The 56057-nt window shown below is 64.0% G+C and carries 53 protein-coding genes, 2 tRNA genes and 1 pseudogene (1 of these 56 running past the window's edge); 27 read left to right on the forward strand and 29 right to left on the reverse strand.

Annotation, left to right across the window (positions count from 1 at the left end; translation table 11 throughout):
• Positions 1 to 168 precede the first annotated feature (168 nt).
• On the reverse strand, positions 169 to 1224 hold the full coding sequence (aroG, locus tag CGX12_RS02420; RefSeq protein WP_094038308.1) for a 3-deoxy-7-phosphoheptulonate synthase AroG: 1056 nt from the start codon (positions 1222 to 1224) through the stop codon (positions 169 to 171).
• A gap of 217 nt (positions 1225 to 1441) precedes the next feature.
• Between aroG and CGX12_RS02425 the strand changes: the two are divergent.
• The 7 genes and pseudogenes from CGX12_RS02425 to CGX12_RS02455 all read left to right on the forward strand — a co-directional run.
• A pseudogene (locus tag CGX12_RS02425) lies at positions 1442 to 1603 on the forward strand (DUF2061 domain-containing protein); the annotation flags it as partial.
• 81 nt (positions 1604 to 1684) lie between these two features.
• Positions 1685 to 2086, forward strand: a complete 402-nt coding sequence (locus CGX12_RS02430; protein WP_094038310.1) for a DUF2750 domain-containing protein — start codon at positions 1685 to 1687, stop codon at positions 2084 to 2086.
• Entirely contained in the window at positions 2086 to 2526 is a 441-nt protein-coding gene (locus CGX12_RS02435) for a YaiI/YqxD family protein (protein ID WP_094038311.1), read from the forward strand. The genes CGX12_RS02430 and CGX12_RS02435 overlap by 1 nt, the downstream gene beginning before the upstream one ends.
• Before the next feature lie 83 nt (positions 2527 to 2609).
• A complete protein-coding gene (locus CGX12_RS02440; RefSeq protein ID WP_094038312.1) occupies positions 2610 to 3152 on the forward strand; it encodes a YceB family lipoprotein in 543 nt (180 codons plus the stop codon).
• A 122-nt stretch (positions 3153 to 3274) separates the two neighbouring features.
• Positions 3275 to 3877 carry a LysE family translocator gene (locus CGX12_RS02445; protein ID WP_094038313.1) on the forward strand — a complete coding sequence of 201 codons (603 nt, stop codon included), beginning with the start codon at positions 3275 to 3277 and terminating at the stop codon, positions 3875 to 3877.
• 339 nt (positions 3878 to 4216) lie between these two features.
• On the forward strand, positions 4217 to 6268 hold the full coding sequence (locus tag CGX12_RS02450; RefSeq protein ID WP_254918184.1) for a protein-disulfide reductase DsbD family protein: 2052 nt from the start codon (positions 4217 to 4219) through the stop codon (positions 6266 to 6268).
• Positions 6265 to 6771: a protein disulfide oxidoreductase gene (locus CGX12_RS02455; protein ID WP_094038314.1), complete on the forward strand. Its 507-nt coding sequence runs from the start codon at positions 6265 to 6267 to the stop codon at positions 6769 to 6771. The genes CGX12_RS02450 and CGX12_RS02455 overlap by 4 nt, the downstream gene beginning before the upstream one ends.
• A gap of 418 nt (positions 6772 to 7189) precedes the next feature.
• On the opposite strand, the gene CGX12_RS02460 is transcribed toward CGX12_RS02455, so the two are convergent.
• From CGX12_RS02460 to gpt, 6 genes are all read right to left on the reverse strand, one after another.
• Entirely contained in the window at positions 7190 to 7618 is a 429-nt protein-coding gene (locus tag CGX12_RS02460) for a hypothetical protein (RefSeq protein ID WP_094038315.1), read from the reverse strand.
• A gap of 44 nt (positions 7619 to 7662) precedes the next feature.
• Positions 7663 to 8919 (reverse strand): glutamate-5-semialdehyde dehydrogenase, encoded by a 1257-nt coding sequence (locus CGX12_RS02465; RefSeq protein WP_254918186.1) that lies wholly within the window; start codon positions 8917 to 8919, stop codon positions 7663 to 7665.
• Between the two features lie 10 nt (positions 8920 to 8929).
• Positions 8930 to 10033: a glutamate 5-kinase gene (gene proB / locus CGX12_RS02470; protein WP_094038317.1), complete on the reverse strand. Its 1104-nt coding sequence runs from the start codon at positions 10031 to 10033 to the stop codon at positions 8930 to 8932.
• Between the two features lie 115 nt (positions 10034 to 10148).
• Positions 10149 to 10547 (reverse strand): sigma factor-binding protein Crl, encoded by a 399-nt coding sequence (crl, locus tag CGX12_RS02475; RefSeq protein WP_094038318.1) that lies wholly within the window; start codon positions 10545 to 10547, stop codon positions 10149 to 10151.
• Positions 10548 to 10650: 103 nt separating this feature from the next.
• Positions 10651 to 11904, reverse strand: coding sequence for an esterase FrsA (gene frsA, locus CGX12_RS02480; RefSeq protein WP_094038319.1), 1254 nt, complete (start codon positions 11902 to 11904; stop codon positions 10651 to 10653).
• Positions 11905 to 11968: 64 nt separating this feature from the next.
• Positions 11969 to 12439: a xanthine phosphoribosyltransferase gene (gpt, locus tag CGX12_RS02485; protein WP_094038320.1), complete on the reverse strand. Its 471-nt coding sequence runs from the start codon at positions 12437 to 12439 to the stop codon at positions 11969 to 11971.
• 337 nt (positions 12440 to 12776) lie between these two features.
• On the opposite strand from gpt, the gene CGX12_RS02490 reads away from it, so the two are divergent.
• From CGX12_RS02490 to CGX12_RS02500, 3 genes are all read left to right on the forward strand, one after another.
• The gene (locus CGX12_RS02490) at positions 12777 to 14411 is read left to right on the forward strand and encodes a methyl-accepting chemotaxis protein (RefSeq protein WP_094038321.1); all 1635 of its coding nucleotides are present in this window, start codon (positions 12777 to 12779) and stop codon (positions 14409 to 14411) included.
• 145 nt (positions 14412 to 14556) lie between these two features.
• Complete coding sequence (locus CGX12_RS02495; protein WP_094038322.1) at positions 14557 to 16023, forward strand: aminoacyl-histidine dipeptidase; 1467 nt, start codon at positions 14557 to 14559, stop codon at positions 16021 to 16023.
• Positions 16024 to 16118: 95 nt separating this feature from the next.
• Positions 16119 to 16439, forward strand: a complete 321-nt coding sequence (locus CGX12_RS02500) for a hypothetical protein (RefSeq protein ID WP_094038323.1) — start codon at positions 16119 to 16121, stop codon at positions 16437 to 16439.
• A 71-nt stretch (positions 16440 to 16510) separates the two neighbouring features.
• Here CGX12_RS02500 and dinB read toward each other — a convergent pair whose 3' ends face one another.
• The 11 genes from dinB to CGX12_RS02555 all read right to left on the reverse strand — a co-directional run bounded on the left by dinB (position 16511) and on the right by CGX12_RS02555 (position 26194).
• The gene (gene dinB / locus CGX12_RS02505; protein ID WP_094038324.1) at positions 16511 to 17551 is read right to left on the reverse strand and encodes a DNA polymerase IV; all 1041 of its coding nucleotides are present in this window, start codon (positions 17549 to 17551) and stop codon (positions 16511 to 16513) included.
• 154 nt (positions 17552 to 17705) lie between these two features.
• Positions 17706 to 17930 carry a (Na+)-NQR maturation NqrM gene (nqrM, locus tag CGX12_RS02510; protein WP_094038325.1) on the reverse strand — a complete coding sequence of 75 codons (225 nt, stop codon included), beginning with the start codon at positions 17928 to 17930 and terminating at the stop codon, positions 17706 to 17708.
• Position 17931: 1 nt separating this feature from the next.
• On the reverse strand, positions 17932 to 18966 hold the full coding sequence (locus tag CGX12_RS02515) for an FAD:protein FMN transferase (protein ID WP_094038326.1): 1035 nt from the start codon (positions 18964 to 18966) through the stop codon (positions 17932 to 17934).
• 20 nt (positions 18967 to 18986) lie between these two features.
• Positions 18987 to 20210 (reverse strand): NADH:ubiquinone reductase (Na(+)-transporting) subunit F, encoded by a 1224-nt coding sequence (nqrF, locus tag CGX12_RS02520; protein WP_094038327.1) that lies wholly within the window; start codon positions 20208 to 20210, stop codon positions 18987 to 18989.
• A gap of 26 nt (positions 20211 to 20236) precedes the next feature.
• Positions 20237 to 20833: an NADH:ubiquinone reductase (Na(+)-transporting) subunit E gene (nqrE, locus tag CGX12_RS02525; RefSeq protein WP_094038328.1), complete on the reverse strand. Its 597-nt coding sequence runs from the start codon at positions 20831 to 20833 to the stop codon at positions 20237 to 20239.
• Between the two features lies 1 nt (position 20834).
• Positions 20835 to 21467: an NADH:ubiquinone reductase (Na(+)-transporting) subunit D gene (locus CGX12_RS02530; RefSeq protein ID WP_094038329.1), complete on the reverse strand. Its 633-nt coding sequence runs from the start codon at positions 21465 to 21467 to the stop codon at positions 20835 to 20837.
• Positions 21460 to 22221, reverse strand: a complete 762-nt coding sequence (locus tag CGX12_RS02535; RefSeq protein WP_176441983.1) for a Na(+)-translocating NADH-quinone reductase subunit C — start codon at positions 22219 to 22221, stop codon at positions 21460 to 21462. The genes CGX12_RS02530 and CGX12_RS02535 overlap by 8 nt, the downstream gene beginning before the upstream one ends.
• Before the next feature lie 10 nt (positions 22222 to 22231).
• Positions 22232 to 23470 carry an NADH:ubiquinone reductase (Na(+)-transporting) subunit B gene (locus CGX12_RS02540; RefSeq protein WP_094038331.1) on the reverse strand — a complete coding sequence of 413 codons (1239 nt, stop codon included), beginning with the start codon at positions 23468 to 23470 and terminating at the stop codon, positions 22232 to 22234.
• Between the two features lie 5 nt (positions 23471 to 23475).
• Positions 23476 to 24819, reverse strand: coding sequence for a Na(+)-translocating NADH-quinone reductase subunit A (locus tag CGX12_RS02545; protein WP_094038332.1), 1344 nt, complete (start codon positions 24817 to 24819; stop codon positions 23476 to 23478).
• 375 nt (positions 24820 to 25194) lie between these two features.
• Positions 25195 to 25512: a BolA family protein gene (locus tag CGX12_RS02550; RefSeq protein ID WP_094038333.1), complete on the reverse strand. Its 318-nt coding sequence runs from the start codon at positions 25510 to 25512 to the stop codon at positions 25195 to 25197.
• 79 nt (positions 25513 to 25591) lie between these two features.
• Positions 25592 to 26194 carry an alpha-ketoglutarate-dependent dioxygenase AlkB family protein gene (locus CGX12_RS02555; RefSeq protein ID WP_094038334.1) on the reverse strand — a complete coding sequence of 201 codons (603 nt, stop codon included), beginning with the start codon at positions 26192 to 26194 and terminating at the stop codon, positions 25592 to 25594.
• A 62-nt stretch (positions 26195 to 26256) separates the two neighbouring features.
• Here CGX12_RS02555 and CGX12_RS02560 point away from each other — a divergent pair, with 62 nt between their 5' ends.
• From CGX12_RS02560 to CGX12_RS02580, 5 genes are all read left to right on the forward strand, one after another.
• Positions 26257 to 27393, forward strand: a complete 1137-nt coding sequence (locus CGX12_RS02560; RefSeq protein WP_094038335.1) for a methyltransferase — start codon at positions 26257 to 26259, stop codon at positions 27391 to 27393.
• A gap of 12 nt (positions 27394 to 27405) precedes the next feature.
• Positions 27406 to 27984 carry a YajG family lipoprotein gene (locus tag CGX12_RS02565; protein WP_094038336.1) on the forward strand — a complete coding sequence of 193 codons (579 nt, stop codon included), beginning with the start codon at positions 27406 to 27408 and terminating at the stop codon, positions 27982 to 27984.
• 69 nt (positions 27985 to 28053) lie between these two features.
• Complete coding sequence (locus CGX12_RS02570) at positions 28054 to 28632, forward strand: peptidylprolyl isomerase (RefSeq protein ID WP_094038337.1); 579 nt, start codon at positions 28054 to 28056, stop codon at positions 28630 to 28632.
• Between the two features lie 2 nt (positions 28633 to 28634).
• Positions 28635 to 29984 carry an AmpG family muropeptide MFS transporter gene (locus tag CGX12_RS02575; RefSeq protein WP_094038338.1) on the forward strand — a complete coding sequence of 450 codons (1350 nt, stop codon included), beginning with the start codon at positions 28635 to 28637 and terminating at the stop codon, positions 29982 to 29984.
• A gap of 155 nt (positions 29985 to 30139) precedes the next feature.
• Positions 30140 to 31015: a nucleoside-specific channel-forming Tsx family protein gene (locus CGX12_RS02580; RefSeq protein WP_094038339.1), complete on the forward strand. Its 876-nt coding sequence runs from the start codon at positions 30140 to 30142 to the stop codon at positions 31013 to 31015.
• A 32-nt stretch (positions 31016 to 31047) separates the two neighbouring features.
• On the opposite strand, the gene CGX12_RS02585 is transcribed toward CGX12_RS02580, so the two are convergent.
• On the reverse strand, positions 31048 to 31530 hold the full coding sequence (locus CGX12_RS02585; protein ID WP_094038340.1) for a YajQ family cyclic di-GMP-binding protein: 483 nt from the start codon (positions 31528 to 31530) through the stop codon (positions 31048 to 31050).
• A gap of 127 nt (positions 31531 to 31657) precedes the next feature.
• Between CGX12_RS02585 and CGX12_RS02590 the strand changes: the two genes are divergently transcribed.
• Entirely contained in the window at positions 31658 to 32548 is an 891-nt protein-coding gene (locus tag CGX12_RS02590; protein WP_094038341.1) for a ketopantoate reductase family protein, read from the forward strand.
• Positions 32549 to 32766: 218 nt separating this feature from the next.
• Here the strand turns inward: CGX12_RS02590 and thiI are convergent, their stop codons facing one another.
• The 3 genes from thiI to pomA form a co-directional block, all read right to left on the reverse strand.
• Positions 32767 to 34215 (reverse strand): tRNA uracil 4-sulfurtransferase ThiI, encoded by a 1449-nt coding sequence (gene thiI, locus CGX12_RS02595; protein ID WP_094038342.1) that lies wholly within the window; start codon positions 34213 to 34215, stop codon positions 32767 to 32769.
• Positions 34216 to 34305: 90 nt separating this feature from the next.
• Positions 34306 to 35151 (reverse strand): flagellar motor protein MotB, encoded by an 846-nt coding sequence (locus tag CGX12_RS02600; RefSeq protein ID WP_094038343.1) that lies wholly within the window; start codon positions 35149 to 35151, stop codon positions 34306 to 34308.
• A 50-nt stretch (positions 35152 to 35201) separates the two neighbouring features.
• A complete protein-coding gene (gene pomA, locus CGX12_RS02605) occupies positions 35202 to 35957 on the reverse strand; it encodes a flagellar motor protein PomA (protein ID WP_094038344.1) in 756 nt (251 codons plus the stop codon).
• Between the two features lie 220 nt (positions 35958 to 36177).
• Here pomA and xseB point away from each other — a divergent pair, with 220 nt between their 5' ends.
• The 4 genes from xseB (at position 36178) to CGX12_RS02625 (ending at position 40434) form a co-directional block, all read left to right on the forward strand.
• Entirely contained in the window at positions 36178 to 36426 is a 249-nt protein-coding gene (xseB, locus tag CGX12_RS02610; protein ID WP_176441984.1) for an exodeoxyribonuclease VII small subunit, read from the forward strand.
• A 1-nt stretch (position 36427) separates the two neighbouring features.
• Positions 36428 to 37321 carry a (2E,6E)-farnesyl diphosphate synthase gene (gene ispA, locus CGX12_RS02615; RefSeq protein WP_176441985.1) on the forward strand — a complete coding sequence of 298 codons (894 nt, stop codon included), beginning with the start codon at positions 36428 to 36430 and terminating at the stop codon, positions 37319 to 37321.
• Positions 37322 to 37342: 21 nt separating this feature from the next.
• Positions 37343 to 39208 carry a 1-deoxy-D-xylulose-5-phosphate synthase gene (gene dxs / locus CGX12_RS02620; RefSeq protein WP_094038345.1) on the forward strand — a complete coding sequence of 622 codons (1866 nt, stop codon included), beginning with the start codon at positions 37343 to 37345 and terminating at the stop codon, positions 39206 to 39208.
• A gap of 143 nt (positions 39209 to 39351) precedes the next feature.
• A complete protein-coding gene (locus tag CGX12_RS02625; protein ID WP_094038346.1) occupies positions 39352 to 40434 on the forward strand; it encodes a ketoacyl-ACP synthase III in 1083 nt (360 codons plus the stop codon).
• Between the two features lie 150 nt (positions 40435 to 40584).
• Here the strand turns inward: CGX12_RS02625 and CGX12_RS02630 are convergent, their stop codons facing one another.
• The gene (locus CGX12_RS02630; protein ID WP_094038347.1) at positions 40585 to 41061 is read right to left on the reverse strand and encodes a VC2046/SO_2500 family protein; all 477 of its coding nucleotides are present in this window, start codon (positions 41059 to 41061) and stop codon (positions 40585 to 40587) included.
• Positions 41062 to 41184: 123 nt separating this feature from the next.
• Here CGX12_RS02630 and CGX12_RS02635 point away from each other — a divergent pair.
• Positions 41185 to 41269 (forward strand) — tRNA-Tyr (locus CGX12_RS02635).
• A gap of 51 nt (positions 41270 to 41320) precedes the next feature.
• Positions 41321 to 41405: transfer RNA gene (locus CGX12_RS02640), tRNA-Tyr, on the forward strand.
• Between the two features lie 176 nt (positions 41406 to 41581).
• Here CGX12_RS02640 and CGX12_RS02645 read toward each other — a convergent pair.
• Together CGX12_RS02645 and CGX12_RS02650 are read right to left on the reverse strand one after the other, a co-directional pair.
• On the reverse strand, positions 41582 to 44674 hold the full coding sequence (locus CGX12_RS02645) for an efflux RND transporter permease subunit (RefSeq protein WP_094038348.1): 3093 nt from the start codon (positions 44672 to 44674) through the stop codon (positions 41582 to 41584).
• Positions 44661 to 45683, reverse strand: a complete 1023-nt coding sequence (locus CGX12_RS02650) for an efflux RND transporter periplasmic adaptor subunit (protein ID WP_094038349.1) — start codon at positions 45681 to 45683, stop codon at positions 44661 to 44663. Before CGX12_RS02650 ends, CGX12_RS02645 begins: the two co-directional genes overlap by 14 nt.
• A gap of 188 nt (positions 45684 to 45871) precedes the next feature.
• Between CGX12_RS02650 and CGX12_RS02655 the strand changes: the two genes are divergently transcribed.
• Together CGX12_RS02655 and xthA are read left to right on the forward strand one after the other, a co-directional pair.
• Complete coding sequence (locus CGX12_RS02655; RefSeq protein ID WP_094038350.1) at positions 45872 to 46633, forward strand: SDR family oxidoreductase; 762 nt, start codon at positions 45872 to 45874, stop codon at positions 46631 to 46633.
• A 47-nt stretch (positions 46634 to 46680) separates the two neighbouring features.
• On the forward strand, positions 46681 to 47490 hold the full coding sequence (gene xthA / locus CGX12_RS02660; protein WP_094038351.1) for an exodeoxyribonuclease III: 810 nt from the start codon (positions 46681 to 46683) through the stop codon (positions 47488 to 47490).
• Between the two features lie 468 nt (positions 47491 to 47958).
• Here the strand turns inward: xthA and CGX12_RS02665 are convergent, their stop codons facing one another.
• Genes CGX12_RS02665 through CGX12_RS02680 form a run of 4 tightly spaced genes read right to left on the reverse strand, consistent with a single transcriptional unit; the run spans position 47959 to position 51030 of the window.
• Positions 47959 to 48651 carry an ABC transporter permease gene (locus tag CGX12_RS02665; RefSeq protein WP_094038352.1) on the reverse strand — a complete coding sequence of 231 codons (693 nt, stop codon included), beginning with the start codon at positions 48649 to 48651 and terminating at the stop codon, positions 47959 to 47961.
• Positions 48652 to 48654: 3 nt separating this feature from the next.
• The gene (locus CGX12_RS02670) at positions 48655 to 49395 is read right to left on the reverse strand and encodes an ABC transporter permease (RefSeq protein ID WP_094038353.1); all 741 of its coding nucleotides are present in this window, start codon (positions 49393 to 49395) and stop codon (positions 48655 to 48657) included.
• A 48-nt stretch (positions 49396 to 49443) separates the two neighbouring features.
• On the reverse strand, positions 49444 to 50220 hold the full coding sequence (locus CGX12_RS02675; RefSeq protein ID WP_094038354.1) for an ABC transporter substrate-binding protein: 777 nt from the start codon (positions 50218 to 50220) through the stop codon (positions 49444 to 49446).
• A 42-nt stretch (positions 50221 to 50262) separates the two neighbouring features.
• On the reverse strand, positions 50263 to 51030 hold the full coding sequence (locus CGX12_RS02680; RefSeq protein WP_094038355.1) for an ABC transporter ATP-binding protein: 768 nt from the start codon (positions 51028 to 51030) through the stop codon (positions 50263 to 50265).
• 574 nt (positions 51031 to 51604) lie between these two features.
• Between CGX12_RS02680 and CGX12_RS02685 the strand changes: the two genes are divergently transcribed.
• The 3 genes from CGX12_RS02685 to CGX12_RS02695 form a co-directional block, all read left to right on the forward strand.
• On the forward strand, positions 51605 to 52513 hold the full coding sequence (locus CGX12_RS02685; protein WP_094038356.1) for a LysO family transporter: 909 nt from the start codon (positions 51605 to 51607) through the stop codon (positions 52511 to 52513).
• A gap of 431 nt (positions 52514 to 52944) precedes the next feature.
• Complete coding sequence (locus CGX12_RS02690) at positions 52945 to 54864, forward strand: PTS mannitol transporter subunit IICBA (RefSeq protein WP_094038357.1); 1920 nt, start codon at positions 52945 to 52947, stop codon at positions 54862 to 54864.
• 275 nt (positions 54865 to 55139) lie between these two features.
• Positions 55140 to 56057, forward strand: partial view of a mannitol-1-phosphate 5-dehydrogenase gene (locus tag CGX12_RS02695; protein WP_094038358.1) — the 5' portion only. 234 nt of this gene lie beyond the right edge of the window; the window shows 918 of its 1152 coding nt (coding positions 1-918); the start codon lies at positions 55140 to 55142; the stop codon falls past the right edge of the window.

Consider the following 56057-nt stretch of genomic DNA (forward strand, 5'->3'; position numbering starts at 1 on the left):
GGTGAAGTGAGCCACGCTTTGCCGATATCAGCCTGTACCCGCCCACCTTGCCTCACCCCGCCTTGCGCTACCCAGCGCCCATAAAAAAGGAGCCTTTCGGCTCCTTTTTGCTATCGGGCCGGGGGAATTGCTCACGCCTCCCCCCTCACGCCTCCGCGCCCAATCCACTCAGGCCTGGCGGCGGGCGGTGACCGCCTCCGCCAGTTGGGCCAGCAGGGCCTCGGTATCTTCCCAGCCGATACAGGCGTCGGTGATGCTCTGGCCGAAGGTCAACGGCTTGCCTTCCTCCAGATCCTGGCGTCCGGCCACCAGGTGACTTTCCACCATCACCCCCATGATGGCCTGCTGGCCGGCGGCCAACTGACCACAGACGTCCTCGCACACCACCATCTGGCGCTGGTACTGCTTGCTGCTGTTGGCGTGGCTGAAGTCGATCATCAGTTTCTGCGGCAGGCCGGCCTTGGCCAGCCCATCGCACACCGCCGCCACATGCTCGGCACTGTAGTTCGGCTCCTTGCCGCCCCGCAGTATGATATGGCAGTCCGGGTTGCCGGCGGTGGCGACGATGGCGGAGTGGCCGTACTTGGTCACCGACAGGAAGTGATGCGAAGCGCTGGCGGCGCCGATGGCGTCCACCGCCACCTTGATGGTGCCGTCGGTACCGTTCTTGAAGCCCACCGGACAGGACAGGCCGGAGGCCAGCTCCCGGTGCACCTGGGACTCGGTGGTGCGCGCGCCGATGGCGCCCCAGCTCATCAGATCCGCCACGTACTGGGGCGTGATCATGTCGAGGAACTCGCTGGCGGTGGGCAGGCCCAGATCGTTCAGATCCAGCAGCAACTTGCGGCCGATGCGCAGGCCGTCGTTGATCTGGAAGCTGTTGTCCAGGTAGGGGTCGTTGATCAGCCCCTTCCAGCCCACCGTGGTGCGCGGTTTCTCGAAATAGACCCGCATCACGATTTCGAGCCGGTCGGCGTACTTGTCGCGCAGCGGCTTGAGGCGCTTGCCGTATTCCACCGCCGCCGCCGGATCGTGGATGGAGCAGGGCCCGATCACCACCAGCAGGCGGTCGTCCTCGCCGGTGAGGATGCGGTGAATGGCCTGGCGGGATTCGAACACCGTGGTCGAGGCGGTATCGGTGGCCGGGGATTTCTCCAGCACCGCTATCGGCGGCAGCAGTTCTTTGATCTCGTTGATGCGGATATCGTCGGTTTGAAAATGCATGGGCAACCCTGATTGCTTTGGTCGAGCCAGCGCTCGTTGTTATCGGAAAAGACTGAATTCAATCTATCCCGAGCAAGGGCCGGCTGTAAACGCCCGATTGCCCGCAGAGGCCAATTGTCTGATAGGAATGGCCGATAAATTCGATAGCGAAGAACCTCTGGATAAATTACTGATAATCATTATCATTTAAATCATATTCCAGCCGGAGAACGCCATCATGTACAAGACCATCACCTTTGCCCTCGTGCACTTTACCGTTGCCTTCACCGTGGCCTGGCTGCTGTCCGGCGATGTGCTGGTCGGCGGCCTCATCGCCCTGGTCGAGCCCATGGTCAACACCGTCGCCTACTTCTTCCATGAAAAGGCGTGGAGCAAATTCGGCCGCCGTCGCCGCTTTCAGCTGGACAACCAGGGCCTTGGGGTGTGAACATGCGGGAAAAACACCGGACGAGACAGCACCATGAGCTATACCCTCAGCGCCGCCGACAAGGCGGCCGCCCAGACCATGCGGGACGATGAACGCTTCAACCATTTCGTGGCCCGGGTGTGCGAACACCAGGAACTGTGGATCCTCACCGACGAGCACGGCTGCATGATGCTGACCTCGGACGACGACGAGGACTGCATCCCGGTCTGGCCCCACCCCGACTACGCCCGGGACTGGGCGGTGGACGACTGGAGCCAGTGCAAGCCCGAGGCCATCAGCCTCCAGGTGTGGCTGGCCCGCTGGGTACCCGGCATGGAAGAAGACGAACTGCTGGTGGCGGTGTTCCCCACCGCCGACGCCACCGGGGTGGTGGTCGATCCCTACGAGCTGAAAGACGCCATCGAGCGCAAGCAGGCATTGGGGCGGCGCAACTGATGCAGCTCTGGGTCGATGCGGACGCCTGCCCCAGGGTCATCCGCGACATTCTGTTCCGCGCCGCCGAGCGCACCCAAACCCCGCTCATCCTGGTGGCCAACCACCCCCTGCCCCTGCCCGCCTCCCGGCTGGTCAGGCAGGTACAGGTGGCCAAGGGCTTCGATATCGCCGACAACGAAATCGTGGCCCGGCTCGAGCCCGGCGATATCCTCATTACCAGCGATATCCCGCTGGCCGCCGAGGCCCTGGACAAGGGCGCCCGGGTGCTGAGCCCGCGCGGCGAGCGCTTCGATCCGGGCACCATCCGGGCCAAGCTGACCATGCGCGATTTTATGGAGACCCTGCGTGCCAGCGGGGTCCAGACCGGCGGCCCGCCCAGCCTGAGCCCCGCCGACCGCCAGGCCTTCGCCAACCAACTGGATCAACTGCTGCGCCAGTAATTGCCTGAAGGCCGCGCCCGGCCGGCTGTGTCGCTCGCCGGCCGGGCTTACACTGCCGACCCCGAACCTCCTGGAGATGTACCATGTTCAAGCCCCTTGTTGTCCTCTTTTCCCTGCTGCTGAGTGCCTGCGCCGGCATCAGCCAGTACAGCGTGGCGGAGAGCGAGATAGAAAGATCCCTCTACACCCTGCTGGAAGAGCAGGCGCCGCGCTTTACCCAGGGCCTGGTGCAGACCCGGGTCGACAACCTGGATCTGCAGATAGGCCCCGACAACCGCCAGGTGGTGCGCCTGAACCTCAAGGGGGAAACCGCCCTCAACGCCCTGGTGGCCCGCTTCCCCGCCCAGCTCGATCTGGCGATAGAGGGCCGGCCGGTGTACGACCGCCAGCAGAACGCCATCTTTATCCGCGATCTCAACCTGCTGCAGAGCAAGGTGGATGCCTTCGGCTACCAGGGCGACATGGCCGCCGCTTCCGCCGGCATGATGCAGCTGGTGCGCGCCGTGCTCGAGAACCAGCCGGTCTACCGGCTCGACGACAGCCGCTACGGCTGGCTGAAGACGGTGCCGGTGGCCATGGACATCCAGCCCGGCCGGCTGGTGTTCAGCCCCCGCTTCAGCGACTAGCTGGTTGCTGGACTGGCAGGATTTTCCACAGTCCGATCTCTGGTCTTTCTCCCAAAATGGCGTACATTATGGGCAGTCGATAAAGATACACAGGCAGGTGTCCTATCAATACTGTAGTCTTAATGGTGTTTATCCCCACCTTTTTCTTCGTGTCGGTGACCCCCGGCATGTGCATGACCCTGGCCCTGTCGCTCGGCATGACGGTGGGCGTGCGGCGGGCGCTGTGGATGATGCTGGGCGAGCTGGTCGGGGTGGGCCTGGTGGCCTGCCTGGCGGTGATCGGGGTGGCCGCCCTGATGCTGCAATATCCCCAGCTGTTCCTGCTGCTCAAGTATGGCGGCGGCCTCTACCTGGCCTGGCTCGGCATCCAGCTGTGGCGCTCCAAGGGCAAGCTGGCCCTGAGCCCGGTGGATGCCGGCCCGCGCCATATCCCAATCCCCACCCTGGTCAGCCAGGGCTTTATCACCGCCATCGCCAATCCCAAGGGCTGGGCCTTCTTCATCGCCCTGCTGCCGCCGTTTATCAACAACCAGGCGCCCCTGGCCGGCCAGCTGGTCACCCTGGTGGCCATCATACTGCTGCTGGAGTTCCTCTGCCTGCTGCTCTACGCCAGCGGCGGCCGGACCCTGAGCCGGGTATTGATGCAGAAAGGCAAGGTGCAGTTGATGAACCGCATCGCCGGCTCCCTGATGCTGGGCGTGGCCCTGTGGCTGGCGGCCGGTTGACGCGGAAACAGCCGCTGGCCCTGTTGTCATTAACTGTTCCGAACAGTAAATCACTGCCGGCAACGGCCGGGTGCTGCTAAGCAGACCCTCCGCGCCAGGGATGGCGCGGCGGAGCCCCCAGGGGCGAGCTTGTCTCGCCAGGACGAGCTGTTTCAGCCTGACCGAACATCCAGTGAATGTTCGCAGCAGGCTGAAACAGTGAGTGGCGTGTCTTCACGGCGTGTCTGCGTGCGGGGCCCGGTCGATGTAGCACTATTAGGATCAGTTATTTAGCTGTGTCGGGAATAGCGATTGACGCCGCTATTTTGTAAGCTTGCGTTAACCGACCGGAGACCCTTAGTGAACAGAATCCTTGCCCTGCTGTTGCTGCTGCTCCTGCCGCAGCCCCCGCTGCTCGCCGCCGACACCGGCTGGCTGCAGGCCCCCGAACACCCGCCGGTGCAGGTGCGGCTGGGGCAGACCGGCCCCTTCGATGCCGCCGCCGCTCACTACCCGGCCCTGCTGCAGGTCCGCCTGGCCGACGACTGGAAAACCTACTGGCGTTCCCCCGGCGAAGGCGGCATCGCCCCCCGGCTGGACTGGCAGTCGTCCGGCAACCTGCTCGGCCTCGACTGGCAGTGGCCCCTGCCCGAACGCTTCACCCTGCTCGGGGTGGAGACCCAGGGCTACCAGCATGACGTGGATTTCCCCCTGCAGCTGACGCCGGCCGATGGCACCCTGCCGGTGCGACTCGACGCTACCCTCACCCTGCCGAGCTGCACCACCATCTGTGTGCTCACCGACTATCACCTGCAGCTGGATCTGGATCCGGATGCTGTCGTTGCCGACGAAACCCTCTACCACCGCTATCAGCAGGCGGTGTCCCGGGTGCCCAGGCCCGCCAGCCTGGTACAGGTACGGCAGCTGGTGTGGGACAAGGCACAACAACAGTTGGCGGTCAGCCTGCACAACCCCCGCGGCTGGCAACGGCCGGCGGTGTTCGTGGACGAGCTGGACAACGGCATCTTCAGCCAGCCCCGGCTCAAGGTCGAGGGCGAACGGCTGGAAGCCCGCTTCAGGGTCGGCAGCTGGGATCCGGCGCTGGACCTGGATGGCCAGGTGGTGGTGATCACCGCCACCGACGAGGGCCTGGCGGAAGAGCTGGCCGGGCAGATCGAAGCCGGCGTGCTGCCGCCCGCCGCCGCCCGCGCTCCCCTGCCCCTGGTCTTGCTCTACGCCCTGCTCGGCGGCCTGGTGCTCAACATCATGCCCTGCGTGCTGCCGGTGCTGGGACTCAAGCTCAACGGCCTGTTGCTGGGCCACCGCTCCCGGGCCGACGTGCGCCGCCCGCTGCTGCTGTCCGCCGCCGGCATACTGCTGTCGTTCTGGCTGCTGGCCGCCTTTATGCTGGCCCTGACCTGGTCCGGCGCCCAGCTCGGCTGGGGCATCCAGTTCCAGCAGCCCGGCTTTATCGGCTTTATGCTGCTGGTCACCGCCCTGTTCTCCCTCAACCTGTTCGGCCTGTTCGAGCTGCGCCTGCCCGCCACCATGAACACTTGGCTGGCAACCCGCCCCGGCCATGGCCACGGCGGCCACCTGCTGCAGGGCATGTTCGCCACCCTGCTCGCCACCCCCTGCAGCGCGCCCTTCCTGGGCACGGCGGTGGCGGTGGCCCTGGCCTCCTCGCCCCTGGTGCTGATCGCCATCTTCACCGGTCTGGGAGTGGGCATGGCCCTGCCCTGGCTGCTGCTGGCCCTGTTCCCCGGCTTTATCCGGCTGCTGCCCAGGCCCGGCCCCTGGATGCTGAGGGTGAAGTGGCTGTTCGGGCTGATGCTGCTGGCCACCAGCCTGTGGCTGCTGTCCCTGCTCAGACCCGCCATCGGCTCCCCCGCCAGCCTGGCACTGCTGGTGCTGCTGGCGCTGCTGGCGCTGGGCTCCCTGCTGCGCCGCCACGGCGCCCGGGGGCTCGTCTTCGGGCTGGCCGGCCTGCTGCTGCTCGGTGCCCTGGGCGGCAGCCTGGCCCTGGTCACCCAGTCCCTCTGGGTCAGCCCGGTCAAGGATGAGCTGGCCTGGCAGCCGCTGGATCCCGCCCGCATCGCGCAGGAAGTGGCGGCGGGCAGGCGGGTGTTCGTGGACATCACCGCCGACTGGTGTATCACCTGCCAGGCCAACAAGATAGGAGTCTTGCTGCGGGAGCCGGTCTATGGTGCCCTGCAGCAGGAAGACATGGTGCTGATGCGCGGCGACTGGACCCGTCCCGACGGCATGATCACCGACTACCTGCGCCAGCACGGCCGGGCCGGCATCCCCTTCAACCAGGTATTCGGCCCCGGCCTGCCCCGGGGACGGGAGCTGGAGGTGCTGCTCACCACCAACCAGGTGATGGACGCCCTCGCCGAGGCGCGGCAATGAGCCGGCCTTGGCGAAAGCGGCTGCGCTCCGCCATCGGCTATTTGCTGTTGCTGGCGGTGGTGGTGACGGCAGTGGATCTGTGGCGCAGCCGGGACATGCCGACGGCGCTGGCGGTGCTCGGCCCCCTGGCCATTCTGGGGGGAGAGGAAGTGGATCTGGCCGAACTCAGCCGGGAAGAGCCGGTGCTGATCTATGTATGGGCCAGCTGGTGCGGGGTCTGCCGGTTCGTCTCCCCCATGGTCAACCTGGTGGGCGCACCCGTGGTCAGCATCGCCATCGCCTCGGGCCCGGACGCCCGGGTGGCAGGCTACCTGGCCCACCACGGTTACGACTTTGCGGTGGTCAACGACGAGCATAACATCCTGGCCCGCCGGCTCGGCATCCAGATCACCCCCACCCTGCTGGTGGCAACCAAAGGGGAACTCAAGTATGCCACCACCGGCTTTACCACCCTGCCGGGCATGTACCTGCGGCTGTGGCTGGCACGCCTTGGCCGGGATTAGGGACTGGAAGCTGGAAGCCTGGCTCTTGGTCACAAGTTTCTATTGACTTTCGATCAGACAAAACATCGGCCAAAGCGCACAGCTCCTCCGGCACGCCGTGAATCCGTCCCTGGAGGCTCCGCCGCGCCCTCCCTGGCGCGGAGGGCCGGCGGAGCTGCGCCCTTTGCCCTCCCTGTCGCCCCGCAGCCACCTGTTGGCACCACCTTCAGGCGGTAGCGGGGCTGGCAAGAGGCAACAGGGATGGCCTCCGCCGACCGTCACCTGCCAGGGATGGCAGGTGCGAGCGTACAGGGATGTATTCACAGCGTGTCGGCGGAGGTGGCCCTGTTGCCTCTTATCTGCGTCAAATCAGACAGTCGGACTTGTGACCAAGAGTCAGGCTGGAAGCTGGGAAGAATAACATCCCAGGCCCCCACGCTTAAAACAGGACCCGCCGGCCCTTGATGCAGTCCCGGCACACCGGCTCGCCCTGCAGGGAGCCGAGCATTTCGGGCGCACAGTGCTTGCCGCAACTGCTGCACTCCCGGAACGACTTGAGCCGCAGCGCTATGGTGTCCTCCACCAGCGCCAGCAATTGCTCCAGGCTGCCGTTATGCTCCTCCACCACTCCCTGGGAGCGGGGCTTGGCGGTGTGGATATCGTGATGGCGCCATTCCATGGCCGGTAGCAGTACTTCCGCCCTGTCGTGCTGAAAGGAAACGATGGCCAGGGTCGGCTCACCGATAAACAGCGTCTGCGCCCCCCGTACCGGGTAGGACAGACGGGTCTTCAGGTGCTGTCGCCACGACTCCAGCGTCGGCGACAGCGGCATCGCCAGCAGCAGGGCATCCAGCAGCTTGGATGGCATAACATCCCCCTCTCAATCTCGCCCCGGCCGGGCCGGGGCAGCCGTTACTGGCGGATCAGGTAATCCGCCTGACCGATCCACTTGTAGCTGGTCAGCTCTTCCAGTCCCATGGGGCCGCGGGCGTGCAGCTTCTGGGTGGACACCGCCACCTCCGCGCCCAGGCCGAACTGGGCGCCGTCGGTAAAGCGGGTGGAGGCGTTCACGTACACCGCCGCCGAGGGCGCGCCGTTGATAAAGCGCTCGGCGCTGGCCAGGCTGTTGGTGAGGATGGCGTCGGAATGGCTGGCGTTGTAGGCGCGCAGGTGCGCCAGCGCCTCGCCCACATCGCTCACCAGCTTGACCCCCAGGGTCAGGCCCAGCCACTCGGTGTCGAAATCCCCTTCGGCGACAGGCCGCACCCGGGCCGGGCCGGTCTGCAGCAGGGCCAGGGCTTCCTCATCGGCCACCAGCTCCACCCCTTTCGCCGCCATGCGCTCGCTCAGGCGAGGCAGCAGCCCGGCCGCCACCGCCCGGTGCACCAGCAGGGTGTCCAGGGCATTGCAGGCGCTCGGCCTGTGGGTCTTGGCGTTGTCGATCACCTCGATGGCGCGCACCAGGTCGGCGCTCTCGTCCACGAAGGTGTGGCTGATGCCGAAGCCGCCGATGATCACCGGTATGGTAGACTGCTCCTTGCACAGCTGGTGCAGGCCGGGGCCGCCGCGGGGGATGATCATGTCCACATACTGGTCGAGCCGGAGCAGGCCGCTCACCCACTCCCGGCCCGGCTCGCCGATGTACTGCACGCAGCCTTCCGGCAACCGGCTCACCGCCAGCGCCTGGCGGATCACCTTGACCAGCTCCTGGTTGGTGTGGAAGGTCTCCCGGCCGCCGCGCAGTATGCTGGCGTTGCCGGTCTTGAGGCAGAGGGCGGCGATGTCGATGGTGACATTGGGCCGGGCCTCGTAAATCACCCCCACCACCCCGAGCGGCACCCGCCGGCGCGACAGTCGCATGCCGTTTTCCAGCACCCGGGAGTCCAGCTCGGCACCCACCGGATCCGGCAGGGACACCACGTTGCGCACGTCGTCGGCGATGGCCTTGAGCCGGGCCGGGTTCAGCATCAGCCGGTCCAGCATGGCCTCACCGATGCCGCTTTCCCGGGCGGCCTGCAGATCCTTTTCGTTGGCCGCCAGTATGGCGTCGGCGCTGGCTTCCAGGGCCTCGGCCATGGCCAGCAGGGCGGCGTTCTTGGCCGCGGTCGGGGTCTCGGCCAGGATAAAGGCGGCGTCGCGGGCCGCCCGGCCCATTTGTTCCAGATTCATGTCATTTCTCCTACAAGAGCACCAGATCGTCCCGATGGATGGCCACGCTGCCGTAGCCATAGCCCAAAAGGGATTCAATTTGCTCCGAGTGTTGTCCTTTGATCTTGTTCAGGTCGAGGGCGTCGTAGCGGCAGATGCCCCGGGCCAGTTCGCGGCCTTCGGGGTTGACGATGCGCACCGCCTCGCCCCGGCGAAAGCGTCCTTCCACCCGCACTATGCCCTTGGGCAGCAGGCTGGAGCCCTTGTCCTTGACCGCCTTGACCGCGCCGGCGTCGATATGGATCTCGCCGTGGGGCGGGGGCCCCGCCAGTATCCAGCGCTTGCGGCTCTCGAGCGGGGTGGCCAGGGCCGGAAAACGGGTACCGATGCGATCGCCCTCGGCCAGGCGGCCGATCACCTCCGGCATCTGGCCGGTGGCGATCACCACGTCGATGCCGGCCCGCCGGGCCACGTCCGCCGCCTGCAGCTTGGTGGCCATGCCGCCGGTACCCAGGCCGCTGATGCTGCCGCCGGCCAGTTTGCGCAGGGTGTCGTCGATGGTCTGCACTTCCTCGATCAGCTGGGCCTTGGGATCATGGCGTGGATCGGCGGTGAACAGGCCCTTCTGATCGGTCAGCAGGATCAGCAAATCCGCCTCCGCCAGGATGGCGGCCCGGGCCGACAGGTTGTCGTTGTCGCCCACCTTGATCTCGTTGGTGGCCACGGCGTCGTTTTCGTTGATCACCGGTATGATGCGATGCGCCAGCAGGGCGCGCAGGGTGTCGCGGGCGTTGAGATAGCGCTCGCGGTCTTCCAGATCGGCCCGGGTCAGCAGTATCTGCCCCACGTGCAGGCCGTAGATATTGAACAGGGACTGCCAGCTCTGGATCAGCTGGGTCTGGCCCACCGCCGCCAGCATCTGCTTGTTGGCCATGGTGCCGGCCAGCTCGGGAAAGCCCAGGTGCTCGCGGCCGGCGGCGATGGCCGCCGAGGTGACCACGATGATCTGGTGGCCGGCCCGGTGCAGGCTGGCGCACTGGCGCACCAGCTCCACCATGTGCGCCCTGTCCAGATGGCGGGTACCGCCGGTCAGCACGCTGGTGCCCAGTTTTACGACTATGGTCTTGCCTTTCATGGAACGCCCTGCGGCTCCTTAGTAACAGCAATGCCGGCAGCGCCGGCAGAATAATGAAAAGGGATGAAAACCCGGCCCTTGCCCGGAGGCAAGGACCGTCATGATGGCGCGCCCCTCAGGCCGCGCTCAGCAGATGCTTTTCTCCCAGGGAGGGGGAAGGTCGGATACTGAGCGAAAGACTTTCCATGCACAGCCCCAGCTTGTCGTAGAAATCCCGCAGGGTACGCACCACTTCTTCTTCGTGTTTTTTCGGCAGCGCCTGGGGCTGCCATTGCCCGGCCGCATCATAGAAGCCGAGCTGGTAATAAAACTCGAAGAGCTGCTGATCCTCGGTGGTCAAGGTCAGCCACCAGCCCCAAAACTCGCGTTTCTCCGGCGCCGCCTTGGCGCTGGCACAGACCGCCAGGCAATCGAAGAAATACTCCGCCTCGCTCGACAGGGGCTCCCGCAGATAGGGACCTATGGCGGCGAACTTGCGTATCAACTTGTGATGGGTAACCTTGTCTGTGGTCATGCAGCCTCCCTGTTAACTTGCCTATATGTAACGTTTTTTCGTTCCAGGGTAAAGGCCGGCCCGGGACCTGGCCTGAAAAAACACCGGCCGGCCGCTTTCCGCGCTATAAATGGACCAGCAACCAGTCCCGCGCCTTGGCCAGGGCCTGGCCGTAAACCTCGAACAGCGGCAGCTTGTCCAGCACCAGGGCCTGGCCGCCCCGGCTGGAGGCCGCCAGGGCCTGGATGTCCGACTCCGGACAAATGAAGTCCCGCTTGTGGCCGATGCTGAGCAGCGGCACCGTGGTCCTGTGGCCCATCAGGCCCTGGGTCTTCAGGGAGAATCCCCGGCAGTGGTGATAGAGCTGTTCCCAGTCGTTGCTGCGCACCCCCATGCGATTGGCGATGGTATCCCTGAGCATGGCCGGGGTCTGCATGAAGCGGTCGCGGTCGGTGAAGAACAGGTTGGCGGCCCCGGCGATGCTGACCACGGTGCGCAGCTTGAACGGCTCGAGAAAGGCCAGCCGGGCCGCCACGTTGCCGCCCATGCGCACCCCCACCAGCCCGACCCGGCGCTCGTCCACCCAGGGAATTTGGGGCACATAATCCAGCACCGCCTGGTGCAGCCGGCTGCTGTCCTGCACCAGGGGCCAGTGGGAGGAATAGCCGATGCCCGGCATGTCCACCGTCAGCATGGCGATGTCCGCCGGCGCCAGGTACTCCTCGTAGAAGCGCCAGAAATCGAGCTGCAGGCTGTCCAGGCTGCCGCTGACGATCACCAGGGGCAGTACCTTGTCCTGGCGCGGCAGGTGCAGATAGCCCTGCACCTCCTTGCCGTTGTAGGGGATGCGCAGCTCCTTGAGCGGTACCGGCAGCAGTTGCCCGGCCTGGCGATAGGCCTTGTTGGCCAGCAACTGGGCCTGCAGGCTGAGCACGTCGCCCTTGAGGTGCGGGTAGCTCGCCAGGGAAAAATAGCGGGCCGCCGCCAGCAGCTTTTGCCGGGCCAGGGCCGGCTCGGCGGCCAGCAGGGCCATGCCCGCCTGGTAGGCCTCTGCCCCCAGCTGGCTCCACTCGAATACCCAGTTGCCGCTCTTGTACTCGCTCACCGTGTCCAGCCACTGCTCCACACTGCGCGGCCCGGCAGCCACCGCGATACGGGCCAGGGTGGACTCGATCTCGATGCTGTCGGTGCCCTGCCAGCGCCAGAAGGCGCGCTTTTGCAGCCGGTAGAAACCGGGCAGGTGGGCGCCGTCCACATAGGGAGCGATCTGCACCGGGGCCTCGCTGCGCCTGCCCGCAAAGGAAATGGTGGAGGTTTCCTGTACCTGCTCCACCTGGGTGAACAGACGTTCGCTCAATGTCTGGTCCTGTTCCGCCATGACTGAATCCTCAACATACCGATAAGAAACAAAAAGGCTCCCTGGGGAGCCTTTTTGTTTCTTATCAGCCGTTGTCCTGTTCACACAGCGGCGGCACAAAGGTGACGCTCATGTCCCAGGGCTGCTCAATCCAGGTGTCCTGGCCGACCCGCACCTCGAAGTCGTCGACCAGCGGCTCGCCCTTGGGCTTGGCGAAGACGGTGATGAACTTGGCCTTGGGGTAGAGCTCGCGGATCACCCGGGCGGTATTGCCGGTATCCACCAGGTCGTCGACGATCAGGAAGCCTTCGCCGTCACCGGATACCTGCTTGAGCACCTGCAGATCGGTGCGCTGCTGGTCGTGCTCGTAGCTGGAAATGCAGAGGGTATCGACATGGCGGATACCCAGCTCCCGGGCCATGATGGCGGCCGGCACCAGGCCACCGCGGCTCACCGCGATGATGCCCTTCCACTGGCTGGCGGGAAGCTGACGCTGGGCCAACTTGCGCGCTTCGCGCTGAAATGAATCCCAGGTGACGACGAATTTGTTGGACATAAACAGAACCTTTGGATGTTGGCTTTCGAGACAAGTTGGCCACCGTCGTCCGCCATGGTACCCGGCAGGCGGTGCCCCCTCGACGCGCCCCGGCCCTGGTGCCGGCCTTGGCCGGATGACGAGCAAACAATGGTCGCATTATAGAGATAGCGCCCATTCTTGACCAGCGTTACAACTTTTTATTGCCGCGGACCCGCCGGCGGCCCGCCATTAGACTAAAGGATTAACCGGGAAGATCCCATTTTTGATACAGGTCAGCCGCAACGCCTTCCCCATTGCTTTAGTATGGGCAATCATCCGCCTCAGGGCCGAGGTCATTCACAGAGGAACCCAGGACGTGAAACTGTTGCGCTCGCTCTCCATTGCCAAACGTCTCTATCTCAACCTGTTGCTGCTCTCCATCGGTATTCTGGCGATTACCCTGCTGATGCTGTGGCTGTTCTACCACAGCCTGGTGGACGAAAAACGCACCCAGGCCATGCGCCAGGTGCAGTCGGTGGTCAGCCTGGCCGGCTTCTACCATCAGCGCCAGCAACAGGGGCTGCTGTCCGAGGCCGAGGCCCGCCAGGCGGCCCTGGCCGCCATCGCCGAGCTGCGCTACGGCAACAACGACTATTTCTGGATCAACGACAGCCAGCCGCGCATGATACTGCACCCGATGCAGCCCAGGCTCAACGGCGAGGATCTGAGCGGCTTCAAGGATCCCAACGGCAAGGCGCTGTTCCTCGACATGGTGGAACAGGTCAGGGCCGGCGGCGCCGGCTTCGTGCACTATCTCTGGCCCAAGCCGGGCCTGACCGAGCCGGTGGAAAAGGTGTCCTACGTCGAGCTGTTCGCGCCCTGGGGCTGGATCATCGGCACCGGCATCTATATCGACGACGTGCACGAGCAACTGGTAGCCACCGCCACCAAGGTGCTGCTGGTGGTGCTGGGGCTCGGCGCCCTGGCGGTGCTGGTGGCGGTGGCCCTGATCCGCAGCATACTGCACCCGGTGGGCGACACGGTGCGGGCCCTGCGCGACATCTCCCACGGCGAGGCGGATCTGCGCCGGCGGCTGGACGAGCACGGCCGGGACGAGGTGACCCAGCTCAGTAAAAGCTTCAACCAGTTCTGCTCGCGGCTGGCCGCCACCATCCGCCGGCTCTCCCCCATCAGCCAGGAAGTGAACGCCGCCGCCGGCCGCCTGTCCGACATCGTGCGCCACAACCGCCAGCTTGCCGAGCAGCAGTCGGCCGAAACCGAGAAGGTGGCCGCCGCCATGCAGCAGATGCTGGCCACCAGCCAGGAAATGGCCAGATCCGCCGAGCAGGCGGCCCGGGCCAGCCATGCTTCGGCCGAGGCCGCCCGGGACGGCACCGGCAAGATGGCCCAGACCCGCCAGGTGGCGACCGGCCTGGTGTCCGAGCTGACCTCGTCCCAGCACCGCCTGGCCGCCCTGTCCGAGCGGGCTCAGGACATCGGCAAGGTACTGGAGGTGATCAGCGCCATCGCCGAGCAGACCAACCTGCTGGCCCTCAATGCCGCCATCGAGGCGGCCCGGGCCGGCGAGCAGGGGCGCGGTTTCGCGGTGGTGGCCGACGAGGTGCGCAGCCTCGCCACCCGTACCCAGCGCTCGACCGACGAGATCCAGGACATCATCCAGGGGCTGCAGTCCGAGGCCAACGACACCGTGGCCCATATGCACGGCCTGATGCAGCAGGCGAAGGACACCCAGGGTACCGCCGATGAGGCCGGCGACGCCCTGACCGCCATCAGCGAGCGCATGACGCTTATCAACGACATGAACGGCCAGATCGCCACCGCCGCCGAACAGCAGCGACAAACCACCGCAGAGATGAGCCGCAACCTGGAGCGGCTGAGCGAACTGGCGGCGGAGGCGCGCCTGAAAACCCAGGAGACCGACAGCGCCGGCGAGGCCCTGTCCGGCCTGGGGCGCCAGCTGTCGGACGAAGTAAACATGTTTAAGGCATAAACAAGGAATATTTATCTTTAATTTAATAAACTTACAGAGCAATAAACCAAAATAAACAGAGCAAGCAGTTGAATGATGGATCCTGACCGCGGTGGGGGAGTAAGCTATCGGCTTTCCCCTACCGACGTCTGATGCAAGGTACCCCATGAGCGAGATCCGCAGCCTTTCCCCTGCCCTGCTGTGGCAGTTTTTCGACACCCTCTGCAGCATTCCCCACCCTTCCGGCCATGAGGCGGCCCTGCGCCAGTGGATTGCCGACTGGGCGCGGGAGCGGGAGCTGGACGTGCGCCAGGACAGGGTCGGCAACCTCGTCATCCGCAAGGCCGCCACCGCCGGCATGGAACACCGTAAGGGCGTCATATTGCAGGCTCATATGGACATGGTTCCCCAGGCCAACGCCGACAGCCCCCATGACTTTACCCGGGATCCGATCCAGCCCTGGATCGACGGCGACTGGGTCCGCGCCCGCGGCACCACCCTGGGCGCCGACAACGGCATCGGCCTGGCCGCCTGCCTGGCGGTGCTGGCCGACGACAAGGTGCAGCATGGCCCGCTGGAGGTACTGCTGACCGTGGACGAGGAAAGCGGCATGACCGGCGCCTTCGGCCTGGAGCCCGGTCTGTTGCGCGGCGAGATCCTGCTCAACACCGACTCGGAGCAGGACGGCGACGTCTACATGGGCTGCGCCGGCGGGGTGGACGCCAACATCACCCTGCCCTATGAGGCCGAGCCCGTCCCCACCGGGCACCAGGCGGTGCGCCTGGCCATCACCGGCCTGCGCGGCGGCCACTCCGGCATCAATATCCACCAGGGCCGGGCCAGTGCCAACAAGCTGCTGGCGGAGCTGCTGCACCAACTCGGTCAGTCGGGCGACATCCGCCTGGCGGAACTGCACGGCGGCACCCTGCGCAATGCCATCGCCCGGGAAGCCTGGGCCCTGCTGACCCTGCCCGCCGCCGGGCTGGCGCGGGCGCAAGATCTGATTGAGTCATACCGTCGCCAGTACGCCGCCGAGTTCGCCGGCGTGGACGACTTTATCCGCCTGGAACTCGAGCCCGCCGGGCTGCCGCCGCGGGTGATGAGCCCGGACCTGCAGCGCCGGCTGGTGGCCGCCCTGCTCGCCTGCCCCCACGGGGTGATGGAAATGAGCCGGGCCCTGGCCGGGGTGGTGCAGAGTTCCACCAACCTGGGGGTGATCAAGACGGAAGCGGAGCAGGTCTACGTCCAGTGCCTGATCCGTTCCCTGAGCGATGCAGGCCGGGACCGGGTGGCGGAAATGACGGCGGCGGTGTTCCGCCTGGCCGGGGCCGACTGCCGCTTCGACGGCGCCTACCCGGGCTGGCAACCGGACCCCGACTCCCCCATCATGAGGCTGCTGCTCGACACCCACGAAGCCCTGTTCGGGGTGCAGCCGGCGGTCAAGGTGATCCACGCCGGCCTCGAATGCGGCCTGTTCAAGGCGGTCTATCCGGAGTGGGATATGGTGTCGTTCGGACCCACCATTCAGGGCGCCCATTCCCCGGACGAGCGGGTGCATATCGAAGCGGTGTCCCGCTTCTGGCAACTGCTGGTACGGGTGCTCAGGCAAATCCCCGAGAGCGACGGCCGCTGAGCGTCAGCATCGGACCCAGCCATGGCGTCCCCGGTAGGCAAGGAGGGCAAATTGGCTTATGCTCTTGGCCAATAGCCCGAATGGAGGAAGACGCCATGAAATTCGCCCCCCTGTGTGTGTTGCTGTCCCTGCTGGCGGCGCCGGCCATGGCCGACAACCTGCTGAACCGGATGGTGAACTTCGGTCGGGAAGTGCTGGATGAAACCCGCAAGCTGGCGCCCGGCGTGCAGAACGATCGCCGCCATGAACAACCGGCCCAGGTCAGCCAGGCCGCCCCGGACGACGGCCGGCACAGCCCGGCAATAGAGCTGGGTCCGGTGGCGCCTGCCGAGTCCGCCAGTCTGCCGCCGCCGGCCTCCCCTTCCGCCAACCAGGGCTGGCAGTTTGTGGAGGAAGACCATCTCAAGGGGCAGTGAGGCGTCGGGCGTGAGGCGTGAATGTGATAGCCGAATGATTGATGCAGGCTGCCCATTGAGCCCGGCAAGGGCTACCATTCAAACCCCAGCTGAATGCCCTGGCTGTCGTCGGCCAGCTCCACGCTGACTCCCACCAGCCGGACGCCCCGGCCTTCGGCGCGCTCCCAGGCCCGTTCGCAAAGCTTCAGTGCCGAGTCCAGCTCGGGCGCATGGGTGCGCCGCGAGAGCGTGGTCTGTTCGAAATCGCTGAACTTGAGCTTGATGCACAGGCCGCACACCGGCCTGCCGTCCAGCCGGCGGATCAGCTCCGGCCAGAGCCTGGCCAACACCAGCCGCCCCTGCTCCGGCTGGTGGAGATCCTCGGCCAGGGTGGTCTCCACCCCCACCGATTTGCGCACCCATTCCGTCTCCACCGGCCGTTCGTCGATGCCCCTGGCCCGTTGCCACAGCAGCCGGCCGAACTTGCCAAAGCGGTGCACCAGTTCGGCTTCGCCCACCGCCGCCAACTGGCCGCAGCTTTCCAGCCCCAGGGCCGACAGCTTCTCCGCCGTCTTGCGCCCGACCCCGGGGATCTTGGCCAGGGGCAGCCGGTGCACGAAGTCTTGGACCCGCTCCGGCGACAGCACGAAGAGCCCGTCCGGCTTGTTTTCTTCCGAGGCGATCTTGGCCAGGAACTTGTTGGGCGCCACCCCGGCGGAGGCGGTCAGTTGCAGCTCCTCCCGGATGGCCCGGCGGATATCCCGGGCGATCAGGGTGGCGCTGCCGCCGAACCAGGGGCTGTCGGTCACGTCGAGGTAGGCTTCGTCCAGGGACAGGGGTTCGACCAGGGGGGTATAGCGATGGAAGATCTCGCGGATCTGGCGCGATACCGCCTTGTACTCGGCCATGTTGCCGGGGATCAGCAGCAGTCCCGGGCAGAGCTTGAGCGCCTGGTGGCTGGCCATGGCCGAACGTACGCCGAAGGCCCGGGCCGGGTAGTTGCAGGTGGCGATCACCCCGCGCCGGCTGGCGCTGCCGCCGATGGCCAGGGGAATATCACGCCACTCGGGATGGGCGCGCATTTCCACCGCGGCGAAAAAGCAGTCCATATCGACGTGGATGATCTTGCGCATGACCAGACTGGATAAATAGACAGTACCCAGATACTAACGCGAAAAGCTGGAAGCTGGAAGCTGGAAGCTGGAAGCTGGAAGCTAGGCAAGAATGGCCGCCTGTGTCGTTCAAGGCAACCCGGATTGCTTCAGGCTTCCAGCTTCTGGCTTAACGCTAAATGATGCGGTTTTCTTCCAGCATCTTGCGACGGGCTTCTTCCTTGGCCATCTTCTTCTTGCGGTTGTCGCACGGGTCCGGGCAGTCGCAGGCCTTTTCCACGCCGATACTGCCGAGGCCGCCACAGGAGCCGGAAATGGTCTTGCGCTGGACGATATAGCCGATGGCCATGGCGGCGATCACCAGGGCGAAGACTCCGAGCGTAATAAAGAAATACAGCATATCAACCTCTCAGATATTTCTCGAAGGCGCTGGACATGTCCACCCTGAAGCCTTCGTCGGTCTTGGTCAGCAGGTAGATGGCCAGGCGGTGCTCCTCGGCGAAGGCCAGGGCCCGCTCCGTGCCCATCACCTGCAGCGCCGTGGCCAGGGCATCCGCGATCATACAGGAGGGGTGAATCACTGTCACGGAAGCCAGCCGGTTGTCGATGGGGTGGCCGGTGGCCGGATCTATGGTATGGGACAACTGTTTGCCGTCCAGCTCATAGTAATTGCGGTAGTCGCCCGAGGTGGCAATGCTGTTGTTGTCGAGCCCGACGACTTGCTGCACCGAGCCGGTTCCCGGCCCCGGTTTTTCCACCGCGATGCGCCATTGCTGGCCCCGGGCGTTCAGCCCGGATACCCGCACTTCGCCGCCGATCTCCACCAGGTGGTTGGTCAGCCCCTCTTCCGCCAGGTATTCGGAAACCACGTCCACGCCAAAGCCCTTGGCGATGGCGGACAGATCCACATACAGGCCGGGCACGCTTTTCTGCAGGTATTCCCCCTTGTCATCGACCAGCACCCGCAGGTGCTGCAGGCCGGTTCGGGTGCGCACCTCGGCCAGTTGCTGCTCGCTCGGGATCCGCGTCGGCCGGGCATCGGGTCCGAAGCCCCAGAGGTTGACCAGGGGCCCCACGGTCACGTCCAGAACACCACCGGTCAGCCGCCCCTGCTGCAGGGCCGCGGTCACCACCCGGGCAGTATCGGCCGACACCGGGAAGGGGCTGTCGTCCGCATGGCGGTTGAAGCGGCTCAGCTCCGAGTCTTCCCGGTAGGTGGACATCTGATCGTTGACCAGCTCCAGCCGCCGATCGATCTCCGCCTGCAGCTCATGGGCCCGGGTTTCATCGGTTCCCACCACCTTGACCGAGTAATAGGTACCCATGGTGCTGCCGGTCAGATGGACTTGGGGTTGTTCGGAGCCCGCCGGTTGGCAGGCCGCCAATAAAAAGGCCAGCCCCAGGGGGGCCAGCCAGTTGCTTACAGGAAGTTTCATCAGTGTTTGACCACTATCTTTTAACCACCAAAGTCATCCAGCAGGATGTTGTCGTCTTCCACACCCAGGTTCTTGAGCATGTTGATCACGGCCGCGTTCATCACGGGCGGACCACACATGTAGTACTCGCAATCCTCGGGGGCGTCGTGATCCCGCAGGTAGTTCTCGTACAGCACGTTGTGGATGAAGCCGGTATAACCGGTCCAGTTGTCACCGGGCTGGGGATCGCTTAGTGCCACATGCCACTTGAAGTTGTCGAACTGCTCCTGCAGGCCGTCGAAGTCTTCCACGTAGAACATCTCGCGCTTGGAACGGGCACCGTACCAGAAGCTGATCTTGCGCTTGGAGTGCAGGCGCTTGAGCTGATCGAAGATGTGTGAACGCATCGGCGCCATACCGGCACCACCACCGATAAACACCATCTCGGCATCGGTGTCCTTGGCGAAGAACTCGCCGAAGGGGCCGGAAATGGTGGCCTTGTCGCCGGGCTTCAGTGACCAGATATAGGAGGACATCTTGCCGGGAGGCGCGCTCCAGTTGCTGGGCGGCGGGGTCGCGATCCGCACGTTCAGCATGATGATGCCTTCTTCTTCCGGGTAGTTGGCCATGGAGTAGGCGCGGATGGTTTCCTCGTCTACCTTGGACTCCAGATCGAAGATCTTGAACTTGTCCCAGTCTTCCCGGTATTCCTCGGGCACGTCGAAGTCCTTGTACTTGACGTGGTGGGGCGGCGCCTCGATCTGGATGTAACCACCGGCACGGAAAGGCACGCTTTCGCCGTTGGGGATCTTGAGCTTGAGTTCCTTGATGAAGGTGGCCTTGTTATCGTTGGAGATAACTTCGCAGTCCCACTTCTTGATGCCGAACACTTCTTCCGGCAGCTCGATCTTCATGTCGCTCTTGACGTTCACCTGGCAGGACAGGCGCTCGCCGTGGCGCGCTTCGCGCTTGGAGATGTGATCCAGCTCGGTGGGCAGGATTTCACCGCCCCCCTCGATCACGCGCACCCGGCACTGGCCGCAGGAGCCACCGCCACCACAGGCAGAAGACACGAAGATACCGTTGGCGGCCAGGGCGCCCAGCAGCTTGACGCCGGCACCGGAGGTGATCGCCTTTTCGGGATCGTCGTTGATGCTGATAGTCACATCCCCTTCCGCGACCAGCTTGGACTTGGCAAACAGGATAATGCTTACCAGGACCAGCACGATCACGGTGAACATGACCACGCCTAGAATGATTTCCATCGATTATTCCTTTTCCGTCACTGGGTTTACAGAGAAATGCCAGAGAAAGACATGAAGCCGAGGGCCATCAGGCCGGCGGAAATAAAGGTGATCCCCAGGCCACGCAGGCCATCGGGCACATCCGCATACTTCATCTTCTCACGCAAACCGGCCAGGGCCACGATCGCCAGCATCCAGCCGATACCGGAACCGAAGCCGTAGACAATGGACTCGGCGAAGTTGTAGTCCCGCTGTACCATGAAGGACACGCCGCCGAAGATGGCGCAGTTCACGGTGATCAGTGGCAGGAAGATCCCCAGCGCGTTGTAGAGCGCGGGGAAAAACTTGTCCAGGGTCATCTCCAGGATCTGCACCAGCGCTGCGATTACCCCGATAAAGGTAATGAAGTTCAGGAAGCTCAGATCCACCCCGGGCGCCAGGGCGCCATCCTTGAGGATGAAGTTGTAGATGAGGTTGTTGACCGGCACCGAAATGGTCAGTACCACGGTCACCGCCACCCCCAGGCCGAAGGAGGTTTTCACCTTCTTGGACACCGCCAGGAAGGTACACATCCCCAGGAAGAAGGCCAGCGCCAGGTTCTCGATAAAGACGGCGCGGACAAACAGACTCAGAAAATGTTCCATGTTACTCCTTCGCCTCCACCTGCTCCGGACGGAAAGTACGCAGAATCCAGATAAAACCACCGATGATGAAGAAGGCGCTCGGCGGCAGCAGCAGCATGCCGTTGGCCTGGTACCAGCCACCGTTCTTGATCAGCGGCAGGATCTCGATGCCGAACCAGGTGCCGGCACCGAACAGCTCACGCACGGTCGCCACCACCAGCAGGATCAGGCCGTAGCCCAGGCCATTGCCGATGCCGTCCAGGAAGGACATCATGGGCGGGCTCTTCATGGCGTAGGCTTCGGCGCGCCCCATCACGATACAGTTGGTGATGATCAGACCCACGAATACCGACAGCTGCTTGGAGATGTCGTAGGCGTAGGCCTTGAGGATCTGGTCCACCACGATAACCAGGGAGGCGATGATCGCCATCTGGGCGATGATCCGTACCGAGTTCGGGATCTGGTTGCGGATCAGCGAGATAAACAGGTTCGAAAACGCCGTTACCGCGATTACCGCCAGCGACATCACGAATGCCGTCTGCATCTGGGTGGTCACCGCCAGGGCCGAGCAAATCCCCAGTACCTGCAGGGCGATGGGGTTGTTGCCGATGACGGGCCCGAACAGAACCTTTTTCATTTCAGCTTTATCAGCCATTGTTCAGCTCTCCTTCACGAATCTTGGCCAGGAAAGGACCGAAGCCCTTGGGACCCATCCAGAATTCAAAGGTGTGTTGCACGCCGTTGGAGGTCAGGGTGGCGCCGGACAGGCCGTCCACACCGTGCTCGGATCCTTCGGGCGCACCGCCCTTGACCACCCGCAGCGCCGGCTGGCCGTTGCCGTCGAACAGGTGCTTGCCGACGAACTGGGCGCGCCAGTTGGGGTTTTCAATTTCACCGCCGAGTCCGGGAGTTTCCCCCTGCTCGTAGTAGGTGATGCCCTTGATGGTGTTGCCGTCCGGGGCGACCGCGACGAAGGCGTACATGGTGGACCACAGGCCCTGGCCGTGTACCGGCAGGATAATGCTGTCCAGCTCGCCGTTCTCGTCCTTGGCCAGGTACACCGGCGCCAGGTTGGCGCGGCGGCGGATGCCGGCCGGGTCTTCATCGCTGCTCAGGCGGATGCTGGCATTCGGATCCTTGGCGGCATTGCGCTGGTTGTATCCCTCTACCGGCAGGTCGGAGAACTCGCCGGTATCCAGGTCCACCAGGCGGGCCTCGATAAAGCGGGCATAGCTCTCTTCCACCGCCCGGGCGGAGCTGGCATCGAAACCGGCCACGCTGACGATGTTGCTTTGCACATCCAGTACCTGGTTGCGCTGTTGGATCGGCTTCAGTCCCACGGCGGCGACGGACACCACTATGGAGCAGACCAGGCAGAGTCCGCCGATCACGGCAAAGGTTCTGCCCATTGTTTCTTTCTTAGCCACGAGCCAGCCTCCGTTTGATATTGGCCTGCACCACGAAGTGGTCGAACAAGGGAGCGAACAGGTTGGCGAACAGGATGGCCAGCATCATGCCTTCGGGGAAGGCCGGGTTGGCCACGCGGATCAGCACCACCATGACACCGATAAGGGCGCCGTACCACCATTTACCCTTGTTGGTAAAGGAGGCGGACACCGGATCGGTGGCCATGAACATCATGCCGAAGGCGAAGCCACCCAGAACCAGGTGCCAGTGCCAGGGCATGGAGAACATGGGGTTGGTGTCGGAGCCGACGACGTTGAACAGGGTCGCGGTCAGCACCATGCCGATCATCACGCCGGCGACGATGCGCCAGGAAGCGATGCCCAGGTAGATGATAAAGAAACCACCGATCAAAATGGCCAGGGTGGAGACCTCGCCGATGGAACCCTGCATGTTGCCGATAAAGGCGTCCATCCAGCTGATGGCGGCGCCGGTGTTCACGTCCAGCAGCGCGGCCTGGCCGCCTGCGGCCCACTGGCCCAGGGCGGTGGCGCCGGAGAAGCCGTCGACCGCGGTCCAGACCGCGTCGCCGGAGATCTCGGCCGGGTAGGCGAAGAACAGGAAGGCCCGTCCCGCCAGGGCGGGGTTGAGGAAGTTCTTGCCGGTACCGCCGAAGATTTCCTTGGCCATGACCACGCCGAAGGTGATACCCAGGGCGGCCTGCCACAGGGGCAGGGTGGCGGGCACGATCAGGGCGAACAGCACAGAGGTGACGAAGAAGCCTTCGTTCACTTCGTGCTTGCGCACGGTGGCGAACAGCACTTCCCAGAAACCACCCACCACGAACACGGTCAGGTAGATGGGCAGGAAGTAGGTGGCGCCCAGCAGCAGCTTGCTGCCCCAGCCGGCGCCTTCACCCAGGGTTGCCCCCAGGCCCTGGGCCAGGCCATAGCGCCAGTTGCCGTCGATCACCGCGGCCAGATCGGCCGGGCTGTACATGCTGGTCAGGGCCGCGATGGCCTGGCCGCCGGCGTTGTACATGCCGAAGAACATGGCCGGGAAGGTCGCCATCCACACCATGATCATGATGCGCTTCAGATCGATGCTGTCGCGCACATGGGAGGCGTTGCGGGTCACCATGCCCGGGGTGTAGAGCACGGTCGCCACCGCTTCGTACAGGGCGTAAAACTTCTCGTACTTACCACCCGGCTCGAAATGGTGTTCGATCTTTTCCAGAGTGTGCTTCAAACTCATTTCACTTAGCCCTCTAGCTCAATCTTGGTCAGACACTGACGCAGTACCTGGCCGTAATCGTACTTGCCCGGGCACACATAGGTGCACAGCGCCAGATCTTCTTCGTCCAGCTCCAGGCAGCCCATGGTCTGGGCGCTGTCGGTATCGCCGGACAGCAGATCACGCAGCAGCAGGGTGGGCAGGAGATCCAGCGGCATGACGCGCTCGTAGTTGCCGATCGGCACCATGGCACGGCTGGAGCCGTTGGTGGTGGTGGTCAGATCGAACAGCTTGCCCTTGGCCAGGTGGCTCAGGTAGGCGCGGGTCACGGAGAACTTGTTGGCGCCCGGCGCCAGCCAGCCCATGAACTCCTTGTCGCGGCCTTCCTTCAGCACCGACACCTGCAGGTGATAGCGGCCCAGGTAGGCATGGGGACCGTTGGCGGTGGTGCCGGACAGCACCGAGCCGGAAATGACACGATTTTCCCCGTTCTGCAGTTCGCCGGCGGTCAGCTCGTCGAGGGAGGCGCCGATACGGGTGCGCAGCAGGCGCGGCTTCTGCACCACGGGACCACCCAGGGCCACCACCCGGTCGGTGAACAGCTCACCGCTGGTGAACAGCTTGCCGAAGGCGATGACGTCCTGGTAGTTGATGTACCAGACCACCTTGCCCGGAACGACAGGATCGATAAAGTGAATGTGGGTGCCCGGCAGACCGGCGGGATGCACGCCCACGAAGACGTGTTCCTTGATGTTGTCGGCCTGGGCCTGGGGCAGGCTGCCTTCTCCCTTGCACACGTGCACCTGGCCATCGGTCAGGCGGCTCAGCACCTGCAGACCATCGGTAAACGCCTGGGCGTTTTCCTTGATGATCAGTTCGGCGTTGGCACAGAGGGGGTTGGAGTCCATGGCGGTCACAAAGATGGAACGCGGAGCGGAGTCGACGGCAGGCACCTTGCTGAAGGGACGGGTGCGCAGGGCGGTCCACATGCCGGACTCAACCAGCTGCTCTTTGACGGTGTCACGTTCCAGTTTGGACAGTTCGGCGGAAGAATATTTTGAAAAAGTAATCTGCTCTTCGCTGTCATCGACGGCAATCACGACCGATTGCAGTACACGTTTGGCGCCACGGTTGATTTCAACCACTGTTCCGGCGGCGGGAGCTGTGAACTTAACGCCAGGATTCTTCTTGTCCTCGAAGATCACCTGACCTTTTTTGACGCGGTCCTCTACCTTGACATACATGGTAGGGCGCATGCCCACATACTCTTCGCCCAGCGTAGCAACGCGCTTGATGGCAGGACCATCGTAGATTACTTGCTCTGGGGCCCCGGAGATCGGGAGGTCCAGTCCTTTTTTAATTGTAATCATACTCACTTGCACTACTTGTTAGGGGAAGACAGGTACTTGCCATGTCAGACATGACAACATGCTGATGAGTCGCTACCGGCCTGCCTCTATCGTCTTGGCAACAGCGTGACTACAGTCCGGTAACATCCAGCCCGATATAAAAGGCGCATAATTCTAGCACTTTTAACGCGACGGCTGCCATGGCAATTACCAAAAATTACCGCCTGTTTCGCCAAAAACGACGGGGCCACGCACCGGGCAAGCAAGAATAACGCCATGATATTCGGCCAGTTATTATGCCTTGGTCGAAGATGACTCAGCTCCACTTGGAGCCCACCCCATCATGATGTCGGAGCCGGCGGGCAACAACACCGTCAAGCCCGGGCAACATGGTCTTCAGGCCGACACGCCGCCCTGGCCACGGCAGGCGGGGCTGTCCGGTACTCCGCCCCGGGCCTGCCACTCGGCCGGGGTCAGGGTGTGCAGCGCCAGGGCATGGACGCCGCCCGCCAGCTCCTCGGCCAGCAGGCTGTTCAACAGCCGGTGCCGGGCCAGCAGGCGCTGGCCCTCGAAGCGGTCGCTCACCACCACCAGCTTGAAATGGGTTTCCGAGCCGGGGGCCACCCGGTGCATATAGCTTTCATTGATCACTTCCAGATGCTGGGGGGCGAGGGCCTTTTGCACCTTGCGTTCTATGGCGGCTTGTATGGACATAATCGACTCCTGGTATTGTGAGGGGTAAGGGGTATGCGTGAGGAAGGCGGGGTGTGGAGTGACCCTCACGCCTACCCCCTCACTCTTCACGGCCCTGGGGCGGCAGATAACGGAAGGTCAGGTTGATCCGTACCTCGGTCACGCCGGCCATCCTGGGCAGGGCATGCTGCCAATGATGCTGCATTTCGCCCGCCATCACCAGCAGGCTGCCATGGTCGAGCATCAGCTCGCGCCGCTCGCCGCCGCCATGGCGCAGCAGGAAGCGGCGGCCGGCGCCCAGGCTGACCGAGGCGATCAGCGGATCGGGGCCGAGTTCGGGTTCGTCGTCCGCGTGCCAGCCCATGCTGTCCCGGCCGTCCCGATACAGGTTGAGCAGCACCCCGTTGAAGGGCCGCTCGCACAGGGCTTCCAGCCGCCGCCTCATCTCGGCCACCAGCGGATGCCAGGGTTCGGGCGCACGGGTACGGCCCGAGTAACGATAGGCCGCCTCCCCCATCCAGCAGGACAGGCGGGGTTCGTCCAGCTCGCGCCCGAACAGCCGGAGCCGGTGCTGCCGCCAGGGGATCTCCCGCCCGAGTTGCGCCAGCCAGGCGTCCGCCTCGGCGGCGAAGGCCCCGGGCCACCACAACAGGCGTCCGCCGCTCAGTTCTATCCACTCGGGTGCCCCACCCCACAAGCCCATGCTGCTTTTCCCTCCCGAGCTGTTAAAATGCCCCTTTTTTGCTATTCGGGCCATCCATCGTTATGAATCATCACTTTCCCCTGCCCCAGGGCGGCGAGCTGATACTGCACCGCTACCCCCGCCACGCCCAGCACGGCCTGCAGGCCTGGGACGCAGCCGATGAATATATCATGAACGAGCTGGCCTCACAGGAATGGGACCGGCAAGCCCCGCTGCTGATCGTCAACGACGGCTGCGGCGCCCTCACCCTTGCCCTGCACCACCTCAAGCCCTGGGCCATGACCGACTCCCGGGTAGCCGAGCTGGCCCTCAACGCCAACGCCATGGACAACGGCCTGGCGCCCGACTGGCAGTCGCTCGACAGCCTGGCGCCCTGGCCCGAGCAACCCGGGCTGGTGCTGCTCAAACTGCCCAAGACCAAGGCCCTGCTGGAGTACCAGCTGGCCGCCCTGAGCCGGGTGGCGGGCCCGCAAACCCGTGTCATTGCCGGCGCCAAGGCCAGGGATATCCACAGCTCCACCCTGGCGCTGTTCGAACAGTACCTGGGGCCCACCCGCACCAGCTTGGCCTGGAAGAAGGCCCGCCTTATCTTCTGCACCCCGGACCCGGCCAGGGCCCCCTCCCCCCTGCCGCCCCCCCTGGCCTGGCCGCTGGACGGCACCGGCTTTACCATTTATAACCACGCCAACGTGTTTTCCCGCGCCGGCCTGGATATCGGCGCCCGCTTTATGCTCGAGCACCTGCCGAGCGATCATCAGGGCCGGATCATCGATCTGGGCTGCGGCAACGGCGTACTGGGGCTGATGACCCTGGCCCGCAATCCCCAGGCACGGGTCTGCTTCGTGGATGAGTCCCATATGGCCATCGCCAGCGCCCGGCTGAACCTGGAGCACAACCTGCCCGGGGCGATGGAGCGCGCCCGCTTTATGGTCAACAACTGTCTCGAGGGCCTGACGGCCGACAGCGCCGATCTGGTGCTGTGCAACCCGCCCTTCCACCAGCAGCAGGCGATCACCGATCATATCGCCTGGCAGATGTTCGTGGACGCCAAACGGGTGCTGCGCCGGGGCGGCGAGCTGCTGCTGGTGGCCAACCGCCACCTCGATTACCATCAGAAGCTGAAGCGGCTGTTCGGTAATCAGCGGGTAGTGGCATCCAATCGCAAATTCGTTATCCTGAGAGCCATTAAAACCCCTTAAGGAAGCCTGTAGATGAAATCCATGAAATGGTTAACCGCCATCATTCTGACCCTGGGTTTGAGCGCCTGTGCCAGCTATTATCCCATCGCCGTCGACGTCAGCCCTTCTGCCCAGGTCGGCGGCGGCGTCTATCGCGGCCAGTCGGTCGCCCTGAGCAGCAGTGACGCGCGCGCCAACGACTTTATCATCCAGATAGAGCAGCAGAGCAAATCCCCGGTGGTGGTCGGCGCCAGCAACAACCTGCGCATCCAGCTGGAGCAGGCCCTGGCACAGGGCCTGAGCACCCAGGGCGCCTTTATCGAACAGGGTGCCGGCACCCGCGTCAACCTGCAGTTGCAGGAGGTACTGGCCCGGGTGATCCGCGGCCATATCAGCTACGACGTGGTCCAGCAACTGCGCCTGCAGCTGACCCTGGAGCGCAACGGCCGCACCATGACCAAGCAGTACCGCCGCAGCGCCCAGGAGGAATTCCCCGGTCGCCTGCACCCCGAGCTGGACAAGGTGAAGGAAGCCCTGAACAAGCAGCTGTCGTTGCTGGTGCAGGACATGCTGGCCGATCGCGACGTACAGAATTTTATCAGCGGCAACTGAGTCATCGCTGTCCCCGCAGCGGCATCATGGCCCGGGCTTCGCCGCCCGGGCCTGGGGCAAGGAGAACATATGAAAGCTATCCTTTGGTTACTGGGCACCCTGCTGGCCCTGCCGGTGCTGGCCGGCCCCCGGGTCGAGCTGGTCACCAACATGGGCCGGCTGGAAGTCGAGCTGGACGAAGTGGCGGCTCCCAGGACGGTCGCCAACTTCCTGCGCTACGTCGACGACGGCAGCTACAACAACAGCCTGTTCCACCGTCTGATCCCCGGCTTCGTGGTGCAGGGCGGCGGCTACGGTACCGATTTCAGCCCCCTGCCCACCTATGAGCCGGTGGCCAACGAGTCGGCCAACGGTCTGTCCAACCTGAGCGGTACCATCGCCATGGCCCGTACCCAGGCGCCCGACAGCGCCACCCGCCAGTTTTACATCAACCTGAAGGACAACACCGCCCTGGATGCGGGGAGCCAACCCGGCTATACGGTGTTCGGCAAGGTGATCAGGGGCGAGGAAGTACTGGGCAAGATGGCGGCCGTGCCCACCGGCATGAACCTGCAGCTGCGCGCCCGGGACGTGCCCCAGCAGCCCATTATCCTGCTGGAAGTGCGCCGGCTCGCCGACGATGCGGGAGAACCCCCATCAGAGCCCTGACCATGACCCGGTTGCAGCAGAGCCTGTCGATCTACCTGGAGCGACGGGTCCTTATTCTGTTCGCCCTCGGCTTTTCCTCCGGCCTGCCGCTGCTGCTGGTGTTCGGCACCCTGTCATTCTGGTTGCGGGAGGCCGGCGTCAGCCGCACCAGCATCGGCTTTTTCAGTTGGGTGGCGCTGGCCTATGGTGTCAAGTGGCTGTGGTCGCCCCTGGTCGACCGGCTGCCGCTGCCCTGGCTGTCGCGCAGGATGGGCCGGCGGCGCAGCTGGATGCTGTTTTCCCAGCTCACCATCATGGCGGCACTGGCCGGCATGGCGTTTTCCGATCCCACCACCCAGTTGGTCAGCCTGGCGCTGTTCGCCCTGGCGGTGGCTTTCGCCTCCGCCACCCAGGACATCGTCATCGACGCCTACCGCATCGAGGCCGCACCGGAACGGCTGCAGGGGGCGCTGGCCGCCGCCTACATGACCGGCTACCGGCTGGCGATGATACTGGCGGGGGGCGGGGCGCTGGCCATCGCCGCCTGGGCCGGGTCGGATCTGGGTTACGATCCCGTCGGCTGGAAGGTGGCCTATCTGTGCATGATGGGCTTTATGCTGGTGGGGGTGATCACCTGCCTGCTGCTGCACGAGCCCGAGGTGGATCTGGCCGCCCAGCAACAGGCCCAGGCCGAGCACAAGCAGGCTCTGATGGAACGGGGCTGGCCCCGCCCCCTGGCGGCCCTGCTGGCCTTTTTGCAAAGCGCCGTGGTGGCGCCGTTCGCCGAGTTCTTCCAGCGCTTCGGCTGGCAGGCGCTGCTGATCCTGGCGCTGATCGCCTGCTACCGCATCTCGGACGTGGTGATGGGCGTCATGGCCAATCCCTTCTACGTGGACATGGGCTTCAGCAAGTCGGAAATCGCCACCGTCACCAAGGTGTACGGCGTCATCATGACCCTGGTGGGGGCGGCCCTGGGCGGCCTGCTGGTGATGCGCTTCGGCACCCTGCGCATCCTGATGCTGGGCGCCATGCTGGCCGCCAGCACCAACCTGTTGTTCGCGCTGATGAGCCAGCTGGGCGCCGACCTGCTGCTGCTGACCCTGATCATCTCCCTCGACAACCTGAGCGCCGGCATCGCCACCGCCGCCTTTATCACCTACCTGTCCAGCCTGACCAACGTGGCCTTCTCCGCCACCCAGTACGCCCTGTTCAGCTCGGTGATGATGCTGCTGCCCAAGTTTATCGCCGGCTTCTCCGGCATAGTGGTGGACTCTTATGGCTATGCCACTTTCTTTATCGGCACCGCCGCCATCGGCGCTCCGGTGCTGCTGCTGATCCACCTGGTGACCCGGCTGCATCCCCCCGCCAGATAGGCGAATGCCACCGCGGTCACAAAACTGAAACGGCGCAATCGTTTGCGGTCTTGCGCCGTTTTTTCACCCGCCTAGACTCCCCTCCACCCCAGGGATTCCTGCCTCGACGGTTAAGGAAAACCTTGTCATTTCAAATGAAAAGAAGAGACAGACAGATGGCTAAGATGCTTACCAACCTGGTCGCCGCCGGCGTGCTGGCCACCCTCGCCACCCCCGCGGCCCTTGCCGCCGACTACGGCGACGACATCCACAAGAACGACTACAAGTGGCTGCAGTTCAACCTGATGCGCAGCGAAGGCAACAAGATCCCCTTCGGCGCCCAGGACACCACCTACCTGGAAATGGAATTCGGCGGCCGCTCCGGCCTGTTCGATCTCTACGGCTACCTGGACGTGTTCGACATCTTCGACAGCAAGGGCGACGACCGCTACGGCGGCGACAACTTCTTCTTCAAGTTCGCGCCCCGCCTGTCCCTGGACGCCCTGACCAAAACCGATCTCTCCTTCGGCCCGGTGCAGGAACTCTATATCGCCACCGTCACCAACGTGGCCGATAATGCCCAATTCACCTTGCCCGATGGCACCGAAGTGCGCAGCGGCCTGTTCGAGCATTACGTGGGCCTGGGCTCCGATATCCAGGTGCCCTGGTTCGGCAAGATGGGGCTGAACCTCTACGGCCGCTACGTGCGCGAAAACTACGGCGCCCCGGACGAGGGCAAGTGGGACGGCTACATGCTGTCCACCAACTGGTTCAAGCCCTTCTACCACTTCGACAACGGCAGCTTCGTGGCCTACCAGGGCTACCTGGACTACAAGTTCGGCGCCGACACCATCGGTGCCGAACCGGGCCGCACGTCCAACGCCCTGGAGTGGTTCAACGGCCTCTACTGGCACTCCGACCGCTACGCCGTGGGCTACGGCCTCAAGGCCTACAACAATATGGCCTTCTTCAAGGACGGCAGCGACGGCACCGGCTTCACCCAGGACACCTCCGGCCTGGGCCACTACTTCTCCGTCACCTACAAGTTCTGACAAGACAAAGGGGCCATTCGGCCCCTTTCCATTCAATCCCGGAAGTTGTTGAACTGCACCGGCTGCTCCAGCTCGCTCTGGCGCAGCAACGCCATCACTTCCTGCAGGTCGTCGCGTTTCTTGCCGCTGACCCGCACCTGATCGCCCTGGATCGAGGCCTGCACCTTGATCTTGCTGTCCTTGATAAGCTTGACCAGCTTCTTGGCAAAGGTGCTGTCGATACCCTGCTTGAAGCCGACTTCCTGGTAGTAGCGCTTGCCCGAGTGCACCACCTCTCCTTCGTCCATCACATTGGTGTCCACGTTGCGCTTGATCAGCTTGCCACGCAGTATGTCCAGCATCTGCTGCAGCTGGAACTCGGCATCGGCCCCCAGCTTGACCTTGTCGTCCTTGAGTTCGAAGCTGGCCTCCACCCCGCGGAAATCGAAACGGGTATCCAGCTCCCGGTTGGCGTTGTCCACCGCGTTACGGACCTCGTTCATCTCCACTTCAGAGACAATATCAAAAGACGGCATCTTGACTCCTGTATCTGGATGGTGGCCCATGGTCGCCACAAAAAATACACTGGCACCGATGCGGCTTCACCGTTAACGTATAGATTCACTCGAAAAAATAATGATACCAAATAACAGGGGAACTGCGATGACGGAGTGGACCATTCTGGGGGCCGGCGCCTTGGGTTGCGTCATGGCCGGGCTGTTGCGCGGCCGGGGCGAGCCGGTGTCGCTGCTGCTGTCCGAACGCCATCGGGGCCACCTGCATCCCAGCCTGGATCTCATCACCCTGGCCGGGCGCCACCAGCTGGTCCACACCCATCCCCTCTTCGCCGAGCAGGCGGGGCTGATCCGCCGCCTGCTGGTGCTGACCAAGGCCTACCAGGTGGTGCCGGCGCTGCAGGCGCTGCGGGGGCTGCCGAACGAGACCCCCATCATACTGTTGCACAATGGTCTGGGCGTGGCCGAACAGGTCCTGGCGCTGTATCCCCAAAACCCGCTCATCGTCGGCGTCAGCAGCCACGGCGCCATGAAGGAAGGCCCCTGGCTGGTGCGCCATACCGGCCGGGGCGAAACCTGGCTGGGGCCGGCCAACCCGGCGGCCAACGCCCACGCCGGCCTGGCCGATGCCCTGGCCGGCGCCTTGGGGCAGGTCCGCTGGAGCCCGGACATCGCCCGCCTGCAGCACCGCAAGCTGGCCATCAATGCGGTGATCAACCCGCTTACCGCCTGTCACCGGATCCGCAACGGCCAGTTGCTGGAGCCTCGCTTCAATGCCGTGCTGGCGCAGTTGTCCGAGGAAGTGCACCAGGTGATGGCGGCCCTCGGCGAGCAGGAGCCGCTGGAGGATTTCCGCCGCCGCCTGCACAAGGTGATAGAGCTGACCGCCACCAATTATTCCTCCATGCACCAGGATCTGGCCCATGGCCGGCCGACCGAAATCAATTACATCACCGGTTACGTGCTCAAGCACGCGGGACATTTACCGGTACCGGTATGCCGTCAGCTGTATAACGAAGTGAAAAAACTGGGCGGGTAAAGGGGCGTGAGGGGTGAGGGGGAGCGAGTCTCCTCATTCCCCCTCGCGCCTCACCGTGTTAAATAACTGATCCTAATAGTGCTACATCGACCGGGTCCCGCACGCAGACACGCCGTAAACCCGTCCCTGGGGGCTCCGCCGCGCCATCCCTGGCGCGGAGGGTCTGCTTAGCGAAACCCAGTCGCTGCCGGTAGTGAGCTACCATGCGGAACTGTTATTTAAGGCTTGTACACCTTGACGTTGTCGAAGCCCTGCTCCTTCAGGTGGATGGCCTGCAGCCGGCTCATCACGCCCCGGGCGCAGTAGAGCAGATAGGTCTTGCTTGAATCCAGCTCGCCGAACTGGTGGGCCAGCTTGAAGAACGGCAGGTGCAGCACCTGGTGGCCGTCCACCTGCAGCGGCGCCTCCTCTTCTTCCTCCGGAGCGCGGATATCCAGGATCACCTCGTCGTTGCCGGCCGCCTCGCTGAACTCCACCTCCGGCAGGGTCCAGGCCCTGGCCAGATCCCGCACATCCTCCACGAAGGACGCCTGGATGGCGGTATCGAGCACGCCGAAGTCGAACCTGGCCTCCTCGGCCTCCACCTTGGCCAGGTCCGCCTTGATGGTGGGCTTTTGGGAGATGACCCCGCAGTATTCCGGCATTTTTTCGGCGTAGGCGGCAGTGCCTATCTGCCGGGCCTGATCGATGATGTCCTGCTTGTCGGCGGCGATCAGCGGACGCAGTATCAGGGTGTCGGTGACCCTGTCGATGACGTTGAGGTTGGTCACCGTCTGGCTCGATACCTGGCCCATGGACTCGCCGGTCACCAGCGCCCTGATATCCAGCTTCTCGGCCACGGCGGCGCCGGCACGCATCATCATGCGCTTGAGCACCACGCCCATATGGCCCTTGTCGATCTTGTCCAGGATCTCGGCCACCACCCCCTCGAAGGGCACCGAAATAAACTTGACCCGGTGGGACGCGCCGTACTTCTTCCACAGGTAGTGCACCACCTCCCGCACCCCGGCTTCGTGCTCGCGCCCGCCCAGGTTAAAGAAGCAGTAATGCACCCGGCTGCCGCGCTTGATGAACTGGTAGGAGGCCACGCCCGAGTCGTAGCCGCCGGACATCAGGCTGAGCACGCTCTCCTGGGTGGCGATGGGAAAGCCACCGAGCCCGACATGTTGCCCGCTCACCAGAAAGAGGCGATCACCGTCCAGCTCCAGGTTGATCTGCAGATCGGGATTTTTCAGCCGGACGCCGCCGGTAGCGCAGCGCTGGTTGAGGCCGCCGCCCACGTAGCGCTCCACATCCAGGGAGCTGAACGACTGCTGGCCCCGGCGCTTGGCGCGCACGCAAAAGGTCTTGCCCGCCAGCCTGTCGCCGAACATGGCCTGGGTCAGTTCCAGGATTTCGTCGAGGGTGGTCACCTGGTATTCCTTGACCTCCAGAAAACTCTGGATGCCGGGAATGCAGGCCAGGGCGGCGATCATGGCCGCACGGTGCTCCTCGGTCAGGATATTGCTGCGCAGCACCAGCTTGTCCCAGTCGGCGCGGATCTTGACGTGCTCGTCCAGCGGCTTGAGCACATTGCGGATATTGCCCTGCAGGATCTTGCTCATGCGCTGACGCACCGACTTGCTCTTGATGGTGATTTCGGGATGCAGCTTGATAATAAATTTCATGGTTCGGTACGTCCGGGACAGCGAAAAAACGAAAGCCCGGCATTATACAACAATGCCGGGTCTTTGCTTAAAAAATAGCGGGGAGCCGCCTCAGGGCGACAGCAGCTCCAGCGGCGGGGTGAACTTGGGCTTGCCCTGGGAAATGGTGATCTCCACCCGACGGTTGCGGCTGCGGTTTTCGGCGGTGTCGTTGGGCGCCAGCGGCCGGGTGTCCGCCATGCCCATCACCACCATGCGGCCATCGTCGAACCCCTCCACCCGCAGCAGCTGATCCGCCACCGCCAGCGCCCGTTGGGTCGACAGTTCCCAATTGGAGCGGAACAGCTCGTTACTGGTCTGGATATCGTCCGAATGCCCCGACACCAGGATCTCGCCGGGCAACTCCTTGATCAGGCCGCCTATCTGGCGCACCACCGGCCAGAACTGGGGTTGCAGGAAGGCCGAGCCGGCGGGGAAGGAGGCATTCTCCCGGATGCGGATCACCACCTGCTGGCCCAGGGCCTCGATTTCTATCGCTTCCTGCTCGATGGGCTCGCTCAGGCTTTCTGCCAGCTCCTGGGCTATGGTCAGGGTTTCCGGCTCGGTCTGCGGAATGTCCGGCTGCTCGCTGCCGCTCAGGTTCCCGACCTCCCGGGCGAAGCCGGCGGAACGATCGGATTCTCCGGGCTGGAAATCCAGTTCCGCCTGGGTGGAGTCCAGGGTCTGCTGCATCACGGTATCTATGGGGGTCGGTTCGGGCCGGCCGGGCCTGAACTCCAGAGCGATCACCGAGGTGCCTTTGGGGATTTCGGTCACTTCCAGCTGGTTCTGTACCCCGAAGGCATATTTCATGCTGCCGGCGATCTGCTTGAACTTGAGCACGTCCATCTCGGCAAAGGCCAGCAACAGCACGAAGAAGCTCATCAGTATGGTGGCCAGATCGGCAAAGGTGGTCATCCAGGCGGGCGCGCCCGCCGGTTTCGGCTTGTCCTTTTTATGTTTTGCCACTATTCCTCCCGCAAACGCTTGGCATCAGCCAGGTAGTTCTCCAGCAGGCCTTGCATGATGCGAGGATTTTGCCCGTCCTGAATACTCATGATCGCATCGAGGATAAGGGTACGGTTCAGCCGCTCTTCCCCCATGCGCAACTCGAGCTTGTCGGCGATCGGCAAGGCGATCATGTTGGCGAAGATGGCGCCATAGAGGGTGGTCAGCAGGGCAATGGACATGGCCGGCCCTATGGCCTTGGGATCGTCCATATTGGCCAGCATGGCCACCAGGCCGATCAGGGTGCCTATCATGCCCATGGCCGGCGCCACATCGCCCAGGGCGCGGAAGATACGCGCCCCTTCGGTCTGGCGCTCGGCGGTGAGCTCGATGTCCTTTTCCAGGGCCGCCTTCACCACCCCCTGCTCATGGCCGTCCACCAGCATGTTGACCGCTTTTTGCAGGAAAGGGTTGGTAATTTCCGCTTCCTCCAGCGCCAGGAAACCGCCCTTGCGCGCCGCATCGGCCAGTTGCACCACCCGCTCGATCAGCTCCTCGGGTTTTTCCAGCTTGAACATAAAGGCACGAGCCGCTATCCGGGTGGCACCAAAAAACTGACCGAGATTGAACTTCATCATCACCACGAACAGGGAGCCGACGAAGACGATAAAGATCGCCGGCACATCCATATACATGGTGATGCCACCACCCAGCACCATCGCCATGGAAATAAATGCCAGTCCACCGATCAATCCAAGAAGGGTTGCCAGATCCAAAATAGGGTCCTCACTCTGCTGTTATCGCGTACCTGAAACGGCGCCAATCTTACCTCGTCACGGCTTCTCTTGTCGCCGATGTTGTTATCGGCAGCGGCAGATTTTCTTTAGCCGAAAAGGACGAGCCGGCTCCGGCCCGCCCTCTATATCTTTCGCCAAACCCCGGGCGGCAATGTTACTATTGCCGACAATTTTGCAAGTCGAACCACAGGGGATCGCCGTGGCCACCAAAAAACCGGAAAACATGGATTTTGAAAGCGCCCTCGCGGAGCTGGAAAGCCTGGTCAGCCAACTGGAGGAGGGCGAGCTGAGCCTGGAGCAGGCGCTCAAGTCCTTCGAGCGGGGCGTGCAGCTGGTGCGGGCCGGGCAACAGCGGCTGGCCCAGGCCGAGCAACAGGTGCAGGTGCTGCTGCAACAGGAAGGCGAAGAGCGGCTGGTGGCCTTTAATCCAGGACAAGAGGAGCGCTGAGGTGAGCGTTGTGCTGTTACAGCAGCAGTACGGCGAGCGGATAGACGCCGTCCTGTCCCGGACCCTGCACGAGCTGGATGAACTGGCGCCTGAACTCAAGGCCGCCATGGAATACGGCCTGCTGCAGGGCGGCAAGCGGGTTCGCCCCATGCTGGTGTACGCCAGCGGTGAGCTGCTGGGCAACGCCAGCCCCCGGGCACTGGATGCCGCCGCCGCCGCCGTCGAGTGCATCCACGCCTATTCGCTGATCCACGACGATCTGCCGGCCATGGACAACGACGACCTGCGCCGGGGCAAGCCCACTGTGCACAAGGCATTCGACGAAGCCACCGCCATCCTCGCCGGCGACGCCCTGCAGACCCTGGCCTTCGAACTGCTCAGCCGCCAGTGGGACGACGGCCTCGATGCCGGCCGCCGGTTGCGCATGGTGCAGGAGCTGGCCCGGGCCAGCGGCTACGCCGGCATGTGCGGCGGTCAGGCCCTGGACATGCAAAGCGAAGGCAAGCTTATCGATCAGTCCCGGCTGGAGACCCTGCACCGCCACAAGACCGGTGCCCTGATCCGCGCCGCCGTGCGCCTGGGCGCCCTCTGCGCCCGGGATCTGGACGAAGCCCACCTGAACGCCCTGAGCCGCTACGCCGAAGCCATCGGCCTGGCCTTCCAGGTGCAGGACGACATCCTGGACATCACCGCCGATACCCAGACCCTGGGCAAGACCCGGGGCAAGGATCTGGTGCAGCAGAAGAGTACCTACCCGGCGCTGCTCGGGCTGGACGGCGCCCGGCAACTGGCACAGCAGCTCTATCAGCAGGCGCTGGCGGCGCTGGCGGAAATCCCCTACCCCACCCATACACTGGAAGCATTCGCCCACTACATCGTGAAACGCGAGTTCTAGGGCGAGGATAATAATAAGCCTATGAGTCTGAATATTGCCGATTACCCGACCCTGGCCCTGGCCAACCTGCCGGACGAACTGCGCAGCCTGCCCCAGGAGCGGCTGCCCGCCCTGTGCGACGAACTGCGGGCCTACCTGCTGCATTCGGTGAGCCGCAGCAGCGGCCACCTGGCCTCCGGCCTGGGCGTGGTGGAACTGACGGTCGCCCTGCACTACGTCTACAACACCCCCTTCGACCGCCTGGTGTGGGACGTGGGCCACCAGGCCTATCCGCACAAGATCCTCACCGGCCGGCGCGAGCGCATGGCCAGCATTCGCCAGTACCAGGGTCTGCATCCCTTTCCCTGGCGGGAAGAAAGCGAGTACGACACCCTGTCGGTGGGCCACTCCAGCACCAGCATCGGCGCGGCGCTGGGCATGGCCATCGCCGCCGCGGAAGAGAACAAGGGCCGCAAGGTGGTGGCGGTGATCGGCGACGGCGCCCTCACCGCCGGCATGGCCTTCGAGGCGCTCAACCACGCCGGCGACATCCACAAGGACATGCTGGTGGTGCTCAACGACAACGAGATGTCCATCTCCGAGAACGTGGGCGCCCTCAACAACCACCTGGCGCGGATCATGTCCGGCTCCCTCTACAGCACCCTGCGCGAAGGGGGCAAGAAGGCGCTGGAGATGGTGCCCCCGATCAAGGAGCTGGCCCGCCGGGCCGAGGAGCACCTCAAGGGCATGGTGGTGCCCGGCACCCTGTTCGAGGAGTTCGGCTTCAATTACGTCGGCCCCATCGACGGCCACGACATCGAGACCCTGGTGGAAACCCTGCGCAACATGCGCAAGCTCAAGGGCCCCCAGTTCCTGCATGTGATGACCCGCAAGGGCAAGGGCTACCTGCCCGCCGAGCAGGATCCCATCGGTTACCACGGCGTGCCCAAGTTCGACCCCAACCACCATCAGTTGCCCAAGAGCGGCGGGGGCGGCCTGTCCTACTCCGCCATCTTCGGCAACTGGCTGTGCGACATGGCCCGGCTGGATCCCCGGCTGATGGCCATCACCCCGGCCATGCGCGAAGGCTCGGGCCTGGTGCGTTTCTCCCGGGAATATCCCCAGCGCTACTTCGACGTGGCCATCGCCGAGCAGCACGCGGTGACCCTGGCGGCGGGCCTGGCGATAGAGGGCAAGAAGCCGGTGGTGGCTATTTACTCCACCTTTTTGCAGCGGGCCTACGATCAGCTGATCCACGACGTGGCGCTGCAGCACCTGGATGTGCTGTTCGCCATCGACCGGGCCGGCATCGTCGGCGCCGACGGCCCCACCCACCAGGGTGCCTTCGATCTCGGCTACCTGCGCACCGTGCCCAACATGGTGATCATGACCCCCGCCGACGAAAACGAATGCCGGCAGATGCTGTACACCGGCTACATGCACCCGGGACCGGCGGCGGTGCGCTACCCGCGCGGCGGCGGCTGCGGCGTGGAGATCGAAGCATCGATGACGGCGCTGGAACTGGGCAAGGGCCGGATCGTCCGCCGGGGCAGCGGCGTGGCCCTGCTCAACTTCGGCACCCTGCTGGCAGAAGCGCAGCTTGCCGCCGAACGGCTGGACGCCACCCTGGTCGACATGCGCTTCGTCAAGCCCCTGGACGAAGCCCTGTTGCTGTCGTTGCTGGATAACCACGAACTGCTGGTGACCATAGAGGAAAACGCCCTTATGGGCGGCGCCGGCTCGGCGGTGAACGAGTGCCTGATGCGCCACAAGCGGCCGGTGCCGGTGCTGAACCTGGGCCTGCCCGACCGCTTTATCGAGCAGGGCGAGCAGCGGCAGATCCTGGCCCTCCTGGGCCTGGACGCGGACGGCATGGTCGACGCCATTCGCCAATACCAAGCGCGCTGAGAGCCGAAGGTCCAGGCGCCCCCTCGGTGTCCCGCGGCGGACAGGGCACCGAGGTTTTGCTCTAATCCTGTTACATGAGCATGACAGCCTGTGACGGCTAGGGCATAATCGCGGCTATCCCTTCATCGCTATACGGGCCCGCCATGCGTTATGCCAATATTACCGGTTGGGGCAAATGCCTGCCTCCGGCCATGCTGAGCAACGACGACCTCAGCACCTTCCTCGACACCTCCGACGACTGGATCCATAGCCGCACCGGCATCAGGGAACGCCGTATCGCCCACGTCAACACCTCCGAGCTGGCCGTGGTCGCCGCCCGCCACGCCCTGGCCGCCGCCGGGCTCGACGCCGGCCGGCTCGACGGCATCATCCTGGCCACCGCCAGCCCCGACAGCCTGGTGCCCAGCGCCGCCTCGGCGGTGCAGCAGGCCCTGGGGGCCGGCCGGGCGGCGGTGTTCGACATCAACGCCGCCTGCACCGGCTTCCTCTACGCCCTGAGCGTGGGCAACGCCCTGATCAAGGCCGGCAGCATGCAGCGGATCCTGGTGATCGGCGCCGAGCGGCTGACCCACTACCTGGACTGGACCCAGCGGGACACCGCCGTGCTGTTCGGCGACGGCGCCGGCGCCGTGGTGCTGGAAGCCGGTGAGGAGCCCCAGGGCGTCATCGCCGACAAGCTGGGCTGCGACGCCGAGGCGCGGGAGATACTGGCGGTGCCCGACTCCGGCACCTGCCGGCGCCGCTTCGCCCATGTGGACGGCCTGTTCGAGGTGAATTTCGAGGGCAAGGAAATCTTCAAACGGGCGGTGAAGGGCATGGGCGATGCCGCCGCCATGGTGCTGGAGCAGGCCGGCGTGACCGGGCAGGATATCGACCTGCTGCTGCCGCACCAGGCCAATATCCGCATCATCGAAACCCTGGCCAAAAAGATGGAACTGCCCGAGGACAAGGTGATGGTCAATATCGGCCGGTACGGCAACACCTCCGCCGCCACCGTGCCCATCGCCCTGTGCGAGGCGCTGGAGCAGGGCCGCATCAAGCCCGGCGCCCTGCTGCTCACCGCCGCCTTCGGCGCCGGCCTGACCTGGGGCGCCGCCCTGATCCGCTGGGGCGAGCGCATCACCCCCCTGGCCCAGTCCGATGCCGCCCTGCCCCCCTGCGAGCAGACGGCACTCGAGCTGCTGGCCCCGGCCATCGAAGGCTGCCGTCGGGCCCACGGCGGCTGACCAAGGGCGGGCAAGGCCCGCTGAAACAAGCAACACGCATACCAAACAGACGGACAAAGGGCCAACTCATACCCCGTGAATCAGACTGTTTTACCAACAAGCCGAGGCAGACAAGGCACGCCGTTGTCTTCCCTTCTTCCCGCCTGACCCTCAGGCCATCGCCCTGACCGACTCCAGCACCGCCAGCATGCGGGACGGCTGCACCGGCAACCCGACCTTCAGTTCACCGTCCAGCCGGGCCAGGGTACGGGGGTTGAGGTTGCCGCTCACCTCCGCCGGCAGCCGCTCGTCGCTCGGCCTGAGCGGCTCGGCCCGCATCGCCAGCAACAGCCGCAGGCTGTCCTGCTGCAAGCCGCCGGCCAGGGCGGACAACTGGGGCGCGCGGATGGCGTCGGCCTCCTCCGCATAGAGGGGGTCAGGGGCGGGCAAGTCGAAATAGCGCCGCCAGTCCGGCAGCCCCCGCTCGTCCTCCGGCTCGTCCAGCCGGGGCAGATCCCGGGCATCCTCCGACAACAGCGCCAGCAACAGGCCAAAATCGCCACGACGGCCCTGGTGGACCGCCTGGTTTAGGCTGTCACCGAGCTGACTGTCATTGACGAGCAGGTTGGCGGAGATCTCTGGCAGCATAAAAAGTGCAAATATTAGGCATTTGAACTGTTATCGGCAGCAAATCCCTTTAATTTAGTAAATTAATTGCTTTCTAGGGGTTCACAAAGCGATTCTTTTTGGTAGTATGCGCCCCACAAACGCGGAGGGGTTCCCGAGCGGCCAAAGGGATCAGACTGTAAATCTGACGGCTCAGCCTTCGCTGGTTCGAATCCAGCCCCCTCCACCATATTCCCATGCCGGCGCCAAGCGTCGGCGGACAAGTTGCAAGTTTACTCGTGGAGGGGTTCCCGAGTGGCCAAAGGGATCAGACTGTAAATCTGACGGCTCCGCCTTCACTGGTTCGAATCCAGTCCCCTCCACCATCCTTCAAGCCGGTGCATTGCACCGGCTTTTTTATTTTCCGCCTGCGTAGGTCCATATCAATGGCGCCCCCTGCTTTGGTCGACTGAAGTCGACCCTACAATCGCAGGAGCGCGCAGGCGATGGGGATTGGGCGATGATCCCCAGCCCCCGTTCACCGCCCGCAACCGCTTCCGGCCTATTCAGGCTTTTCCCGCAATGCCTTGTCCAGCAGCCGCTGCTGGTGCTCCGGCGACTGGGTGTGGCGCGCCAGCATGCGGTACATGGCGGGCACGATAAAGAGGGTGAGCAGGGTGGCCAGGGCCACGCCGGCGAACACCACTGTCCCCACCGCCTGCCGGCTTTCGGCGCCGGCGCCGCTGGCCAGGATCAAGGGAATGGAGCCCGCCACCGTGGTGAAGGCAGTCATCAGTATGGGCCGCAGCCGGCGCACCGCCGCTTCCACCAGCGCCTGCTGGAATTCCAGCCCCCTGTCCCGCAACTGGTTGGCAAACTCCACTATCAGGATGCCGTTCTTGGTCACCAGGCCGATCAGCATCACCAGGGCTATCTGGCTGTAGGCATTGAGGGTCATGCCCGCCAGGTACAGGCCGAGCAGGCCGCCCAACAGCCCCAGGGGCACCGTCAGCAGCACGATGAAGGGATGGATGAAGCTCTCGAACTGGGCCGCCAGGATCAGGAACACCACCACCAGCGCCAGCCCGAACACGAAGGCCACGTCGCCCTGGTTGTTCTTGTACTCCAGCGACTCGCCCTTGTAGTCGACGGTGGCGTTGTCCGGCAGGTGCTCCCGCACCAGTCCATCCAGGTAGTCGAGGGCCTGGCCCAGGCTGTAGTTGCCCACCAGGTTGGCGCTCAGGGTAATCGCCTTCTTGCGGTTGTAGTGGTTGAGCGAAGGCGACGCCCCCTGCTCGTTCAGGCTCACCAGGTTGTCCAGCGAGACCAGGTCGCCGTTGGCGCTGCGCAGATAGATGGCGGCCAGATCATGCAGCTGGCGGAACGCCCTTTCCTCTCCCTTGAGGTAAACGTCGTATTCTTCTCCCTGACGGGAATAGGTGGTGATGGCCTGGCCACCCAGCATGACGTTGAGGCTGTCGGCCACGTCGGTGACCGAAATGCCGAGCTTGGCCGCCCGCTGCTGATCCACTTCCACCAGCAGCTCGGGCTTGGTCTGGGCATAGTCCAGATCCAGGTCGCTCAGGCCCGCGTTGTCCCGCGCCAGCTCCCTGAGCTGCTCGGCCCAGGCGTAGAGTTCGTCGTAATCGGCGCCGCTCAGCACAAACTCCACCGGCGAGGTCGAGCCGCTGCGGATGGAGGACGGCAATATGGGGATCACCAGCACGTCGGCCACGTCCCGGGTCAGGCTGCGGATCCGGCTCACCAGCGCTTCCGCCGGCACCTCCCGCTTGTCCCAGGTTTCCAGGCTGGCGATCACCATGCCGCTGTTGACGCCGCCACCGAAGCCGGGGGTACGCACCGTCAGGCTGGTGGCCAGCCCTTCCTCCAGAAGAGGCGTCATGCGAGACTCTATCTCGCCGATGGCCCGGCTCATGCGCTCGAAGCTGGCACCCTCGGCCCCCCGCACCATCACGAACACCACCCCCCTGTCCTCCCGCGGGGTCAGGCTCTGGGGGATTTCCCGGAACAGCAGGGCAATCAGCCCCAGCGCCGCCACCATCACCAGGGGCGCCCACCATACATGGCCCAGTTCGCTGCCGAGCAGGCGGCGGTAGCGCCCCTCCAGCCAGGCGAAACCGGCATCGAAGTGGCGTGCCAGCCAGCCGGACTGGCGGTGCGGTCGCAATATCTTGCTGCCCATCACCGGGGTCAGGGTCAGGGCCACCAGGGAGGAAAACCCTACCGCCGCCGCCAGCAGCACCGCGAATTCGGTGAAGATGCGGCCGATGATGCCGCCCATGAAGACGATGGGCAGAAACACCGAGATCAGGGTCAGGGTGGTGGCGATCACCGCAAAGCCGACCTCCCGGGTGCCGTGCCAGGCGGCGGCCAGGGGGGAGCGGCCCCGCTCCAGGTGGTGATAGATGTTCTCCAGCACCACTATGGCGTCGTCCACCACCAGGCCGATGGCCATGATCAGCGCCATCAGGGTGATGAGATTGACCGAAAAGCCCAGGGCATAGGCCAGGATGAAGGCGCTGATCAGCGACACCGGCACCGTCACCGCCGGGATCAGGGTTGCCCGCACCTGGCCCAGGAAGATGTAGATCACCAGCACCACCAGGGCCATGGTGATCGTCAGGGTCTTGTAGACTTCACCGATGGCGCTCTCGATAAACACCGAGCTGTCGTAGGTCCAGGTCAGTTCGGTGCCTTCCGGCAGGAAGGGCTGCTGGGCGATGACGGCCTGCTTCACCTCGTTGACCACGTCCAGGGTGTTGGCCTGGGTCTGCTTGACGATACCCAGCCCCACCACGTTCTGGCCGTTGGAGCGGAACAGGGTGTCCTCGGGTTTTTCCCCTTCCCACACCTGGGCCACGTCACGCAGGTAGACCCGCTCCCCGGTGCCGAGCCGGCGGATGGTCAGGGTTTCGAAGTTCACCGCCTGATCGTAGCCGCGCTGGATACGGGCGGCGAAATTCTGCTGGGCGTTTTCCAGGGTGCCGGCGGGCAGTTCCACGTTCTGGGCTCTCAGGGCGGCGGCGATATCGGCCACCGTCACCCCCCGCGCCGCCATGGCGGCGGGATCCAGGCGCACGTTCATCACCCGCTCTTTGCGTCCCCCCACCCATACCGAGCTGACCCCGTCGAGCAGGCTGAAGCGATCCGCCAGCACATTCTGGGCATAGTCCCCCAGATCCAGCGGTGACATGCCGGTGGATCTGAGGGTGACCCAGAGGATGACGTCGTTGCGGCCGGTGTCCTTGGTGACGATGGGCGCGTCGGCGTCGGACGGCAGCCGGCGCGAGGCCCGGGACACCGCCTCGCGCACGTCGCTGGCGGCGTTGTCCAGATCCCGGCTGGGATCGAATTCGATGGTGATGCTGGAACGGCCGTCGGTGGTGCTGGAACTGATGAACTTGACCCCGCTGATGCCGGACAGCTCGTCCTCCAGCCGCTTGGTGACCTGGGTTTCCAGCACGCTGGCGCTGGTACCGCTGTAATCGGTGCGCACCGTCACCACCGGCGAGGTGGTGTCCGGCATTTCCCGCAGCGGCAGCTCCAGGAAGGAGATCAGCCCGAACACGCACAACATCAGGCTGAGCACTATGGCCAATACCGGCCGGGCGATGGAAATGTCAGAGAGCTTCACCCTGGACCTCCACCTGCATGCCGTCGCGCACCTTGACGGTGCCTTCGCTGACCACCCGCTCCCCCGGGCTCAGCCCCTCGGTGATGGTCACCCAGTCGCCCAGGTTGCGGCCTGTGGCCACGCTGCGCCGGCTGGCCCGACCCTCGTCATCCACCACGAACACATAGCGCTGGTTGCCCGTATAAAGCAGGCTCTGGGCCGGGATCACCGCCTGCACGCTGCTGTTCAGGGGCAGACGTACCCGCATCAGCATGCCCGGCACCAGCAGCCCCGAGGCGTTGTCGAACAGCAGCCGAACCTCGGCGTTGAGGGTGTCCGGATTGACGCTGGGGGCGATCACCGCCAGCTCGCCGATAAAGGCCTGCTCCCCATGGGCATCGGTGCGGGCGCTGAGCTGCTCCCCCACCTTCAGCTGGCGGAAATGGCGCTCGGGTACGGCCAGATCCAGCTTGAGGGTGGAAATGTCGAGCAACTCCGCCACCGGGGTATTGGCGGCCAGCAACATGCCCGGCGCCACATCGGACAGGCCGATGATCCCGGCGAAGGGCGCGCGCAGGCTGAGGTAGTCGGCCTGCACCCGGACCGCCTGCAGCTTGGCCTCGGCCATGGCCACCGCCGCCTGCTGGCCCTCGAGTTCGGTCTGGGTCACCGCCTTGCGGCTGAACAGGGTCTGGAAATTGCCGAGGATGCGGCGGGCGTCCATCAGGGCGGCTTCCGCCTCCTTTACCGCCGCCTGGGCCGCCCTGTCGTCCAGGCTGAGCAACAGCTGCCCCTGTTCGATACGCTGGCCCGGCACGAAGTGCACCTCCGTTACCCGGGCGCTGACCTGGGGAGCAATCGCCACCTGCCGGTTGGCCTTGAGGGTGCCGATCAGTTCGAGCGCGGCCTCCACCGGCTGCTCGGTCACCCGCACCGTGGACACCACGGGGCCGCTCTGGGCCGACGCCGCCAGCGCACAGCCGAACAGACCGGCAAACAGCAGCCCCCTGTACTTGTTATTGTTCAACATTATTCCATTCCTAGTCTGATGCTGGCCCCAGTTTACCCGCTTCATCCGGCCTGACTATGTCAAGCGGCGGGAAAGATGTGACAAAGTGTGGCAACCCATAGCCCAAGACCCTGAACGCCCGTGAAAAATCCCACTACGCTTAGTAAAAGATCCGAGATACCGCCATGACCTTTGGTTGAGGAGACAGCATGAGCCAGGGCAAAATTCTGATCACCGGCGCGGCGCGGGGCCTGGGGCTGGGCATGACCCGCTATTTTCTGCGGCACGACTACCAGGTGCTGGGACTGGATATCGACAAGTATGCCCTGACCGAACTGGACGAGGCCCAGCTGCCGGGGCTGCAGCTGGTCCACCTGGATGTGGCCGACGAGCAGGCGGTGCAGACCCTCAGCCGGCTGGTCGAACGCCAGTTCGGCCGGCTCAGCGGCATCATCAACAACGCCGCCGTCAGCCTGCCCTACCACGAATCCATCCGCCAGCTGTCCCTGGCCCACTGGCAGCGGGTACTGGCGGTCAACCTCACCGGCCCCATGCTGATCTGCAAGCATATGTCGGGCCTGCTCCGCCCCGGCTCGGCCATCATCAACATCGGCTCGACCCGGGCCCACCAGTCAGAGCCCGACAGCGAAGCCTACGCCGCCGCCAAGGGCGGCCTTATCGCCCTGACCCACGCCCTGGCCATCAGCCTGGGGCCGGAAGTCCGGGTCAACGCCATCAGCCCGGGCTGGATCGACGTCAGCCAGTTGCAGCCGGACCGGCAGGGCGCGGCGCCCAGCCCGGAGGATCACCGCCAACACCCGGCCGGGCGGGTGGGCGAGGCCGAAGACGTGGCCGCCCTCGCCCGTTTCCTGCTGTCCCCCGAAGCGGGCTTTATCACCGGCCAGGAATTCATCATCGACGGCGGCATGAGCAAACGGATGATCTATCCGGACGGGCCGGCTGCCGACTAGGCCGCTTTCTGCTAGCATGGTGCCCATTTTGAGCAACGGGCACCCTTATGAAAGTCATTTCCTTCAATATCAATGGCCTCAGGGCGCGCCTGCACCAGTTGCAGGCCCTGATCGACAAACACCAGCCGGACATCATCGGCCTGCAGGAAACCAAGGTGCACGACGACGCCTTTCCGCTGGCGGAGGTCGAGGCCATGGGTTACCACGTCCATTTCCACGGCCAGAAAGGCCATTATGGTGTGGCCCTGCTGAGCAAGGCCGAGCCGCTGGAGATCCGCAAGGGCTTTCCCGGCGACGGGGAAGACGCCCAGCGGCGGATGATCATGGGTCGCTTCGCCCGCCCCGACGGCAGCCCGCTCACCCTGCTCAACGGCTATTTCCCCCAGGGAGAAAACCGCAGCCATGAGACCAAGTTTCCGGCCAAGACCCGCTTCTACCAGGATCTGCAGCACTACCTGAGCGAACAGCACCGGCCGGACGAAGCCCTGGTGGTGATGGGCGACATGAACATCTCCCACACGGATCTCGACATCGGTATCGGCGAGGCCAACCGCAAGCGCTGGCTGCGCGAAGGCAAGTGCTCCTTCCTGCCGGAAGAGCGGGAATGGATGGACCGGCTGCTGGAGTGGGGCCTGGTGGACACCTGGCGGCTGCAGCATCCGCAGGAAAGCCAGTGCTACTCCTGGTTCGACTACCGCAGCAGGGGCTTCGACGACAACCGCGGCCTGCGCATCGACCTGATCCTCGCCACCCGCCCCCTGGCGGCCCAACTGACCGACAGCGGTATCGACTACGAGCTGCGCGGGCTGGAGAAACCCTCGGATCACGCCCCCATCTGGGCCAGTTTCGGGGAATAAAGCGCAGGGATTTGGGGCAAGGGCCCCAAACCCCTAGAGCACCATATAGTTTAAAACTTAGGCGACTCTGATACGCCTTTGGTCGAAGACATTGTTGATTCTGGCGAGGCAGAGACCGTCGGCCAAAGGGTGCTACTCCTCCGGCACACCGTAAACCCATCCCTGGGGGCTCCGCCGCGCCCTCCCTGGCGCGGAGGGCCGGCGGAGCAGCACCCTTTGCCCTCCCTATCGCACCGTAGCCGCCTGCTGGCACTACCCTCAGACGGCGTCAGAGCTTGAAAAAGGCAACAGGGATAGCCTCCGCCGACCGTCACCTGCCAGGGATGGCAGGTGCGAGCGTACAGGGATGTATTTACAGCGTGTCGGCGGAGGTGGCCCTGTTGACTCTTCTCTACGTTGCAACAGACGACAAATAGCTGATTGATCGATTGTTACACTGGTCGGTGCTCTAGTCCCCAGTCACCGCCCTTACGCCGTTCTCGGCTTAAGATGGCGGAACCAGCGGTTCTCCAGCTTGCGGAAGCCCCACACCAGCAGGAAGGTCAGGCACATGTAGACCAGGCCGGCCGCCAGGAAGGCTTCGAACGGCGAGTAGTAGCGGGAATTGACGATACGCGCCGCGCCGGTCAGATCCACTATGGTGATCACCCCCGCCACCGCCGAGCCGTGCAGCATGAAGATCACCTCGTTGCTGTAGGCGGGCAGGGCGCGGCGGAAGGAGTTGGGCAGAATGATCCGCCGCAGCGTGGTCATCCGGCTCATGCCGTAGGCATAGGCCGCCTCGATTTGTCCCTTGGGCATGGCGTTGATGGCGCCGCGGATGATCTCGGCGGTGTAGGCCCCGGTATTGAGGGTGAAGGCCAGGATGGCGCAGAACCAGGCCTGGCTGAACAGGCTCCAGGCCGCCGACTGCCGCAGCCAGTCCCACTGCCCCGCCCCGTAGTAGATCAGGAACAGCTGCACCAGCAGCGGGGTGCCGCGGAAGAAGTAGATATAGGCCCAGGCCGGCCCCTTCAGCAGCCAGTTGTTGCTGTTGCGACAGATGCCGGTGGGAATGGCGATGATCAGCCCCAGCAGCAGGGACAGCGCCACCAGAAACAGGGTGGTATAAAGCCCCTGCCAGTAGACGTCCCATTCATTGGCGATGATTGAAAAGTCCATGGTTTACCTCGTCTGAATGGCGTAGTGGCGCTCGGCCCACTTGAGCATGGAGGTGGACAGGGTGGTGAACAGCAAAAAGATCACCGCCACCGCCATATAGAAGGTAAAGGGCAACTGGGTGGCCCCCGCCGCCAGCGACGCCTTGCGCACCATGTCGTCGAGACCGATGATCGACACCAGCGCCGTGGTCTTGAGCAGCACCAGCCAGTTGTTGCCCAGCCCCGGCAGGGCGTGGCGCATCATCTGCGGAAACAGGATGCGACGAAACACCAGGGTCGGCCTCATGCCGTAGGCGCGGGCCGCTTCCAGCTCACCCTTGTCCACCGCCAGGATGGCGCCGCGGAAGGTTTCGGTCATGTAGGCCCCGAAGATAAAGCCGATGGTGACGATACCCGCCATAAAGGGACTGATTTCCACATAGTCGGGCAGATAGCTGACCCACTGGTGATCGGGATTGCCGCCGCCGATCCACTCGTTCAGCTTCTGGTTGAGCGAATAAAGGGAGTTATTGAGCAATACCTGACCGCCGAAGAAGATCAGCATCATCAGCACCAGATCCGGTATGCCCCGGATGACGGTGGTGTAGCCGGTGGCGAGCCAGCGGGCAGGCTTGAATGAAGAGAGTTTGGCCAGCGCCCCCAGCAACCCCAGGGTGACCGCCAGCAACAATGACAACAGGGCCACCTCTATGGTCACCCAGGCTCCTTCCAGAATGGAGCTTTCGTATCCTTTCAGATCCAGCATAACGACTTCCTATCATACCGGCCCCGAACCGGGGCCGGTAACCGCTGATTAACCGCCGTACACGTCGTATTCGAAGTACTTGCTGTTGATTTCCTGGTACTTGCCGTTTTCACGCAGTTCCAGGATCGCCTTGTTCAGCATCTCCTTCAGTTTCTGATCCTGCTTGCGCACGGCGATGCCGAAACCTTCGCCGAACCACTGCTCGTCGGTCACCGAGGGACCGACGAACTCGAAGGCATCACCGCCCTCCTTGTTGAGCAGGCCCTCCTCGATGGCGGTGGCATCCAGGAACACATAGTCGATGCGGCCGGCCTTCAGATCCAGGTAGGCCTCGTCGGCGGTACCGTAGCGCACCAGGGCGACATCCTTGCCGTAGTTGTCGGTCAGGTACTTGTCGTGGGTGGTGGCGATCTGCACCCCGATGCGCTTGCCGGCCAGGCCTTCCCGGCTCAGCTCCAGTTCGGCGCCCTTCCTGGCGGCGAACTTGTTGGGCACCAAGGCATACTTGCCGGTAAAGTCGACGGTGCGCTTGCGCTCCTCGGTAATGGACATGGCGGCGATGATGGCGTCGTACTTGCGCGCCAGCAGGGCGGGGATGATGCCGTCCCAATCCTGGGCCACCAGCTGGCACTGCACCTGCATCTGCTCGCACAGGGCATTGGCCATGTCTACGTCGAAGCCCTGCAGCTGGCCGCTTTCATCGGTCCAGGAAAAGGGAGGGTAGGCACCTTCGATACCGAAGCGTACGGTTTTCCAGTCCTGGGCCTGAACCGCGCCCGCAGCCAGTGCGGCCATCATGGCGCCTGCAACCAACAGTTTCTTCATAAGCCTTACTCCTTGTGTAACGTCCTTGGTATTGCTTGTGTATCAATAAGCCGAAGAGATGAATTGCTTGAATCGCTCGGAAGTCGGATTGGCGAAGACATGCTTGGGATCGCCCTGTTCTTCCACCCGCCCCTGGTGCAAAAACATCACCTTGTTGGACACGTCCCGGGCGAAGCTCATCTCGTGGGTCACCACCAGCATGGTCCGGCCTTCTTCCGCCAGCCCGCGCATCACCCCCAGCACCTCCCCCACCAGCTCCGGATCCAGTGCCGAGGTGGGTTCGTCGAACAACATCACCTCCGGATCCACCGCCAGCGCCCGGGCGATGGCCGCCCGCTGCTGCTGGCCGCCGGACAGGTGGCCGGGATAGTACTCCCTCCGCTCATAGAGCCCGACCCGCTGCAGCAGGGCCTCGGCCTTGTCGATGGCCTCTTTCTTCGGCACCTTGAGCACGTGCACCGGTACTTCGATGATGTTCTGAAGTATGGTCATATGAGACCATAAATTGAAACTCTGGAAGACCATGGCCAGCCGGGAGCGGATCCGCTCCACCTGGCGCATGCTCACCGGCTCGCGCTCGCCGGCCTTGTTGGTACGCATCTCGATCAGCTCGCCGTGCACCCGCACTTCCCCCGCCGACGGGGTTTCGAGCAGGTTGATGCAGCGCAGGAAGGTGGACTTGCCGGATCCGGAGGAACCGATGATGGAGATGACGTCACCGTTGACGGCGCTTAAATCGATACCTTTGAGCACTTCCAGGGAGCCGTAATGCTTGTGCAGACCCGATACTTCGAGGGCAGGTTTACTCATCCGTTAGACCTTCATTCCCGATGCCGACAGGGCGGCATGTATTTCATCCATGGTTAACGACTTGTTAACCGCTACCGGAAAATTACCATCAGTTCCGACCAATAACAACATAATCACCTTCATAATGCCATACCGGTCGGTTTTTTATACAGCATTAACATCCTTTTGCAGTATAAAATTATTCAAAAATAGCGAATAAATCGTCAAGAGCCGGACTGTTCCCCTCCGCGCTCCGATGATAAATGGCCGCTCCCAGGATAGTGCTATATCAACCGGCCCCCGCACGCAGACACGCCGTGAGATGTGACACTCGCCGCGGAAACAGCTCTCTGCCGGTGGTGATCAACCATTCGGAACAGTGATGTATACGCCGGATCAGGTCCCCACCCGTGCAGATTTATTCAAAATCTCCCCCGCCGCGACCGCCAGGGCGGAAAACCGCCACCGGCCCCGGATGCCCGCCACCGGGCGCAAATATTCGGCTTTTTTTTCCATATCGCCTCACGTATTCTGTCCCAAATCGAATATAGCGCTTAAAAACCCAGCTGCATCAATAAATTGGAAGATAAATTCTATGTACTCCGGCTTGCTTATCGTGTTGCTGCCCCTGGCCCTGGGCTACTGCATCCCCTGTCGCTCCCAGTCCATCGTCCACGTTATCAATGTGTCGGTGGCGCGCATGGTGTACCTGATCCTGTTCCTGATGGGCATCAGCCTGGCCTTCGTCGACAACCTGAGCAGCCACCTGGGCACCATTTTCACGCTCTGCCTGGTGTTCCTCGGCTGCATCACCCTGGCCAACCTGGCCGGATTATGGCTGCTCGATATCAAGCGGGGGCGGGTCAGCGGCGAGCGCGGCGCGCCCGCCATCAGCAAATGGGCCCTGCTGCTCGACTCCGCCAAGCTGTGCCTGGTGATCCTCGGCGGCGTGCTGCTCGGCCAGTTCCTGGATCCGGAATGGTTCGCGGTGGACAGCCTGAGCGAATGGGCGCTGATGCTGCTGTTGCTGCTGATCGGCGTCCAGCTGCGCAACTCGGGCATGAAGCTGCGCCAGATAGTGCTCAATCCCTGGGGCCTGGCCATCGCCCTGGTGGTGATGGTGAGCTCCTGGGTGGGCGGGCTGGCCGGCGCCTGGCTGCTCGACCTGCCCCTAACCCAGGGCCTGGCCTTCGCCTCGGGCTACGGCTGGTACTCCCTCTCCGGCATCCTGATCAGCGATCAATTGGGGCCGGTGCTCGGCAGCGCCGCCTTTCTCAACGATCTGGCCCGGGAGCTGGTGGCCATCCTGATCATCCCGGCGCTGATGCGGCGCCATCCGTCCTGTGCCGTCGGCTACGGCGGCGCCACCGCCATGGACTTCACCCTGCCGGTGCTGCAGCGTTCCGGCGGCGTCGCCGTGGTGCCGGTGGCCATCGTTTCCGGCTTTATCCTGAGCCTGGCCGCGCCGGTGTTTATCCTGAGCTTCCTCTCCCTTTCCGCCTGATCCCGGGCTGTAATTTTTTTTCATATCGACGCCGCCGGCGGCCGCCCGGCCCCGGCAGGCGTTTTTACAACCAATCAAAGCGTGACAAGGATCACCGTCATTGTTCTTGAGCGGGAAGGATATTGTCATAAATGTGACTTAAATCACTCAACCAAACGAAGCTGCATCAATAAAATTAGTGACTCAAATCACAAAAAGGCAAGCAGCAAACTTCAATTTTGTTAAATGTTGCAAAATTACCAAGCAAAAGCGTGATCGATATCACCTTAAAAATGAATCGGCAGATTACAAAAAGAGAACCAGATCACGATAAATACCCCTCCGGCTCCCGTTTCCCGCAGAAGTGTTAGATTTCTCACGAGCTCAAACACCAGGCGTGGCTATCGCCTACCGACAACGGAACTGACATCGCACCAGGCGGGGTTAAAGTTATGCTATCCCAGAACAGCAAGATCAAAATTCAGAACTTCGGACGCTTCCTGTCCAACATGGTGATGCCCAACATCGGCGCCTTTATCGCCTGGGGCTTTATCACCGCCCTCTTCATCCCCACCGGCTGGTTGCCGAACGAAACCCTGGCAACCATGGTCGGCCCCATGATCACCTACCTGCTGCCGCTGCTGATCGGCTACACCGGTGGTAAGCTGGTGGGCGGCGACCGCGGCGCCGTGGTGGGCGCCATCACCACCATGGGGGTGATAGTGGGCACCGACATCCCCATGTTCATGGGCGCCATGATCGTCGGCCCCGCCGGCGGCTGGGCCATCAAGCACTTCGACAAGGCCATCGAGGGCAAGGTCAAGAGCGGCTTCGAGATGCTGGTCAACAACTTCTCCGCCGGCATCATCGGCATGCTCTGCGCCATCGTCGCCTACCTGCTGATCGGCCCCTTCGTCAAGCTGATGTCCACGGCCCTGGCCGCCGGCGTCGGCTTCCTGGTGGACGCCGGCCTGCTGCCGCTGACTTCCATCTTCGTGGAAGTGGCCAAGATCCTGTTCCTCAACAACGCCATCAACCACGGCATCTTCACCCCGCTCGGGGTGCAGCAGGCCAGTGAATTCGGCAAGTCCATCTTCTTCCTGATCGAGGCCAACCCGGGCCCGGGCATGGGCGTGCTGCTGGCCTACATGTTTTTCGGCCGCGGCAACGCCAAGCAGTCCGCCGCCGGCGCCTCCATCATCCACTTCTTCGGCGGCATCCACGAGATCTACTTCCCCTACGTGCTGATGAACCCCCGCCTGCTGCTGGCGGTCATCGCCGGCGGCATGACCGGGGTGTTCACCCTGACCCTGTTCAACGCCGGCCTGCAGGCTCCGGCCTCCCCCGGTTCCATCTTCGCGGTGATGCTGATGACCCCCAAGGGCGCCCATGCCGGGGTGGTGCTGGCGGTACTGGCCTCGATGGCGGTGTCCTTCACCATCGCCTCCCTGCTGCTGAAGACCCAGCGCCAGACCGAAAACGGCGACGAGCTGGAAGCCGCCGCCGCCAAGGTTCAGGCCATGAAGGCCGAGAGCAAGGGTGCCGGCGCGATCGCCGGCGTCACCAAGGATCCGGCCGCGGTGCGCAAGATCATCGTGGCCTGCGACGCGGGCATGGGCTCCAGCGCCATGGCCGCCAGCATGCTGGCCAAGAAGGTGGCGGCGGCGGGACTCGGCATCTCGGTCAGCAACCTGGCGATCAACAACCTGGACGACAGCGTCGACATCGTGCTCACCCACAAGGATCTGACCGACCGGGCCCGCCGCCATGCGCCCCAGGCTGAGCATATCTCGCTCAGCAACTTCCTCGACGGCTCCCTCTACGACAGCCTGGTGGCCCGGCTGAGCAAGGGTCGCGCCAAGGCCGAACCGGCCCCGGCCGCCGCCCCGGTCGCGGCTCCGGTTGCCGCCGACGAGACCGGCGCGGATGACAATGCCCCCTTCCGGCTGCGGGCGGAAAACATCCACCTGGGGCTGAGCGCCGCCAGCAAGGAAGACGCCATCCGCTTCGCCGGCGCACAACTGGTGCAAGGCGGCTACGTGGAGCCCTCCTACGTGGACGCCATGCTGGCCCGGGAGCAACTGACTTCCACCTACCTGGGCGAGTCCATCGCCGTACCCCACGGCACCAGCGACGCCAAGGACGCGGTGAAAAAGACCGGGGTCATCGTCTGCCAGTACCCGCAGGGGGTGAGGTTCGGTGACGACGAGGACGACATCGCCAGGCTGGTGATCGCCATCGCCGCCCGCAACAACGAGCACCTCGACGTGATCGCCGCCATCACCGGCGCCCTCGACGACGACGCCGTGATCGCCAAACTGACCACCACCGGCAATGTGGACGAGGTACTGAAGGCGCTCAATCCAGCCTGACCGAGAATAACCATGAGACCGGCGATTGTAATAAGCGGTGGCGGCGAAAGCGGTTAGCTCAGCCGACCATCCGCGCCAAGGCCTGAAAATGCTCCTGCCGTTCCGGCATTCCCGCCATCCATGGCGGTCAGATGCGCGGCTGAGCCCCCATGGATGGGTTTACGGCGAGTCGGAGGAGCTAATGCTTTTGTCGCCTAGCACCTCAACCGCAGGTTTCATAGCCAAAACTAGTCAGCAACCCGAGGCCCTCGGGCCTCCCTTAAACAGGTGAACCCATGACAACCGCCATTCATTTCGGCGCCGGCAATATCGGCCGCGGCTTTATCGGCAAGCTGCTGGCCGACGCCGGCATCCACGTGACCTTCGCCGACGTCAATCCGCAACTGGTAGAGGCCCTGAGCAGCCGGCACAGCTACCCGGTGCACATCGTCGGCCAGGAAGTGCGCACCGACACCGTCACCGGCGTCGACGCCATCGACTCCCGCCGTCCCGAGCTGCTGGAGCTTATCGCCAACACCGACCTCATCACCACCGCCGTGGGCCCGACCGTGCTCACCCTGATCGCCAGGACCCTGGCCGAGGGCCTGCAACGGCGCTTCGAGCGCGGCAACACCGCCCCGCTCAACATCATCGCCTGCGAAAACCAGGTGCGCGGTACCACTTTCCTCAAGGGCGAAGTGCTCAAGCACCTGGATGCCCGCTACCTGCCCGAGCTGGAGCAGTTTGTCGGCTTTGTCGACTCGGCGGTGGACCGCATAGTGCCCCCCTCCACCGACCAGAGCGATCCCCTGGCGGTCACGGTGGAAACCTTCAGCGAATGGATAGTGGATCAGACCCAGTTCAGGGGCCCCGTTCCCGCCATTCCCGGCATGGAGCTTACCGACAACCTGATGGCCTTTGTCGAGCGCAAGCTGTTCACCCTCAACACCGGCCACATCATCACCGCCTACCTGGGCGCCTTGGCGGGCTATCGCACCATCGGCGAGGCCATTGCCGATCCGGCGATCCGGGCGCAGGTCAAGGCCGCCATGCAGGAAAGCGGCGCCGTGCTAATCCGCCGCTACGGCTTCGACCAAGCGCAGCACCAGGCCTACATCGAGAAGATCCTCGGCCGCTTCGCCAACCCCCACCTGGTGGACGAAATAGACCGGGTCGGCCGCCAGCCCATCCGCAAGCTGGGCCCCGAAGACAGG

This window comes from Zobellella denitrificans, assembly GCF_002237365.1.
GTDB classification, from domain to species: Bacteria; Pseudomonadota; Gammaproteobacteria; order Enterobacterales; family Aeromonadaceae; genus Oceanimonas; species Oceanimonas denitrificans.

Excerpts from the sequence above, each read along its gene's own strand:
- CGX12_RS02430 (WP_094038310.1), top strand. The coding sequence starts at position 1,685 with ATGAGCTATACCCTCAGCGCCGCCGACAAGGCGGCCGCCCAGACCATG.
- dxs (WP_094038345.1), top strand. The coding sequence starts at position 37,343 with ATGAGTCTGAATATTGCCGATTACCCGACCCTGGCCCTGGCCAACCTG.
- CGX12_RS02455 (WP_094038314.1), top strand. The coding sequence starts at position 6,265 with ATGAGCCGGCCTTGGCGAAAGCGGCTGCGCTCCGCCATCGGCTATTTG.
- CGX12_RS02445 (WP_094038313.1), top strand. The coding sequence starts at position 3,275 with ATGGTGTTTATCCCCACCTTTTTCTTCGTGTCGGTGACCCCCGGCATG.
- CGX12_RS02625 (WP_094038346.1), top strand. The coding sequence starts at position 39,352 with ATGCGTTATGCCAATATTACCGGTTGGGGCAAATGCCTGCCTCCGGCC.
- CGX12_RS02560 (WP_094038335.1), top strand. The coding sequence starts at position 26,257 with ATGAATCATCACTTTCCCCTGCCCCAGGGCGGCGAGCTGATACTGCAC.
- proB (WP_094038317.1), bottom strand. The coding sequence starts at position 10,033 with ATGAAAGGCAAGACCATAGTCGTAAAACTGGGCACCAGCGTGCTGACC.
- xthA (WP_094038351.1), top strand. The coding sequence starts at position 46,681 with ATGAAAGTCATTTCCTTCAATATCAATGGCCTCAGGGCGCGCCTGCAC.
- CGX12_RS02530 (WP_094038329.1), bottom strand. The coding sequence starts at position 21,467 with ATGGCTGATAAAGCTGAAATGAAAAAGGTTCTGTTCGGGCCCGTCATC.
- CGX12_RS02655 (WP_094038350.1), top strand. The coding sequence starts at position 45,872 with ATGAGCCAGGGCAAAATTCTGATCACCGGCGCGGCGCGGGGCCTGGGG.
- CGX12_RS02535 (WP_176441983.1), bottom strand. The coding sequence starts at position 22,221 with ATGGGCAGAACCTTTGCCGTGATCGGCGGACTCTGCCTGGTCTGCTCC.
- gpt (WP_094038320.1), bottom strand. The coding sequence starts at position 12,439 with ATGTCCAACAAATTCGTCGTCACCTGGGATTCATTTCAGCGCGAAGCG.
- nqrE (WP_094038328.1), bottom strand. The coding sequence starts at position 20,833 with ATGGAACATTTTCTGAGTCTGTTTGTCCGCGCCGTCTTTATCGAGAAC.
- CGX12_RS02555 (WP_094038334.1), bottom strand. The coding sequence starts at position 26,194 with ATGGGCTTGTGGGGTGGGGCACCCGAGTGGATAGAACTGAGCGGCGGA.
- frsA (WP_094038319.1), bottom strand. The coding sequence starts at position 11,904 with ATGGCGGAACAGGACCAGACATTGAGCGAACGTCTGTTCACCCAGGTG.
- thiI (WP_094038342.1), bottom strand. The coding sequence starts at position 34,215 with ATGAAATTTATTATCAAGCTGCATCCCGAAATCACCATCAAGAGCAAG.
- CGX12_RS02665 (WP_094038352.1), bottom strand. The coding sequence starts at position 48,651 with ATGGACTTTTCAATCATCGCCAATGAATGGGACGTCTACTGGCAGGGG.
- dinB (WP_094038324.1), bottom strand. The coding sequence starts at position 17,551 with ATGCGCAAGATCATCCACGTCGATATGGACTGCTTTTTCGCCGCGGTG.
- CGX12_RS02650 (WP_094038349.1), bottom strand. The coding sequence starts at position 45,683 with ATGTTGAACAATAACAAGTACAGGGGGCTGCTGTTTGCCGGTCTGTTC.
- nqrM (WP_094038325.1), bottom strand. The coding sequence starts at position 17,930 with ATGCTGTATTTCTTTATTACGCTCGGAGTCTTCGCCCTGGTGATCGCC.
- CGX12_RS02600 (WP_094038343.1), bottom strand. The coding sequence starts at position 35,151 with ATGACCACCTTTGCCGATCTGGCCACCATACTGATGAGCTTCTTCGTG.
- CGX12_RS02590 (WP_094038341.1), top strand. The coding sequence starts at position 31,658 with ATGACGGAGTGGACCATTCTGGGGGCCGGCGCCTTGGGTTGCGTCATG.
- crl (WP_094038318.1), bottom strand. The coding sequence starts at position 10,547 with ATGACCACAGACAAGGTTACCCATCACAAGTTGATACGCAAGTTCGCC.
- CGX12_RS02690 (WP_094038357.1), top strand. The coding sequence starts at position 52,945 with ATGCTATCCCAGAACAGCAAGATCAAAATTCAGAACTTCGGACGCTTC.
- CGX12_RS02460 (WP_094038315.1), bottom strand. The coding sequence starts at position 7,618 with ATGCCATCCAAGCTGCTGGATGCCCTGCTGCTGGCGATGCCGCTGTCG.
- CGX12_RS02500 (WP_094038323.1), top strand. The coding sequence starts at position 16,119 with ATGAAATTCGCCCCCCTGTGTGTGTTGCTGTCCCTGCTGGCGGCGCCG.
- CGX12_RS02570 (WP_094038337.1), top strand. The coding sequence starts at position 28,054 with ATGAAAGCTATCCTTTGGTTACTGGGCACCCTGCTGGCCCTGCCGGTG.
- CGX12_RS02565 (WP_094038336.1), top strand. The coding sequence starts at position 27,406 with ATGAAATCCATGAAATGGTTAACCGCCATCATTCTGACCCTGGGTTTG.
- CGX12_RS02545 (WP_094038332.1), bottom strand. The coding sequence starts at position 24,819 with ATGATTACAATTAAAAAAGGACTGGACCTCCCGATCTCCGGGGCCCCA.
- CGX12_RS02675 (WP_094038354.1), bottom strand. The coding sequence starts at position 50,220 with ATGAAGAAACTGTTGGTTGCAGGCGCCATGATGGCCGCACTGGCTGCG.
- CGX12_RS02575 (WP_094038338.1), top strand. The coding sequence starts at position 28,635 with ATGACCCGGTTGCAGCAGAGCCTGTCGATCTACCTGGAGCGACGGGTC.
- CGX12_RS02680 (WP_094038355.1), bottom strand. The coding sequence starts at position 51,030 with ATGAGTAAACCTGCCCTCGAAGTATCGGGTCTGCACAAGCATTACGGC.
- CGX12_RS02540 (WP_094038331.1), bottom strand. The coding sequence starts at position 23,470 with ATGAGTTTGAAGCACACTCTGGAAAAGATCGAACACCATTTCGAGCCG.
- CGX12_RS02515 (WP_094038326.1), bottom strand. The coding sequence starts at position 18,966 with ATGAAACTTCCTGTAAGCAACTGGCTGGCCCCCCTGGGGCTGGCCTTT.
- CGX12_RS02495 (WP_094038322.1), top strand. The coding sequence starts at position 14,557 with ATGAGCGAGATCCGCAGCCTTTCCCCTGCCCTGCTGTGGCAGTTTTTC.
- CGX12_RS02440 (WP_094038312.1), top strand. The coding sequence starts at position 2,610 with ATGTTCAAGCCCCTTGTTGTCCTCTTTTCCCTGCTGCTGAGTGCCTGC.
- CGX12_RS02630 (WP_094038347.1), bottom strand. The coding sequence starts at position 41,061 with ATGCTGCCAGAGATCTCCGCCAACCTGCTCGTCAATGACAGTCAGCTC.
- CGX12_RS02550 (WP_094038333.1), bottom strand. The coding sequence starts at position 25,512 with ATGTCCATACAAGCCGCCATAGAACGCAAGGTGCAAAAGGCCCTCGCC.
- CGX12_RS02585 (WP_094038340.1), bottom strand. The coding sequence starts at position 31,530 with ATGCCGTCTTTTGATATTGTCTCTGAAGTGGAGATGAACGAGGTCCGT.
- nqrF (WP_094038327.1), bottom strand. The coding sequence starts at position 20,210 with ATGGAAATCATTCTAGGCGTGGTCATGTTCACCGTGATCGTGCTGGTC.
- CGX12_RS02685 (WP_094038356.1), top strand. The coding sequence starts at position 51,605 with ATGTACTCCGGCTTGCTTATCGTGTTGCTGCCCCTGGCCCTGGGCTAC.
- CGX12_RS02580 (WP_094038339.1), top strand. The coding sequence starts at position 30,140 with ATGGCTAAGATGCTTACCAACCTGGTCGCCGCCGGCGTGCTGGCCACC.
- aroG (WP_094038308.1), bottom strand. The coding sequence starts at position 1,224 with ATGCATTTTCAAACCGACGATATCCGCATCAACGAGATCAAAGAACTG.
- CGX12_RS02435 (WP_094038311.1), top strand. The coding sequence starts at position 2,086 with ATGCAGCTCTGGGTCGATGCGGACGCCTGCCCCAGGGTCATCCGCGAC.
- CGX12_RS02465 (WP_254918186.1), bottom strand. The coding sequence starts at position 8,919 with ATGAATCTGGAACAAATGGGCCGGGCGGCCCGCGACGCCGCCTTTATC.
- CGX12_RS02670 (WP_094038353.1), bottom strand. The coding sequence starts at position 49,395 with ATGCTGGATCTGAAAGGATACGAAAGCTCCATTCTGGAAGGAGCCTGG.